Origin of the sequence: Advenella sp. FME57 (genome assembly GCF_014897675.1) — a bacterium.
GTDB lineage: Bacteria > Pseudomonadota > Gammaproteobacteria > Burkholderiales > Burkholderiaceae_B > Advenella.
Map to the genome: position 1 here is coordinate 1 of NZ_JABUXU010000005.1, position 57,185 is coordinate 57,185.

55 protein-coding genes (1 of these 55 running past the window's edge) are annotated in these 57,185 nt (G+C 55.5%); 27 read left to right on the forward strand and 28 right to left on the reverse strand.

What is annotated here, in order from left to right:
• On the reverse strand, positions 1-118 hold a 118-nt coding region (locus INT32_RS22125; RefSeq protein ID WP_226816727.1), incomplete at its 3' end, for a putative transporter small subunit.
• A 14-nt stretch (positions 119-132) separates the two neighbouring features.
• Positions 133-1,830 (reverse strand): sodium:solute symporter family protein, encoded by a 1,698-nt coding sequence (locus INT32_RS07230; protein WP_226816692.1) that lies wholly within the window; start codon positions 1,828-1,830, stop codon positions 133-135.
• 741 nt (positions 1,831-2,571) lie between these two features.
• Between INT32_RS07230 and INT32_RS07235 the strand changes: the two genes are divergently transcribed.
• Positions 2,572-2,787 carry a hypothetical protein gene (locus tag INT32_RS07235; RefSeq protein ID WP_193088064.1) on the forward strand — a complete coding sequence of 72 codons (216 nt, stop codon included), beginning with the start codon at positions 2,572-2,574 and terminating at the stop codon, positions 2,785-2,787.
• Between the two features lie 52 nt (positions 2,788-2,839).
• On the opposite strand, the gene INT32_RS07240 is transcribed toward INT32_RS07235, so the two are convergent.
• Positions 2,840-3,457: a TetR/AcrR family transcriptional regulator gene (locus tag INT32_RS07240; RefSeq protein WP_193088065.1), complete on the reverse strand. Its 618-nt coding sequence runs from the start codon at positions 3,455-3,457 to the stop codon at positions 2,840-2,842.
• A 321-nt stretch (positions 3,458-3,778) separates the two neighbouring features.
• Between INT32_RS07240 and INT32_RS07245 the strand changes: the two genes are divergently transcribed.
• Entirely contained in the window at positions 3,779-5,026 is a 1,248-nt protein-coding gene (locus INT32_RS07245; protein WP_193088066.1) for an MFS transporter, read from the forward strand.
• 19 nt (positions 5,027-5,045) lie between these two features.
• Here the strand turns inward: INT32_RS07245 and INT32_RS07250 are convergent, their stop codons facing one another.
• The 7 genes from INT32_RS07250 to INT32_RS07280 all read right to left on the reverse strand — a co-directional run bounded on the left by INT32_RS07250 (position 5,046) and on the right by INT32_RS07280 (position 11,451).
• Positions 5,046-5,621 carry a hypothetical protein gene (locus INT32_RS07250; RefSeq protein ID WP_193088067.1) on the reverse strand — a complete coding sequence of 192 codons (576 nt, stop codon included), beginning with the start codon at positions 5,619-5,621 and terminating at the stop codon, positions 5,046-5,048.
• 19 nt (positions 5,622-5,640) lie between these two features.
• Complete coding sequence (locus tag INT32_RS07255) at positions 5,641-6,414, reverse strand: thioredoxin family protein (protein ID WP_193088068.1); 774 nt, start codon at positions 6,412-6,414, stop codon at positions 5,641-5,643.
• Between the two features lie 41 nt (positions 6,415-6,455).
• Complete coding sequence (locus INT32_RS07260; RefSeq protein ID WP_193088069.1) at positions 6,456-7,121, reverse strand: hypothetical protein; 666 nt, start codon at positions 7,119-7,121, stop codon at positions 6,456-6,458.
• 46 nt (positions 7,122-7,167) lie between these two features.
• A complete protein-coding gene (locus INT32_RS07265; RefSeq protein ID WP_193088070.1) occupies positions 7,168-8,388 on the reverse strand; it encodes a helix-turn-helix domain-containing protein in 1,221 nt (406 codons plus the stop codon).
• A 121-nt stretch (positions 8,389-8,509) separates the two neighbouring features.
• Positions 8,510-9,787 (reverse strand): TRAP transporter large permease, encoded by a 1,278-nt coding sequence (locus INT32_RS07270; protein ID WP_193088071.1) that lies wholly within the window; start codon positions 9,785-9,787, stop codon positions 8,510-8,512.
• Positions 9,784-10,332, reverse strand: coding sequence for a TRAP transporter small permease (locus INT32_RS07275; RefSeq protein WP_193088072.1), 549 nt, complete (start codon positions 10,330-10,332; stop codon positions 9,784-9,786). Before INT32_RS07275 ends, INT32_RS07270 begins: the two co-directional genes overlap by 4 nt.
• A gap of 114 nt (positions 10,333-10,446) precedes the next feature.
• Positions 10,447-11,451: a TRAP transporter substrate-binding protein gene (locus INT32_RS07280; protein ID WP_193088073.1), complete on the reverse strand. Its 1,005-nt coding sequence runs from the start codon at positions 11,449-11,451 to the stop codon at positions 10,447-10,449.
• A gap of 209 nt (positions 11,452-11,660) precedes the next feature.
• Here INT32_RS07280 and INT32_RS07285 point away from each other — a divergent pair, with 209 nt between their 5' ends.
• From INT32_RS07285 to INT32_RS07345, 13 genes are all read left to right on the forward strand, one after another.
• Positions 11,661-14,453: a xanthine dehydrogenase family protein molybdopterin-binding subunit gene (locus INT32_RS07285; RefSeq protein WP_193088074.1), complete on the forward strand. Its 2,793-nt coding sequence runs from the start codon at positions 11,661-11,663 to the stop codon at positions 14,451-14,453.
• On the forward strand, positions 14,450-15,004 hold the full coding sequence (locus INT32_RS07290; protein WP_193088075.1) for a (2Fe-2S)-binding protein: 555 nt from the start codon (positions 14,450-14,452) through the stop codon (positions 15,002-15,004). Before INT32_RS07285 ends, INT32_RS07290 begins: the two co-directional genes overlap by 4 nt.
• The gene (locus INT32_RS07295) at positions 14,997-16,247 is read left to right on the forward strand and encodes a cytochrome c (RefSeq protein WP_193088076.1); all 1,251 of its coding nucleotides are present in this window, start codon (positions 14,997-14,999) and stop codon (positions 16,245-16,247) included. Before INT32_RS07290 ends, INT32_RS07295 begins: the two co-directional genes overlap by 8 nt.
• Before the next feature lie 216 nt (positions 16,248-16,463).
• Positions 16,464-17,111: a dihydrofolate reductase family protein gene (locus INT32_RS07300; protein ID WP_370540199.1), complete on the forward strand. Its 648-nt coding sequence runs from the start codon at positions 16,464-16,466 to the stop codon at positions 17,109-17,111.
• Positions 17,112-17,562: 451 nt separating this feature from the next.
• Positions 17,563-18,699, forward strand: coding sequence for a penicillin-binding protein activator (locus INT32_RS07305; protein WP_193088078.1), 1,137 nt, complete (start codon positions 17,563-17,565; stop codon positions 18,697-18,699).
• A 32-nt stretch (positions 18,700-18,731) separates the two neighbouring features.
• On the forward strand, positions 18,732-19,604 hold the full coding sequence (locus INT32_RS07310) for a branched-chain amino acid ABC transporter permease (RefSeq protein WP_193088079.1): 873 nt from the start codon (positions 18,732-18,734) through the stop codon (positions 19,602-19,604).
• A complete protein-coding gene (locus tag INT32_RS07315) occupies positions 19,601-20,596 on the forward strand; it encodes a branched-chain amino acid ABC transporter permease (protein WP_193088080.1) in 996 nt (331 codons plus the stop codon). Before INT32_RS07310 ends, INT32_RS07315 begins: the two co-directional genes overlap by 4 nt.
• Entirely contained in the window at positions 20,593-21,402 is an 810-nt protein-coding gene (locus tag INT32_RS07320) for an ABC transporter ATP-binding protein (RefSeq protein ID WP_193088081.1), read from the forward strand. The genes INT32_RS07315 and INT32_RS07320 overlap by 4 nt, the downstream gene beginning before the upstream one ends.
• Before the next feature lie 59 nt (positions 21,403-21,461).
• Positions 21,462-22,166, forward strand: a complete 705-nt coding sequence (locus INT32_RS07325) for an ABC transporter ATP-binding protein (RefSeq protein WP_193088272.1) — start codon at positions 21,462-21,464, stop codon at positions 22,164-22,166.
• A gap of 109 nt (positions 22,167-22,275) precedes the next feature.
• On the forward strand, positions 22,276-23,505 hold the full coding sequence (locus tag INT32_RS07330) for an FAD-dependent monooxygenase (protein ID WP_193088082.1): 1,230 nt from the start codon (positions 22,276-22,278) through the stop codon (positions 23,503-23,505).
• Positions 23,506-23,626: 121 nt separating this feature from the next.
• Positions 23,627-24,457: an alpha/beta fold hydrolase gene (locus INT32_RS07335; protein WP_193088083.1), complete on the forward strand. Its 831-nt coding sequence runs from the start codon at positions 23,627-23,629 to the stop codon at positions 24,455-24,457.
• A 37-nt stretch (positions 24,458-24,494) separates the two neighbouring features.
• Entirely contained in the window at positions 24,495-25,553 is a 1,059-nt protein-coding gene (locus INT32_RS07340; protein ID WP_193088084.1) for a 2,5-dihydroxypyridine 5,6-dioxygenase, read from the forward strand.
• Entirely contained in the window at positions 25,553-26,188 is a 636-nt protein-coding gene (locus INT32_RS07345; protein WP_193088085.1) for an N-carbamoylsarcosine amidohydrolase, read from the forward strand. The genes INT32_RS07340 and INT32_RS07345 overlap by 1 nt, the downstream gene beginning before the upstream one ends.
• 59 nt (positions 26,189-26,247) lie before the next feature.
• Here the strand turns inward: INT32_RS07345 and INT32_RS07350 are convergent, their stop codons facing one another.
• On the reverse strand, positions 26,248-26,940 hold the full coding sequence (locus INT32_RS07350) for a TetR/AcrR family transcriptional regulator (protein ID WP_193088086.1): 693 nt from the start codon (positions 26,938-26,940) through the stop codon (positions 26,248-26,250).
• A 364-nt stretch (positions 26,941-27,304) separates the two neighbouring features.
• Between INT32_RS07350 and INT32_RS07355 the strand changes: the two genes are divergently transcribed.
• Positions 27,305-28,129, forward strand: coding sequence for an SDR family oxidoreductase (locus INT32_RS07355; RefSeq protein WP_193088087.1), 825 nt, complete (start codon positions 27,305-27,307; stop codon positions 28,127-28,129).
• Positions 28,130-28,322: 193 nt separating this feature from the next.
• Here the strand turns inward: INT32_RS07355 and INT32_RS07360 are convergent, their stop codons facing one another.
• Positions 28,323-29,729, reverse strand: a complete 1,407-nt coding sequence (locus INT32_RS07360) for a heavy metal sensor histidine kinase (protein ID WP_193088088.1) — start codon at positions 29,727-29,729, stop codon at positions 28,323-28,325.
• Positions 29,729-30,400, reverse strand: a complete 672-nt coding sequence (locus tag INT32_RS07365) for a heavy metal response regulator transcription factor (RefSeq protein ID WP_193088089.1) — start codon at positions 30,398-30,400, stop codon at positions 29,729-29,731. Before INT32_RS07365 ends, INT32_RS07360 begins: the two co-directional genes overlap by 1 nt.
• Positions 30,401-30,593: 193 nt before the next feature.
• On the opposite strand from INT32_RS07365, the gene INT32_RS07370 reads away from it, so the two are divergent.
• Both INT32_RS07370 and INT32_RS07375 read left to right on the forward strand, forming a co-directional pair.
• A complete protein-coding gene (locus tag INT32_RS07370; RefSeq protein WP_193088090.1) occupies positions 30,594-31,055 on the forward strand; it encodes a DUF305 domain-containing protein in 462 nt (153 codons plus the stop codon).
• Positions 31,056-31,111: 56 nt separating this feature from the next.
• Entirely contained in the window at positions 31,112-32,503 is a 1,392-nt protein-coding gene (locus tag INT32_RS07375; RefSeq protein ID WP_193088091.1) for a beta-propeller fold lactonase family protein, read from the forward strand.
• Between the two features lie 23 nt (positions 32,504-32,526).
• Here the strand turns inward: INT32_RS07375 and INT32_RS07380 are convergent, their stop codons facing one another.
• The 6 genes from INT32_RS07380 to INT32_RS07405 are packed head-to-tail and all read right to left on the reverse strand — an operon-like array spanning position 32,527 to position 38,797.
• Complete coding sequence (locus INT32_RS07380) at positions 32,527-33,720, reverse strand: mandelate racemase/muconate lactonizing enzyme family protein (protein ID WP_193088092.1); 1,194 nt, start codon at positions 33,718-33,720, stop codon at positions 32,527-32,529.
• A gap of 39 nt (positions 33,721-33,759) precedes the next feature.
• Entirely contained in the window at positions 33,760-35,385 is a 1,626-nt protein-coding gene (locus tag INT32_RS07385; RefSeq protein ID WP_193088093.1) for a GMC family oxidoreductase, read from the reverse strand.
• A gap of 5 nt (positions 35,386-35,390) precedes the next feature.
• Positions 35,391-36,389 carry an ABC transporter substrate-binding protein gene (locus INT32_RS07390; protein WP_193088094.1) on the reverse strand — a complete coding sequence of 333 codons (999 nt, stop codon included), beginning with the start codon at positions 36,387-36,389 and terminating at the stop codon, positions 35,391-35,393.
• Between the two features lie 37 nt (positions 36,390-36,426).
• A complete protein-coding gene (locus tag INT32_RS07395; protein WP_193088095.1) occupies positions 36,427-37,245 on the reverse strand; it encodes an ABC transporter ATP-binding protein in 819 nt (272 codons plus the stop codon).
• A gap of 2 nt (positions 37,246-37,247) precedes the next feature.
• Entirely contained in the window at positions 37,248-38,033 is a 786-nt protein-coding gene (locus INT32_RS07400) for an ABC transporter permease (RefSeq protein WP_193088096.1), read from the reverse strand.
• A gap of 41 nt (positions 38,034-38,074) precedes the next feature.
• Positions 38,075-38,797 carry a GntR family transcriptional regulator gene (locus tag INT32_RS07405; protein WP_193088097.1) on the reverse strand — a complete coding sequence of 241 codons (723 nt, stop codon included), beginning with the start codon at positions 38,795-38,797 and terminating at the stop codon, positions 38,075-38,077.
• A 385-nt stretch (positions 38,798-39,182) separates the two neighbouring features.
• Between INT32_RS07405 and INT32_RS07410 the strand changes: the two genes are divergently transcribed.
• Together INT32_RS07410 and dmeF are read left to right on the forward strand one after the other, a co-directional pair.
• Positions 39,183-39,458: a metal/formaldehyde-sensitive transcriptional repressor gene (locus INT32_RS07410; protein ID WP_193088098.1), complete on the forward strand. Its 276-nt coding sequence runs from the start codon at positions 39,183-39,185 to the stop codon at positions 39,456-39,458.
• Between the two features lie 12 nt (positions 39,459-39,470).
• The gene (dmeF, locus tag INT32_RS07415) at positions 39,471-40,463 is read left to right on the forward strand and encodes a CDF family Co(II)/Ni(II) efflux transporter DmeF (RefSeq protein WP_193088273.1); all 993 of its coding nucleotides are present in this window, start codon (positions 39,471-39,473) and stop codon (positions 40,461-40,463) included.
• Positions 40,464-40,643: 180 nt separating this feature from the next.
• Here the strand turns inward: dmeF and INT32_RS07420 are convergent, their stop codons facing one another.
• The 3 genes from INT32_RS07420 to INT32_RS07430 form a co-directional block, all read right to left on the reverse strand.
• A complete protein-coding gene (locus INT32_RS07420; protein WP_193088099.1) occupies positions 40,644-41,453 on the reverse strand; it encodes a substrate-binding domain-containing protein in 810 nt (269 codons plus the stop codon).
• Between the two features lie 302 nt (positions 41,454-41,755).
• The gene (locus INT32_RS07425) at positions 41,756-43,453 is read right to left on the reverse strand and encodes an L-lactate permease (RefSeq protein ID WP_193088100.1); all 1,698 of its coding nucleotides are present in this window, start codon (positions 43,451-43,453) and stop codon (positions 41,756-41,758) included.
• A gap of 423 nt (positions 43,454-43,876) precedes the next feature.
• Entirely contained in the window at positions 43,877-44,800 is a 924-nt protein-coding gene (locus tag INT32_RS07430) for a LysR family transcriptional regulator (protein ID WP_226816695.1), read from the reverse strand.
• A gap of 138 nt (positions 44,801-44,938) precedes the next feature.
• Between INT32_RS07430 and INT32_RS07435 the strand changes: the two genes are divergently transcribed.
• The gene (locus INT32_RS07435) at positions 44,939-45,577 is read left to right on the forward strand and encodes an NAD(P)-dependent oxidoreductase (RefSeq protein WP_193088101.1); all 639 of its coding nucleotides are present in this window, start codon (positions 44,939-44,941) and stop codon (positions 45,575-45,577) included.
• Positions 45,578-45,790: 213 nt separating this feature from the next.
• On the opposite strand, the gene INT32_RS07440 is transcribed toward INT32_RS07435, so the two are convergent.
• From INT32_RS07440 to INT32_RS07455, 4 genes are all read right to left on the reverse strand, one after another.
• On the reverse strand, positions 45,791-45,931 hold the full coding sequence (locus INT32_RS07440; protein ID WP_193088102.1) for a hypothetical protein: 141 nt from the start codon (positions 45,929-45,931) through the stop codon (positions 45,791-45,793).
• A 192-nt stretch (positions 45,932-46,123) separates the two neighbouring features.
• The gene (locus INT32_RS07445; RefSeq protein ID WP_193088103.1) at positions 46,124-46,447 is read right to left on the reverse strand and encodes an EthD family reductase; all 324 of its coding nucleotides are present in this window, start codon (positions 46,445-46,447) and stop codon (positions 46,124-46,126) included.
• Positions 46,448-46,585: 138 nt separating this feature from the next.
• Entirely contained in the window at positions 46,586-46,825 is a 240-nt protein-coding gene (locus tag INT32_RS07450) for a hypothetical protein (RefSeq protein ID WP_193088104.1), read from the reverse strand.
• 230 nt (positions 46,826-47,055) lie between these two features.
• Positions 47,056-48,279, reverse strand: coding sequence for an MFS transporter (locus INT32_RS07455; protein WP_193088105.1), 1,224 nt, complete (start codon positions 48,277-48,279; stop codon positions 47,056-47,058).
• Positions 48,280-48,334: 55 nt separating this feature from the next.
• On the opposite strand from INT32_RS07455, the gene INT32_RS07460 reads away from it, so the two are divergent.
• Entirely contained in the window at positions 48,335-49,159 is an 825-nt protein-coding gene (locus tag INT32_RS07460) for a helix-turn-helix domain-containing protein (RefSeq protein WP_226816698.1), read from the forward strand.
• A 157-nt stretch (positions 49,160-49,316) separates the two neighbouring features.
• On the opposite strand, the gene INT32_RS07465 is transcribed toward INT32_RS07460, so the two are convergent.
• Positions 49,317-49,961 carry a TetR/AcrR family transcriptional regulator gene (locus INT32_RS07465; protein ID WP_193088106.1) on the reverse strand — a complete coding sequence of 215 codons (645 nt, stop codon included), beginning with the start codon at positions 49,959-49,961 and terminating at the stop codon, positions 49,317-49,319.
• A 237-nt stretch (positions 49,962-50,198) separates the two neighbouring features.
• Here INT32_RS07465 and INT32_RS07470 point away from each other — a divergent pair, with 237 nt between their 5' ends.
• The 5 genes from INT32_RS07470 (at position 50,199) to INT32_RS07490 (ending at position 55,787) form a co-directional block, all read left to right on the forward strand.
• Positions 50,199-51,575 (forward strand): VOC family protein, encoded by a 1,377-nt coding sequence (locus INT32_RS07470; RefSeq protein ID WP_193088107.1) that lies wholly within the window; start codon positions 50,199-50,201, stop codon positions 51,573-51,575.
• Between the two features lie 512 nt (positions 51,576-52,087).
• Positions 52,088-53,017 (forward strand): siderophore ABC transporter substrate-binding protein, encoded by a 930-nt coding sequence (locus tag INT32_RS07475; protein ID WP_193088108.1) that lies wholly within the window; start codon positions 52,088-52,090, stop codon positions 53,015-53,017.
• A gap of 64 nt (positions 53,018-53,081) precedes the next feature.
• The gene (locus INT32_RS07480) at positions 53,082-54,083 is read left to right on the forward strand and encodes an ABC transporter permease (RefSeq protein ID WP_370540194.1); all 1,002 of its coding nucleotides are present in this window, start codon (positions 53,082-53,084) and stop codon (positions 54,081-54,083) included.
• On the forward strand, positions 54,076-55,032 hold the full coding sequence (locus tag INT32_RS07485; protein WP_193088110.1) for an iron chelate uptake ABC transporter family permease subunit: 957 nt from the start codon (positions 54,076-54,078) through the stop codon (positions 55,030-55,032). Before INT32_RS07480 ends, INT32_RS07485 begins: the two co-directional genes overlap by 8 nt.
• The gene (locus INT32_RS07490) at positions 55,029-55,787 is read left to right on the forward strand and encodes an ABC transporter ATP-binding protein (RefSeq protein ID WP_193088111.1); all 759 of its coding nucleotides are present in this window, start codon (positions 55,029-55,031) and stop codon (positions 55,785-55,787) included. Before INT32_RS07485 ends, INT32_RS07490 begins: the two co-directional genes overlap by 4 nt.
• A 133-nt stretch (positions 55,788-55,920) precedes the next feature.
• On the opposite strand, the gene INT32_RS07495 is transcribed toward INT32_RS07490, so the two are convergent.
• Positions 55,921-57,185: the 3' portion of a mechanosensitive ion channel domain-containing protein gene (locus INT32_RS07495; RefSeq protein ID WP_370540195.1), read on the reverse strand. The gene runs 1,207 nt beyond the window's last position; only the last 1,265 of its 2,472 coding nucleotides appear in the window; its start codon lies beyond the right edge, outside the window; its stop codon occupies positions 55,921-55,923.

A 57,185-nucleotide genomic window follows, 5' to 3' on the forward strand; every position in this document is an offset into this window, starting at 1 on the left:
GGTCGCTTTTGTTGGCATGACGCAGATCGCGTACCAGCGCAACAACCAGCACCAATAGAATGACAGCCGAAATAACCGGCCAGATAAAAATATATGTGGTAAGTAGTAATTCATTCATAATTGATCTCTCCTTCAGGCGCGTGCAGGCGCTACATCGCCGTCTGCGTCTGTTGATGTTTCTTTGTCAGTGTCAGCATTTCTTTGGAATGACGTAACGCGTTCGGCAAGCAAGGCAAAATCGAAGCGTTCACTGTTGTTCCAGCTCATGGCGATGCATACCAATGCACTAATGCCATAGGAGGTGAGCGAGCTAAGCAATACCGGATAGTCGCGCAGGAAGCCCACTGCATTGGGAACGGCGATGATCACAGTTGCTATGGCAACAAAGATGGCAATCTTGCGGTTAAAAAAAGCGAACGCCATCAGACCCAGGACAACACCGGCACCCATAGAGGCGCACAACTCAAAGAACACGGCGATCACGCCCTCCAGCGGAAGTAGCTCAAAGCGTGCCACAGCAAACAGGGCGACGGCGCATATTACGGATGTCGTGAAGGCTTTGTTCGTTATCCTGTCCCAGTAAAAACTTACAATGACCGGGAACACGATCGCTCCCCACAGTGCGCCGACAAATACCAGCATAACCAGAATATCAAGACGCAGACTGGCAAACACCACGCCGATCATGGTAGCAACGATCATGGTCGCCCGACCCCACCACAACATCCGCTTCGGATCAGGCTTGCCGCGCGCCATGTTTTTGCCGTAAATATCGGTCATCATAATGGACGACAAGGCAGATAGATCGGAGTCTGCGGTCGAGGACAGGGAGCCCACCACCAGAAGGAAAAACAGCGCAATGCCAAATGGGGGCAGGTAAGTGGAGGCCATTTGTGGAATGATATTGTTCATATCGCCATCTGCAGGCGTCAGGCCTACGAACAGGGCAAGCATACCCAGCATGCCCAGCCCGATGACCACTGCACCGTAACCAATCGTGGCGGTCAGGAAGGTCGATTTGATCAGGTCTTCACGAACGGCAAACAGGCGCTGCGCGATCGTCTGGTTGCCAATGGCATAGGCAAGCACAGCCACGAAATAAGGCGCCCCCTGTTCCAGAATCGCTTTGGTCGAAAAGAAATCGGACTGTTCCGAGGACAGGTTGCTCCAATTGGCCGCGAGCATGTCGGTGCCGCCGGCGTTAAAGAATATCAACGGAATGATGACGATGGCCGCCAGAATCATTGCCACCAGTTGGGCAAAATCGGTCATGACCGAGGCGCGGAATCCGGACCATAGCGTATAGGACAACACACCCAGCCCGGCAATCAGCACGCCCTGGATGAAGGAGAGCGGACTGAGCACGGAAACCAGTGCGCCTGCAGCGGTAAAGTTCACCATCAGGCTGATACAGCTGCCTAGCAGGTTGGAAATGGCCATGATCAACTGGCTGGATGTTCCATGACGAGCGTGCATGACTTCTGCCAGGGTGTGCGCTTTAGGGGCCAGTGCACGAAAGCGGCGCCCGTAGGGATAGATGAACAGAATCATCAGCGCTCCCCAAAACCCATAGTGGATTGGTCCGGATAGACCATATTTGTAGCCTGAGGTTGCGCTGGCGTAAAAGGAGGCAGCCCAGATCCATGTGGCAATCATACTGGCAGCGGCAAGGCCGAAGCCTACAGCATTGTTCGACACCATGTAGCTGTCGACGTTTTCTTTTTTCTTGCCAATCATGAGCGACATCAGAAAGGTCAGGCCATAAAATCCGACCAGCAAAAGCAAGGCGGTGGTGCCAGACAGTTGGTAAAAGGCGGTTTGTTCTTGCATATACGTTCTATCGTCCTGGTTAAGGCTGCGCAATGACATGGACGCAGCTGTCCCCTGGTCCGAAGTTCGCGCATCCGGACGCAAGGGTTAAAAGAAACACACATAAGGTGCCTCTGTTGAATCGAGCGCATGTGACCACAATTGCAATCGCTGACGGATTGGACAGACATCGAAATGCCAATGACAATGCATTCGCTGCGGACTGTAATAGCCGATAGCGTTGCCTGTCAGGTCGACCTTGCTATTGTCGTGGTCAGCCCTGGCCGTTGGACAGGGCATGCGCTGGCGGTCAAATGGACCAGCCGGGTTGTTCCGCAGTCAAAGACTGGGTTGTTGTTCGGCAAATGCCGGGCTGCGAGGCAGCCTGATGACGGGGGCGTTTCCCCTGGAATAAACCTTATGGGTCGTTTCTGCAGCAACGAGCCGTATGGGGCGTTGGCATGGTTCTAATACCTGCTGTTGCGTATATGCAGACAATTACAGTCAAAATTCATTATGTCAACTGTAATACACCGGGTAGTGTATAGGAATTGCGACCACAAGTCCAGCCCGGGGATATGAATCATATGGATGACTGTGCTGCGAGCTGCCTGCAAACGGCAGTCAATCCCCGGTTTTTCAGGCAGTCAGTTTTTAGCGCGGATAATAATTATTAAATAAGAGTCATTCTCAATTTTGTGTGGTAGTGGTGCTCTGCCATCATCTTGCGGGTATCACCCTCTTTTTTCCGGCTTGTGGCTTTTGCAGGACTACCTGGGGCCTGCCCAGGGCGGGTTGCGGGCTGGTTCTCTGGCCAGTTTGTGGCCTCGGGGCCGCGCGTTGGTGATTGGCGGTTCGGCCTGTGCGCTGGTGGTGGGATTGTTTTCCGGCGTTTCCAACACTGGCTTGCGCCAATCATTATGGCAAGCGGACATCAAAACCGGAGCCGGACGCGCTGAACCGGATGAAGCGTCATAGCGTTGCGACCATAAGTGGCGGCCCGGCAGGGCATGACTGGATTGATTGTGTGCTACGTCGCTTGCGATTTTTCCGAATCGGGCAGGCCGGTGCTGGCAATCACGGCCGCTTTGAGCGACTCAATCCATGCCTGATCGTTCACCGATTGTGCAAGAAAGCCCGTTCCGACCATGGCCGCAAATAGCACCAGAATATCCTGTTCGGACATGGCCGCTTTCCCATCCGGAGGCGTCGATTGCAGGGCTGCTGCACGGAAGTGCCGATACAACGCTTCTGTGTGCGAGCCGTACAGGCCGACCGTCTCGGCGCCCGTCGTCTCGTGGCTGACATGCGGTGCAAAGGCAAGAATGGGGCAGGTTTGGCCCGCCTGTTTTTTTCTGAAATACTGCTGGATCAGCACCTGCAGGCCACCGTGTTCTGCTTCCCGGTTGGTATCGCAGGTTTGTTTCCATCTTTCGGAGGACTGTGCAAACACGGTGGATAACACCTCGTTGACCAGCGCCTCTTTTGATGCAAAGTGCCGGTAGAAGCCGCCTGCGGTCAGGCCGACCGCAGTCATGACATCTGCAATGGATACATTGTCCACGCCGCGCTCACGAAATAGCCCGCTGGCTGCCTTGAGAATTTCGGCGCGATTTTGTTCGGCTTGTTGCCTGGAAGACCGGCCCATAACAGTTCCTCTTAAATACAAACGAAATGATGCGGCATGATTGCGCCACCACACCTCTTATGCCACCAGCATGCGAAGGAGTCGCCTCACTCGCCAGGCTGGCTCTGGCATGGTAGTGATCAATACGCTCGACTTGGCAACATTGTAATAGATTACATGAAGCCGCTATTTATAAAACTGCAAACGGGTGTACTGTGCTGCAAAACATACACAAATTACATCAAATGGGGCGAGGTCTGCTGATATGATGATATTCATTGAACCCACCAATAGATTGTGTATATAATCTATTTCACTGAAAACTCTGGCAACAGGCACATTATGTCTTCGGCTCCCGCGCAAACCCGACCGCTTTCTGCATGGCAAATTCTAATCTGCGGGGGCATGATCGTCACCTTCTCCATGGGCGTGCGGCACGGCTTCGGTCTCTGGATGCAGCCTGTCATCCAGGCTAATGACTGGGGGCGCGAGACCTTTTCATTTGCCATCGCCATTCAGAACCTGGTTTGGGGAATCACGGGTGTGTTTGCCGGCATGCTGGCGGATCGCTTCGGGGCATTTAAAGTCATTATTGCAGGTGCCATTCTGTATGCGCTGGGTCTGCTGGGGATGGCCTACACCACTTCACCGCTTACGTTTACGCTGACCACTGGTGTTCTGCTTGGAATGGCGCAAGCCGGCACGACCTATGCGGTTATCTTCGGGGTCATCGGGCGTAATATTCCCGTCAGTCGCCGCTCGTGGGCCATGGGCGTGGCAGCGGCAGCAGGCTCTTTCGGTCAGTTCCTGATGCTGCCGACAGAGAACATACTCATCAATTCCTTCGGCTGGCAACAAGCGCTGGTCGTTCTAAGCTGTGCGGTGCTGATGATCGTGCCGCTGGCTTTCGGGCTGCGTGAAAAAAATATGGATGTCACCGCCGCGGGACAGTCGCCGGCATCCCCCATGGCTAGCCAACAGGGCATTATCCAGGCCATCCGTGAAGCATTTGCCTATCCAAGTTTCCGTCTGCTGGTGCTGGGTTATTTCGTTTGTGGTTTTCAGGTGGTCTTCATTGGCGTTCACATGCCTAGCTACCTGAAAGATGAAGGGCTGAGCGCCGAAGTGGCCAGCTATGCACTGGCGCTGATCGGCCTGTTCAATGTGTTCGGCACGTATCTGGTGGGCTCTCTTGGTCAGGTGTGGCCCAAGCGTTATTTGCTGGCCTTTATCTACTCGGCGCGCGGGGTGGCCATCATCCTGTTTCTGGTTGCGCCCATTTCAGCGACCAGTGTTTATATTTTCTCTGCCGTCATGGGGTTCCTGTGGCTGTCTACGGTGCCCGCCACTAATGCGATCATTGCCCAGATCTTTGGCGTTCGACACTTTTCCATGCTGGGCGGCTTTGTCTTTTTCAGTCACCAGATAGGCTCGTTCCTTGGCGTGTGGCTGGGCGGCAAGCTGTATGACATCTATGGCAGTTATGACGTGGTCTGGTATCTTGCCATCGCCCTGAGCGTGTTTGCAACGCTGATGAACCTGCCAATCAACGAAAACGCAATCGATCGCAAGCGCACGGCGATGGCATAATAGCCTGATGGCTACGCAGCTATGGCGTCAGCCGGAAGTACCGATATTTGCGCCATAGGGTCGCGCCTGCTTGCAACCCTTTGCGGCCATGGATAGCCATGACACCTGTGGTAATCAGCATTGCCGTCATATGTATGCCTGTAACGGCGAATGCGAGCAGGATAGAGCCGCTGGCAGTGATTTGGCCAGCGGGCGATCCTGTGATGCAAAGCGGAATAAAGGCCGGCACCAGCATCAACCCCGTACCATGTACGGTTGACACAATAAGTGACCAGAGCGCCAGCCCTGCGTGGCTTGACGGTGTCGCCAGCATTGGCAGCGCTTTTCTGCCAATGCAATGTATGCCGCCGGCTACAAGCAACAGGCCGACCACAATCGCCAGTACGACGCGGTGCATGAGCAGCCCGTACACAACCGTGGTCGCCACCAATCCTAGCGAGACCATATGACCGATTGCAATCGGGATCAAGGCACGTATTGCCTGCTTCTTGTCATGGCAGGCCAGCGCTGCGGCAAAGAGCCAGCCGGAGGCCGGATTTACACCATGCAGCGCGCCCGCCCCGGCGACTGCCAGCCATGGCCAAAGGTCTTGCATATCCGCCTCCTGCTTTGACTCATGTCGCTCTGTGACAGCATGACGCCGTGCCCGTTTCGGATACGTCGTAGCGGTCGTGGTGGCGAACCCATTCCATTTTGTTGGGCACATCGCGCTCGTTTCTGCCGATGGGAGTCAGATCCATCAGGCTGTAGGCGCCCATCATCACTTCCACGCCCCGGCTGTATGTGGAATAGGTATGAAAAATATTATTGTTGTCATCTTTATAAAATACGCTGATACCGGGGGCCTCTGCTTGCGGGAAATACTGGTCGCAGTAGTTGTAGTGAACTTTCCCAGTAGTGTGTTGTTCGGGCAGGAAACTGACGCCGTAATCGTAGTTGAAATCAGTATCGTTGGACGAGACCCAGTTAAACTGCCATCCCATCCGCTGGCGGAAGCGTTCAATTGTCGCCAGCGACGCGCGTGAGACGGCCACGAATGCGGTATCGCGTTGCGCCAGATGCACTGTCATGCCGTCGGTGTGATCGGCCATGTAGGAACAGCTTTTACAACCCTGCTCCCAGTCTGGCCCGAACATGAAATGCTGCACGATCAATTGACGGTGGTTGCCAAACAGGGCAGACAATGTTCTTGGCCCATCGGGCGTATCGAAAAGGTAATTCTTATCGACCTGTTCCCATGGCAAGGCGCGGCGATCGCTTGCGATACGGTCACGCAGGTGAGTCAGCTCCCGCTCACGCGCCAGCAATTGCTTGCGGGCGGCGACCCATTCATCATGAGTGACCACCGCATGGCGATCGGCTGTAGTTTCTGAATATGACATATTCATTATGTGCTCCCTGACTCGTCGAGTCATTCTGGATAATGCAATTATTTTGGGCGTCGTACGGCGCGCACTTTTCCGCTGGCGCCGCCTCCGCAGTAGAAAAGATCGGCGCCGTCAGACTCAAGCCCGCTGACGCCGGTACCTGCCGGCATGACCAGTTGCTCCAGCACTGCGCCACTGTCGGGATCAATTCGGCGTATGTCGCTTTCATCTGCCTCCCATGTGCCGTGCCAGAGCTCGCTGTCGACCCAGGTCACGCCGGTGACGAAACGATCGGACACGATGGTGCGGATGACGGCGCCGGTTTCAGGGTTGATCTGAACGATAGTGCGATTGCGATACTGACCTACCCACAGACTGCCCTCGGCCCATGCCAGGCCGGAATCATTGCCGTGACCAGGCGCCGGGATTGTCGCCAGTACGTTGCCGTCGGTCGGATCAATTTTGTTGATATGCTCGCCGGTTATCTGATACAGATAGGTGCCGTCAAATGCCGTGCCTGCATCGCAGGTGCACGCCAGTTTGCGTGTGATCTGGTGCTGCGCCGGATCGAACTCAAGCAGGCTGGATCCGGTGGCGGCCCAGACGTGGTGTCCGTCAAAGGTCACGCCGTGAATGGTATCGGCATCTGCAAAGGGCCCATATTCCTGCACGATTTGCGCGAGGCTGGAGGTTGCCGCGGCTATGTCTGTGTTTGCTGATTGCTTCATGTCTGTCTCCCGTTTCCGTACCGCAAAGTGGTACGTTAAGGACATTCTATTTCAACGCGAGAACAGAGGGGAGTAACAATATTGTCGTGAAACCGGCCAGAGACGAGGATACCCAGCGTCGTACACGGGATTTTCCCACTGCATGGACCTGGCCGCTGGTTTGAAGGTCGGCCAGTGCCCGCTGTACTGTGCGCTGGCTGGCGCCTAATGCCAGCGCAAGAGCAGAGGTGGACCAGGGCGCACCATCGGCCAGCAGCGCCAACAATGCCGCTGCATCACTGTCAATGGGTGGAGCCAGCACGACTGTGCTTCGGTTGTCCAACGGCACCAGCGCATATCCGTTGGGGGTTGCTTCGATCTGCGCTATCGGGCTGACCAGCTTGCGCAGTCGCCCCATTTCTACCCGCAATCGTGCACGATGTGATTCATCGGGATGGCGTAGTCGAAAGACCGCTGCGATCAACGATTGTCGCGAAACATCACCAGGCCAGGCGCTGGCAAGCGCACGAATCAGTTCAAACAGAATGGGCCGCCGTGCCAGTGGTAGCCATGTACCATCAACGCTGATGCCACGGCGGCAACCATCGACCACCAGTGTCGTCGATGAGAACAGGGTGGCAACCTCTGCAAGCGTTAACGGCTTGTCATCATGGGCTGTGAGCAGGCGCGCGGCCGGACGCAGAAGGATTTTTTGCATTGCTGTTACTTCGGCCTGAAGCGCAGGAATACTCGCCTGGTCGGCCGCTGCCTGCGCCCGGCGCAACGCGGTATGCGCGCGTTCCATATGCAATGAACGCAGTGCAAGCTCGGCCTGAACCAGTTCGGCCACAGCTGCTAAAGAGGCGGGTACGCCGTTCGTATCAAGATCGCAGACGGTTGCCGATGCGTCCTGAAGGCGGCCGAGCAACAGAAAGCGGCGCGCCATGATAAGCCTGGCCTGCAGGGCGTTGGCATGGTCATTGCGCGCCTGCAGGGTGGTCAGCGCAGCGGTAAGCGCTTGCAGCGGGTTATCGAGCTGGCGCATGGCCAAGGCCACTTCCGCGCAGGCAACGATGCAGCGTGCTCGTTGCACCGGTTCATGGGCACCGAACTTACGGGCCGCCTGTTCGAGCAGCTCGCGGGCTCGCGCATAGTCGCCCAGGCGTGCCATGGCAACGCCACGCAAGGCGAGTGCGGGCGGATCATCGCGCAGTGCAACCAGCTTCAGGGCATTGAGCACATCGCCAGCAGCCAACATACGTGCGCAAGCAGCAGTCAGAGAATCCATGCCGATAGCATACACTTTCCAATTGACATAGTGATAACGGTAGCGAAAAAAAGACAGGCGGTGCGCCTGTCTTTTTAACGGAAACGGCAGATCAGTATTTCGTTACTTCATCAATATTTCGCTATCCCAATAGCTGCGGCAGCCACAAGGAAATGGCAGGAACATAGGTAACGATAGCCAGAAACCCCAGTAACAGGATCAGCCAAGGCGAGGCGGCCCGCATGACCTGACCAATAGACATCTTGGTGATCCCTGCGGTAACGAAAAGATTCAACCCGATCGGAGGGGTGACCATCCCAATTTCCAGGTTGACGACCATGATGATGCCCAGGTGAACCGGATCAATACCAAGCTGCGTGGCAATCGGAAACAGGATTGGAGCGAGAATCAGAATAATGCCAGTAGGTTCCATGAACATGCCGGCAACCAGTAGCAGAATATTGACGACAATCAGAAATTGCCATGCTTGCATGTCCCACGCAATGATCTGTTCCGCGATGATCTGCGGGATACGTTCTGTGGTCAGCACATGGGCAAACAACAATGCATTCACAATAATGAACATCAGCATGATCGTGACTTTGGCTGCATCAATAAGGACTTTGGGAACCTGACGCAATCCGATGTCGCGATAAACAAAGACGGCCACCAGGAACGCATAAACTGCAGAAACGGCGGCGGCCTCGGTTGGCGTAAATACACCGCCGTAGATACCGCCCAGAATAATGAACACCAACGCCAGCCCCCAGAACGAATCACGGCCTGCTGCGAGCACTTCACTGACGCTTGCCCGGGGCTGACGGGGATAGTTCTTGATTCTGGCCACAATGTAGATTGCTGTCATGAGCAATATGCCCAATGCAATGCCCGGTATCACGCCTGCCATAAAAAGCGCGCCGACCGACGTTTCGGTTGCGGCCCCGTAAACCACCAGCACAATAGAGGGCGGAATCAGAATGCCCAGTGTGCCGGCATTGCACACCACGCCTGCGGCGAAGGGTTTTGGATAACCAGAGCGAACCATGCCGGCAATCACAATAGAGCCCACCGCAACCACGGTGGCTGGGGAAGAGCCGGAGACCGCCGCAAAAAGGCAGCAGGCCATGACAGATGCGATAGCCAGGCCGCCATGGAAATGCCCGACCGTAGCGACCGCAAAGCGGATCATGCGCTTGGCTACGCCGCCGGTTGTCATGAATGCGCCTGCCAGTACGAAGAACGGGATAGCCATGAGCGTAAAGTGTTCGGACGTCTCGTACATTTTAAGCGACAGCGAGGCCAGGGAATCTGTGCCGAAGAACAGGATGGTCAGCAGTGAGGACAGACCCAATGCAACCGCAACCGGCGTGCCCATGAACATGAACACGAACAGCATGATGAATAGAGCGACGGTAGTCATTTGACCTCCTGGTCGATCATAGAGGTGTCATCACTTGCGTGCTTGAGCGCTTCCTCGGCTTCATCGCCAAGTAGCTGGGCGCGGCGACCCCGCAGCATCTCGAGCAGAATTTCAGCAAAACGTATGAATAAAAGTGCGAAACCTACCGGCAACACCAGTCGCGGGATCCACTGAGGAACGGGCATATCCTGGGCAAGAATGCCGATGGTGTACATTTTGTCCACGTAAATCCAGGCGCCGTAGAACACGATCACGGTATAGATCAGGCACAGTACGCAGGCCGCAATGCCGGTGACGCGTGCGGCCTTTTTAGGCAGGGCCTTGACCAGCGCATCGACCCCAATGTGCGCCTTGATCCGCACGCCATAGGACAGGCCCAGAAAGATCAGTCCACCGAAGATGAACATAGCCAGTTCAAGCGCCCAGGTAAAACTGTAGTTGAATACGTAGCGCGCTATGACCTGAGCGAAGGTAATCAGCGTCATGGCGGCCAGCAGAAAGGCGATCAGTCCTTCCTCAAGCCGATGAAACCAGTTAGCGTTCATTTGTGATACTCCTTTTTGAACCCGTAAAAGCCTGTCGGTCATACAATTATCCATGCAACCACTGCCAGCCCGAATGTCGGGCGGGCAAGCGGTCAGCGTAAAAGAAAATACAATTTACTGATTGGCTTCCTGGGCCGCCTTGATCAGATCGGCACCAATATCGGCTTCAAATTTCTTCCATACCGGTTCCATGGCTGTGCGCCAGACGGCTACGTCTTCCTTGGACAGTTGTACCACCTGGGCTTTTTTGGCATCAATGATGCGCTGCTTGTCCTGTTCGTTCAGCTCGGCAGCCTTGCCATTGGCAAATGTGGTCGCCTCAGCCATGGCTTTTTCCAGACCGGCACGAATATCTTCGGGCAGGCCATCCCACCATTTTGCGTTGGTGACGACCATGTAGTCGATCACGCCGTGGTTAGTCTCGGCAATAGTTTTCTGCACTTCATGAAACTTTTGCGAGTAGATGTTGGACCAGGTGTTTTCCTGACCATCAACCACGCCGGTTTGCAACGCCTGGTATACCTCGCTGAAAGCCAGTTTCTGAGGATTGGCGCCCAGTGCCCGGAACTGCGCCTCAAGCACGTCGGATGCCTGGATGCGGAACTTCAACCCTTTGACGTCGTCGGGACGCTGCAGTTGCGCCTTGTTGGTGGACAGCTCTTTCATGCCGTTATGCCAGTACGCAAGCCCTTGTAGCCCACGATCCTTCATGGAGTCCAGCAACTCTTTGCCTTTGTCGCTCTGCTGGAAGCGATCTACGGCAGCCATGTCGTCGAACAGGAACGGCAAGTCAAACAGCTGGACCTTTTTGGTGTAACGGTCAAATTTTGACAGTGACGGGGCGATCAGCTGGACATCGCCCAGCAGCAGGGCTTCCAGTTCTTTGCCATCGCCAAACAATTGTGAATTGGGAAATACCTGGACCTGGACTTTGCCTGGTAGCAGTTTTTCGGCCACTTCTTTGAACTTCTGGGCACCCTGTCCCTTGGGCGTGTTGGCGGCCACGACGTGGCTAAATTTGATGACAATGGGTTTGTCGGCGGCCAGCGCGCTGGCTGAAAAAGCCAGTGCAACGCTCATGCCGAGCGCATTGATAATACGCATAGGAGCGAATTTCATAGGTGTTGTCTCCGTAATATTGTGATAACGTAGCTCCCAGAACAGTTCAACTGAGAACAGGATCAATATACTACATTCAGTCGATCGGATAGAATCGATAAAAACAATTACGGGTTTGTCATCATGTGCAGTGTAATGGCAAAACTAGCGGGCGCTGCAATATTTCAACTGGTTCAAAAGCACGCTTCAATCATTGGAAAGGCAAATCTATGAGTCAGCTTAATCGGTCAAGACGATTTTTTCTGAAGAAAACTGTGGTTGCAGGTATTACCGTGTATCTGGCGCCGCTCAACAGCAACGCATACAATGCACTGTTCGAAGAGAAAATCCTGGACGCCCCGATCTGGGATTCCAATACAAAAAGAATCCGTCACCGCATTGACGCCCAGTCCAAGGCGCTGGGTAAAAAGGTCTTTGCCTACGACATTCGCGCCGCGGATATGCCACACTGGCCGCAAAAACAGGCGCATGCCTTCATTCTTCGCACCACCTTGGCCGACCGTATTTTTGAAGGTATTGACCTGTCCCGTCTCGGGGACGAGTTCAAGCCTGATCGCCTTGTGACGGCCGAGGACCTGGCCCGCGACGGCCTTGCGTTCCCTGAGTTTTACGGAGACGACATGCTGCTGCCGGTCGGCAAGACGCCAGCCTATCTGGGACAGGCTGTGGCGGTGCTGATCTATCACGATTTTGCCCGATTCCGCTTTGCCAAAAATGCCGTTCAATTTCATGCGGATGCCATTCGCTATGGCCGGCAAACCGGCCCGCTGGAGCGCGACCCCTGGGGCACGTTCCGGTTTGTCCGTGTCGGCGGCGCTTCGCCCTATGATGAAGATACTTTTTCCAGCTTGAAGGACATGCCCATTTTTCCGGCCGGCCTGCGCAAGCGGCTGCCAGTCTGGCCGCAAGGACGTGAAGGTGGCAAGCTGGACGAAGAGGGGATGTACCACGCGCAGCAGATGGACAGTGAAATAAAGAATCCAACAGACGAAATCGAAGTGCTGTCGGCAGACTATTTCTCGCAATCGATCGATACTGCTGCCATGGAGGCCGATAACACCAATGGCTGGTTTGACCAGGCCAGCCAGACACTGCATATGGTTATTCCGACGCAGTCGCCCCCGGAGCTGGCCGAAGAAATCCCCAAAATGCTTGCCAAAATGAATACGCCGATCAGGCGGTTGGTCCTGCACCCCTGTTATACCGTGGGATACGGCTCAAAGGATCACAGCAGTTTTCCTTTTGTCGGCACCATGGTGGCCATATATGGTGATGGTCATCCGGTACGCCTGGCCAATGACCGGTATGAACAGTTTCAGACGTCGATCAAACGTCACGCATTCGATATTTCATATTCGATGACGGTAAACAAGGAAACCGGGAAAATTGATATTTTTCGCGGGTATATGACCGGCAACGGCGGAGGGCGGCGCAATTTCACGCCGTCTGTCGTGATGGTGGCGGCAACTGCAGCCCAATCCATTTACTATCTTCCCAAAAGCGACTTTGCCGCCGTGGGTGTGGCCACGCGCGCCGTTGACGCCGGTTCTGCCCGAGGCTACGGTACATTGCAGAGTATGGCTGCGACAGAAATGATGATGGATGAAATGGCGGCCAGACTCAATCTGGACCCCATCGATTTTCGCAAACGCAATGTGCTCAAGTCCGGCATGAAAAACACGCAGGGCGCGATTCCGGCGGGCGCCGTCCGTGCCGATGAAATTCTGGAGCTGGCGGCAAAGCACGACATCTGGACGGCTCGAAACAAACGCAAGACCGAATTTGAAACAAAACACCCTGGCAAACGCTATGGCGTTGGCTTTGCCTGTGTGCAGAAAGACTTCGGCACGGGCGCCGAGACCTCATTTGCGCGGGTGGAGTTCTCGGCCGACGGCCGGCTGGTGCTCCACCACAGCGGTGCGGAAATGGGTACCGGCATGACCACCTCGCAGGCAGTCGTCTGTGCCCAATGGATGGGTAAGCCGGCTGATGAATCACACTTTTCGGTCACGGACTGGGACATGCTGCCCATGGTCGCAACGGCAGATCCTTATATGATGCCGCAGGAGGACCAGGACAGACTATCTGCCGATCCCTTCTGGACGCCGTCATACTGTTCTCCGTCCAGTGCCAGCAATTCAGCGTTCTATTTCTCGCATACCACCAGGGAAGCATCGCGACTGCTTTTCGAGCAGAGCCTGTGGCCTGCCGCACTGGCGGTCTGGAAGTCCGGCATAGGAGGTGGCCAGGCTGCCCCGCTGGTTGTTCGCAGGGAAGATGCACGTTGGGTCCCCGGCGGACTCACTGCCGCGGGCATGCAAATCCTGCCCTTTGCCACATTGGCGAAAAAGGCGCATGAGATGGGCCTGGTCACCGGGGTGGTTGTGCACAGTTTCAACCGCTGGCAGTGGGCCCAAGCTGACTTTACGGTGAATGCCAGCCCGCTGCGTCTGCCTGTTGACGGACTGGCGCTGCGCACGGGCAGCGAGAGTGCTTACCAGGCGATTGCCCGCGACCGTGTCTACTATCCTCCGATGCAACGCAACAACGCAGCAGTGACCTACTACAGTGCCGTTGGTACATTGGTAGAGCTGTCAGTTGATACGGGGACGGGCAAGGTCGAGATTCTGAATCATCACTCTTTCATGGAGTGCGGCAATCTGATCGTGCCAGAGTTGGTGTCTGGCCAATTGCAGGGCGGCATCGCCATGGGTATCGGGCACGCGCTGCACGAATATCTGCCTTTGTATGAAGACGGACCTGGCGACGGCACCTGGAATTTCAATCGCTATCAAGTGCCACGAGCAAGCGATGTTGCCGTATGGCAGCAGACGGGCGATATTCTTCCCCCCTTGTCCGAGACCGATCCGCCCAAGGGCATGGCCGAAGTCGTGATGATCCCGGTGGTTGCTGCTGTAATCAATGCGATTGCACATGCCAGCGGACATTATTTTCGCCATCTGCCGGTCCGCGCTGAAAACATCAAAGGGGTCTTTCAATGAAAATCACCACCAGACCGATTACGTTGACCATCAACGGAAAGAAACAGGGTCCGCTCGATATTGCCGAAGGCATGATGATGATCGACTTCCTGCATGAATACGTGAACCTGACTGGCTCACGTCTTGGGTGTGGTCAGGGTGTTTGTCATGCCTGCGTCGTTATTGAAGACCAGCCCGACGGCAGTAGCCAGGAGACGCGAACCTGTATCACCGGAGCCCATTATTTCGATGGCAAGGCGATCCGTACCGTGGAAGGGCATGCTGCGCTCAATGACCAGGGCGAAGAAGTCCCGTCGCCCGTGCAACAGGCCTTTATGGATCACTACAGCTTCCAGTGTGGCTACTGCACGCCAGGGTTTGTGAACGCCGCGACGGTGTTCATTGAAGGGCTCAAGCGCAACCCCATTGCCAGGGATGAGCTGGAAAACGCGATCCTCAAGGCAATGAATAATCACATATGTCGTTGCACGGGCTATGTCCGCTACTATGAAGCGGTGCGTGACCTGGTCCTTAAGACGCCAGGCCTGATCAGGGAGACAAATAATGGCTAAAAGACGCTATCTTCCGGCCCTGTTTCTGATTGCAGTTGTGTTGCTGATAATTGTTGCGATCTTGTGGTGGCGTGAAAATCGCAGTAATGATAACCCCGTTCAGAAGGTTTCGGCCACGGATGAACAGATCGAGCGCGGACGCTATGCTGCCAGGGCGGCAGACTGCGCCGCCTGTCATACCGTTGAAGGCGGTGGCCTGTTTGCCGGCGGCTTTCCCATGGAAACACCCTTTGGGACCGTGCATGGGAGCAACATCACGCCCTCGGCCGACTATGGTATTGGTCGCTGGACCCGGGAAGACTTTTACCGCGCAGTCAGGGAAGGTATAACGCCTGGCGGGCGGCATCTGTATCCGGCGATGCCGTACAACTCTTATTACATGATGAGTGATCAGGACCTGGATGATATCTATGCCTATCTGATGACCAGACCGGCCATCGAGGTGCCAACGCCCCAGAATGACCTGCCGTTTCCGTTTAATCAACGCTTTCTGATGATCGGCTGGAACCTGCTGTTTCAGAACAAGGATCCGCTGCCGGCTGTCTCTTCAGGGGACTCCGAATTATGGGTGCGGGGGCGCTATCTGACAGATGTGATGGGGCACTGCGCCGAATGTCATACGCCACGCGGCATGTTCGGCCAGATGGATCTGGCCCAATCACTCAAAGGGGGCACCCTGGGGCGCTTCAAGGCAGCGGACATCACGCCGACCGCATTGGCAGAGCGAGGCTGGACTCCCGATGACCTGGGGCAATTTCTGGCTACCGGCACCGCCCCGCAAGGCTCTGCCTTCAGCGAGATGCATATGGTGGTGGCCCTTAGCACGCAGTATCTGACAAAAGACGATATGAAGGCCATGACTACGTATCTGATGGGTGATAAACCACCGCCACCCAAAGTGGCGCAATTGACACCAGGCGGCGATCAGGGGAGAGTGCAGTACCTGAATCTTTGTGCTGGCTGTCACGGTATCTCCGGCGAAGGCAAACCGAATGTCGCGCCGGCGATGGCAGGCAATGCAACGATCCGTCAGGCCGATGGCACCAACCTGATCGCGTCGATTCTTGATGGTCTGCCCGAGCAGGCGTTCCCCGGCGACGGCAACATGCAAAGCATGCCTGGGTTTGCCCGCAAGCTGAACGATCAGCAGATGGCCGAGCTGGTCAATTACACCCGTACTACCTGGGGAGGTTTGCCAGGGGATATCACGGCTGCGCAGATTGGCGCTTTGCGCGAGCATTGATGGTATTGATAGTACCATCGGCAATAGCAGCATCAGGCTGAGCGTCGGCCCGTGCTGCGAGACAGGACGGCGAATGCCCGGCGACGCAATCAGCCCAGCGGCTGTCGGTCGGCTGGCGCCAGATATATACTTTACTATCGTAGCCGGGCATTTGCATTTCAACTGAAATTACTGCGTTGGTCGATATCAGCAAAGGAGAACGTTGATGAGAAAGTCATTGTTGGCGCATTTGTGAGTGTGGACGGGGTCATGCAGGCACCGGGCGGTCCGCAGGAAGACCCGGTGGGCGGATTCCGGTATGGCGGCTGGCTGATTCCCTATTTTGATGAATCACTGGGTGTCAAGGTCGGAGAAATCTTCGCCCGTCCATTTGATTTGCTGCTTGGGCGAAAAACCTATGATATTTTTGCTGCCCATTGGCCGTATGTTGGCCCGGAAGAGCCGTTAGGCGCATTGTTCGACCAGATAGAAAAATACGTTGCTACACGTAATGAAAATTTCAGGCCGGACTGGCAGAACAGCCAGGTGCTGGGCTCTGATGCGGTGGCGGCTGTGCGCAAACTGAAAGAACAGGACGGGCCGGATCTGCTTACTCAGGGGTCTACAGATTTTCTGCAAACCCTGCACGCACATGATCTGGTCGATGAAATGTATATCATGATATTTCCGCTGGTTCTAGGCAAAGGCAAAAGGCTGTTTGCAGAAGGGGCGCAGCCGGCGGCATTTGACTTGTTAAGCACGCAGGCGTCCGATAGCGGTGTCATTGTCAACCACTATGCGCGCGCCGGCAATATCGAAACGGGCTCGTTCGCTGCCGAGAACCCTTCGCCAGCCGAATTGGAACGACGCAAACATCTCAGTTGATCATTAACAAGGTTATCCGGGCGCGAACTGGTCGCCGCCACGGCGTGGCGAACAGACAGATTTTAGTGCATATACGGTCAAAGCAGCCAAGGCTGCGCAGATTGAATGGTTATGCAATGAGCCTTCATCCTAGACCGTAATGCTTCTGAACTGCGCCGGAGCGACCGACCACCGGACAAGGCCATTGCCCCATACGGGCCGATGGGAAAAACAAAAAGCCCGGATCAGGGCTACGCAGCCGTGCCCTGATATCGCACATAGGAATGCTGGAAGCGGCAGTACGCCAGCTGGCTAAACATTTATTAACGTTTTCCCTTATTGCATCTGTGATAGCGCTCGTTGTACCTTAATAATTAATTGAGTGTTTAATTATTTATTCATCCGATCCCTTCGAATCGAATCCGGGAATGCGTTTGTGCGCAATCGCCAGCCATTATTGTTGGAGTGCTTTATGAAATATCTCACATTATGTATCAGTGGATTAATGCTTGTCAGCGGTGCGGCGGTTGCTGCGGAACCTGCCGAGCCTATCAAGATCGGCGTGATCCAGCCGTTGACCGGCTCGGTTGCCTATAACGGGCAGGCCTATGTGAAAGGCGCCAAGCTTGCCGTTGCGCAACGCAACGCGCAAGGCGGCATCAAGGAGCGCCAGGTTCAATTGCAAATAGAGGACGGCCAGTGCCAGCCGGCAAACTCGGTCAATGCAGCGGAAAAGCTAATTCAGCGCAATAAAGTGCCTGTGCTTGCCGGGGCGTTCTGTAGCTCGGCCACCGCCGCGGTCATGTCGGTTGCCGAAAAATACAAAATACCGCTGTTATCGGGCGTCTCTTCCAAGGCAGACCTGACTGATAAAGGCATGAAATATTTTTTCCGCTCAGCAGAAACCGACAGATTGATGGCCAGGACGTTTAGCAAGATACTGGCTGACGATCTACAACTCAAAACAGTGGCATATATCGGCGTCAATGATGACTGGGGGCGCGGCGGTGTGGAAGATTTCGAAAAGGATCTGAACGCGTTGGGCGTCAAATCTGTCATGAAGGAATACTTCGATCATGGAACGACCGATTTTTATACGCTGTTGACCAAACTGCGAGCACTTAAACCTGACGGTGTATTCGTGGCGGCCGAAACGCAGGATGGCTCCATCCTGGTCAAACAGCTCAAAGAATTCGGTATTGAAACCAAAGTGTTTGGCGTCGGCTCATGGGCGACCGCCGATTTTATCGGTTTGACCGGCGAAGCATCGGAAGGCATTTATGCTGCGGTACCTTATGTTTCCAATATGAAGGGCGAGCGCAATGCCGGGTTTGTCGAAAGCTACCAGAAAGAGTACAAGCAGCTCCCGGGTAAGTACGATGCGTCAGGCTACAACGCCATGAACATACTGATGCAGGCGATCGAGCGCGCGGGTTCCGATGAGCCAGAAAAAATACGTGATGCACTATACAAGACGGACTATGCAGCGCCTAACGGACGATTCCAGTTCACCGAAAAAGGCGAGGGCTACGGCTTTGATACCGTACTGGTGCAAATCCAGGGAGGCAAGACACATGTGGTCACTCAGGCTCGTACCGAGAAGCCGTAATTATTTCGGGATAACAAAATAAGGAAACCGGTATGGAGTTGTTACCGCAGTTTATCGCCAACGGGCTGGTGATCGGGTCATTTTATGCATTGTCTGCACTGGGTCTGACACTCATTCTGGGTTTGATGCGTGTCGTCAATTTTGCGCATGGTGAATTGTACATGGTCGGCGGCGTTATGGGGTGGTGGGCTACGACACGCCTGGGGCTTGATTTCTTTTCAGGCCTGCTGCTTGTCGCAGTTGTACTGGGCACGTTCGGTTGGTTGATTGACCGATTCCTGATTGAGCGAATACGCGACCAGGGTGAAGAGCCCGGGATTCTGTTGACTATCGGGCTTTCGATTTTCCTGGCCAATACCGCCTTGCTTCTGGTTGGCACCGCGCCCCTGAAAATAGAATCACCCATGGCTGGAGGCCCGCTCTTTCTTGGCCCGATCGTGCTGACCAAGGCACGCCTGTTTGCTGTTGCGGTCAGTATCGTTTTGATGATTGTCACGTATCTGGTTATCCAGAAAACCCGGCTGGGCCGTGCGATGCGGGCGACGTTTCAGGACCCGATGGCTGCAAAACTGGTAGGGATCCGTACCGCCAGTATCTATGCCGGTACGTTTGCTATGGGAACGGTGATTGCCGCCATGGCGGGAATGCTGCTTGGCTCCATTTATTCCACCCAGGTGTCCATCGGCGGATTGGTAAGCATGAAAGCCTTTGTGGTCGTCATTCTTGGGGGCATGGGCAGCTTTGCCGGCGCGATCGTGGGCGGCTTGCTGCTGGGCCTTGCCGAAGCATTGTGGGGCGGCTACGTTGCCACAGGGTGGGTGGATATTATCGGTTTCATACTGGTGATTCTGACCCTGCTGTTTCGCCCTTATGGACTGTTTGTTAAACGCGCGGAGAGAGCATGAAGATTCAACGCAATTGCCTGACGGCATTCATGCTGCTGGCAGCGGTACTGCCATTTGTCATAAACGATCAATACATTCTGCATGTGGCCATCATTGTGATGTTCTATGCGGTATTGGCAACAAGTCTGAACCTTGTGGTGGGCTATGTTGGTGAGTTTTCCCTGGGACATACGGCATTTCTGGGGACCGGAGCGTATGCGGCAGCACTGCTTTCGACCCAGGCAGGCTGGCCAATGTGGGCTACGATCCCTGCTGCCGGGTTGTGCGCCGCTGTCATGGGAACAATTATCGGCGCCATCACATTGCGATTGCACGGGCCGTTTTTCGTCATCATTACCCTATCATTTTCGGAAGTATTGCGGCTGATTGCCAACAACTGGGTCGCAGTCACAAAGGGGCCGATGGGCATTGCCGGGGTGCCACAGCCAGCGTTTCTGGCACAGATAGACAATCTGGCCGGCAAACACTTTTATTACGGTATTGCGTGGCTGCTGCTGGCGATTGCCTTATATCTGGCATACCGTTTTGTGAACTCCAATGCCGGGCGCGCTGCGGTGGCTGTCCGGGAAAACAGGTATGTTGCGCAGTCCATCGGCATTCGTCCGCTGAACTATTCCATGATGGCGCTGGTGCTGGGCGCTTTCCTCAGTGGTACTGCAGGGGGGTTCTATGCGCATTACATTTCATTTGTAGGGCCGGAGATGTTCCGGTTTGCGTTCATGGTCACCATGATCACGATGGTGCTCATCGGTGGCAAGGGTACGCTGATCGGCCCATTGGTGGGCGCGCTGCTGGTCACGTTTCTTGAAGAGTATCTTAGAGAAGCACAGGAATTGCGATTGTCATTGTTCGGCCTGATCGTTATTGCGATTGTGCTATTCATGCCCAATGGAATCATGGGATTTGTTACGCGGCATCGTGAAAAACGGGCGCAGTGCCAGGCAACACCGGTGGGCATGCCTGTAAGTGGTACGAAAAGGAGATCGGCATGATGCAAACGCACGCGCAAAACGGGCAGCCCAGCGGCGTACTGCAGGTCAATGGGTTGTGCAAGTCATTCGGCGGTATACATGCAGTCAAGGACATCAGTTTCAATGTGAATCGCGGAGAAATTGTCGGCTTGATCGGACCCAATGGCGCCGGCAAAACGACATGTTTCAATCTGATCACTGGCTTTTATGCTCCAACCTCCGGGACGGTTCACTTTGATGAACAGGAGGTAACCGGTGAAAAGCCATATAGCATGGCGCGCCGAGGCATTGTACGCAGCTTTCAGAAAACCAATATCCTGAAAACACTTTCAGTATTTGAGAACGTGCTGACTGGCCACTACATGGAGGCACGCCAGCCGGTGTGGAAAACGTTTTTTCCTACAGCAAAGGTACGTCAGACGGAAGCAGCAATCCGCGACAGTGCAGCGCGCATCGTCAATACGATTGGGTTGTCGCGGCACATGAACGTACCTGCAGCCCAGCTGTCCTGCGGCGAATTGCGTTTACTGGAGGTGGCGCTGGCATTAGCAGCGAAGCCCAGAATTCTGATGCTGGATGAGCCAGCTGCCGGCCTCAATAGCCACGAGGCCCGGGAGTTCGGCAATGTGCTAAGAAAATTGATTGGCGATCTGGTCGAATCTATTCTGATCGTCGAACACAACATGGGGCTGGTCATGAGCGTATCCGATCGTGTGGTTGTCATGCATTTCGGTCAGAAGCTGGCCGAGGGAACACCGGAGCAGGTGCAGAAAAACGCGAAAGTGGTGGAAGCCTATCTGGGCGCAAGCGCAAAGGAACGATCATGAATGCAGTCACGCTGCCACAGACGTCTGATCTGGATAATAAGTGTGCACCGGCAAACCCGATGCTTGAGATCCGGAACCTGCACGTCAGCTACGGAAAGACCCAGGCATTGCATGGGGTCGATCTGATGGTTCAACAGGGAGAGGTTATTGCCCTGATCGGTGCCAACGGCGCCGGGAAAAGCACAACGTTGCGGGCGATTTCCGGGCTGCTCAAGCCCACGCAAGGGCAGATTATTTACCAGGGAAATAATATAGCCGGTGTTTCTGCCGACCGCATCGTCGCCCGAGGCATCGCCCAGTCGCCTGAGGAACGCCATATTTGGCCGACCATGACGGTATACGAAAACCTGACTTTGGGTGCATATCTGTGTAAAAAAGAGGCAGAAGTGGAGCGGCGCGTTGCGTTGGTGTATGACCGATTTTCCCGCCTCAAGGAAAGACATCGCCAACTGGCAGGCACGCTTAGCGGGGGCGAACAGCAGATGCTGGCAATCGGCCGCGCCTTGATGTCGGAGCCCTCACTGTTGCTATTGGATGAACCCAGTCTTGGGTTGAGTCCGCGCATGGCTGAGGAGGTCTTTGAGTTTGTCAAAGAAATCAACACGCATGGAGTGACCGTTGTCCTGGTTGAGCAGAATGTGTATAACGCGCTGTCGGTCTCTACACGTGCTTATGTATACGAAACCGGAAAAGTGGTTGCCGAAAGGGAAGCGGCGGGCCTGTTGGACGATCCTGAGCTGCTGAGCGCATATTTGGGAGCCTGACCAATCAGGCATGTGGCGGGCAGTGCCGCATCTTTTAAATTAATTAATTAGTTATTTAATAAATAATGTGTAGTCAATTACACATGTTGTTGAAACTGGAGTGGAATGTATGTCGAAAACTTTGAAAGTAGGAATCATCGGGGGCGGTATTGGTGGCGCAGCACTGGCCCGCGCCTTGCAGCAGCACGGTATAGAGGCATGCGTTTTTGAGCGCGCGCCTGCCTTTGGCGAAATTGGCGCCGGCGTGCAGATGACGCCGAACGCGGTCAAAGTACTCAGAGCGCTGGGATTGCAGACGGACCTTGACCAGATCGGGTTTTTGCCCAAGGCCATGGTGGGGCGCAACTGGGATGATGCACGTGAGCTGTTTCGCACCCCTTTACAGCAGATGTGTCGGGACAATTTCGGAGCCGATTTTCATCATGTACATCGTGCGGACTTGCATGCCATTTTGTGCCAGGACATTGCCTCGGATCACGTGACATTCAACACGACCTGCATCGGTATCACGCAGAATGCCGACTCTGCCACGGCACACTTTGATGATGGTTCGACTTTTGAGGCCGATATTATCGTGGGGGCCGACGGCATTCATTCGGCCGTGCGCGATTCGCTCTGGGGCAAGGATCAGGCCAGCTTTACCGGCCATATGTGCTGGCGTGCACTGGTGCCGGTAGAGCAACACCCATTGCCTTTTGTGAGCCCGGATGCGTCATTCTGGTTTGGTCCCAAGGCTCATATCGTTACTTACTACGTCAAGGGAGGAGCCGCTGTCAATATTGTCGCGGTCAACGAAAGTGCAGATTGGGTTGCAGAGTCGTGGACCGAGCCGAGTACGCGCGAAGAGTTACTGGCTGCCTATGACGGTTGGCATCAGAACATCATCGACCTGCTGGAGCGCACCGATCCTGATCAAACCTTCAAATGGGGACTCTTTGACCGGGATCCCATGAAGCAATGGGCCAAAGGCCGGGTGACGCTGCTTGGGGACGCGGCGCATCCAATGCTGCCCTTTTTGTCACAGGGTGCAGCCATGGCGCTGGAAGATGCTTTCGTGCTGGCCGAGATGATTGCTCACTTTCCGGCAGATCATGAAGCAGCCCTCAGGTGCTATGAAGCCGAACGGCTTGCACGTACAGCACGGGTTCAGCTTGAAGCACGCGAGCGCGGCCGTACGTACCATCTGTCCTCGCCTGAAGAGCAACGGGCACGTGACGAGGCGCTCAAAAAGCAACAGGCTGAAAATCCCAACGCTGTCGGCATCAAGGCCGAATGGGTTTATGAATACGACGCGACCCGTTGCAAAGAGCGTATCGGCACGATGGAAACGGTTGCATGAGAATGCGTCGGCACACATTCAAATGCGTTGTTAATTGTGTGAAAAATGTGAGGGTGCAGCAACGACGCGATCGATGCTGAGCAGGCTTTTACTTTGCCATGAACACCAGGAAACAAATTCGATGACAAATACTTATCTTTATGGCGCCCACGTTTGGGCCAATGACATACGTCAGCACTATCTGCGTTTTGGCGGACAGACTGATGGCCGGGCTGAGCGTGATCCGGTAATCGTGATTCCAGGTATTACCAGCCCGGTTGAAACATGGCGTTTTGTCGCAGAGCGGCTGGGACGGTATTTCGACACTTACGTGCTGGATGCTAGAGGCCGGGGGTTGAGTCAGGCCAATGACGAGCTGGATTACAGCCTTGATGCAATGGCAGCCGATGTCATTGCCTTCGTGCAGGGGCTGAACCTGCCGACGTACTCGATCGTCGGGCACTCCATGGGCGGGCGTATTGGCATACGCGTGGCGGGACAGCGGCCCGCAGGACTGACGCGTTTGGTCGCGGTGGACCCACCGGTTTCCGGCCCGGGCCGGCGCCCATATCCGGCAAACCTTGCCTGGTATGTGGATTCGATCAGGCAGGCACAGCGGGGAATAAGCGTTGAGCAGATGCGCCAATACTGTCCGACCTGGACCGAAGAGCAACTGCGGCTGCGCGCTCAATGGCTGCATACCTGCAATGAGCGTGCCATCACGACAAGCTTTCATGCATTTCAGACGGATGACATTCATGTCGATGCGGCTCGGATCAATATCCCGGTTCTACTGATGACAGCGGAGCGGGGTGATGTCATTCGTGATAACGAGGTTGAACAGTTGCGGCAGCTATTGCCGTCCATGCAGTGCTTGCGGGTTAAAGACGCCGGCCATATGATTCCCTGGGATAACGAAGCAGGTTTTTATCGGGCTTTTGGGGGGTTTTTGGGCCATCCTCTGGACCATTGATGAACGTGATTTTACAAGGCAGAAACAGGGAGATACTATGGCTGTGCGCGATACAGATCTGATCCAGGCGTGGATCAATGTACTGAAATTATCAAATCTGAAAAAGGGGGATGCGGTTACTGTGCTGACCAGTGATCATACCCATCCGCAAACACTGCGCTGCGCCTTGACCGCTGCGACCATGTTGGGCGCGATTGTCAGCCGCCTGGATCTGCCACCCGTAAACGCAGAAAAATCGTTAAGTCGAGACCCGCTGGCCTATCTTGGCACGACGCCGCTTACCGGCAATAAACCGGCGATTGCCGCATTAAAGGCAAGTGACCTGGTCCTGGACCTGATGACGCTGCTGTTTTCACCGGAACAGCATGACATTTTGCAAGGAGGCGGTAAAATCCTGCTGGCCGTGGAGCCGCCGGAGGTTCTCTTGCGGATGGAGCCGACCCAGGAAGACTATGTGCGGACCCAGGCCGCCGCCGCATTACTGAAAGAGGCTGGGCAAATGCGCGTGACATCTGCAGCAGGAACCGATTTGCGCTGTCCGCTGGGCCAGTACCCCTGCGTATCTGAATATGGCTTTGTCGATGCGCCGGGTCGTTGGGATCATTGGCCTAGCGGCTTTACCTTTACCTGGCCCAATGAGGGAGAAACCCAGGGCACCATCGTGCTATCAAAAGGCGATATTCTGCTGCCAATGAAATCCTATGTGGGCGAGACAATCACCCTGACCGTAAAAAACGGGTTTGTGACCGGCATAACTGGTGGGGTTGAGGCGCAAATGCTATCGGAATACATAGAATCGTTTGCCGATCCTGAAGCCTACGCCATTTCCCATATTGGATGGGGTTTGCAGAAACGTGCCTACTGGTCCACATTGGGCTTATACGACAGAGAGGCGACCATAGGCATGGATGCCCGTGCAGTAAGCGGCAATTTTCTGTTTTCTCTGGGCCCGAACAACGAGGCGGGCGGCAGCCGAACGACAGCGTGCCATATTGATGTGCCGATGAGGCGATGCAATGTTTATCTGGACGATCTGCAGGTGGTTGCCGATGGCAGGGTGGTTGAGTCCACGCTGACGCAGCGGGAGAGCGCGTAATGAGCGAGGAAAATCAGGTGTTCAAGCGCCAGGGTTTTGGTACAGATGTGGATCTGGCGCCGCCCTTTGGCCTGCTTATCGTCGACTTTGTCAATGGATTTGCCGACCCTGGGGTTTTTGGCGGTGGCAATATCGCAAATGCAATTGCTTCAACACAGCCGCTGTTGCAACACGCAAGACGCAGCGGCTGGCCTGTCGCCCATAGCCGGATCGTGTTTGCGGATGATGGCGCGGATCACAATGTTTTCAGTCGTAAAGTGCCAGGGATGCTAACGCTTCGGGAAAACAGTCATGCCAGTGCGATTGTGCCCGAGCTGCAGCCGCAAGCAGGTGAGTTGGTCGTACGCAAGACGGTCCCGTCCGCGTTTTTCGGGACGATGCTGGCAGCCTGGCTTGCGCAGCGCGGCGTGAGCACGCTGCTGGTGGCTGGCTGCGTGACCAGCGGTTGCGTACGTGCCAGCGTTGTGGATGCCATGTCGATGGGTTTCACACCGCTAGTGGTGGCCGATTGTGTGGGCGATCGCGCCATTGGGCCACATGACGCCAGTTTGTTTGATATGCAGCAGAAATATGCCATGGTGATGGACCGGCTGGCTGCGCTTGCACTTTGCAGCCAGGCCGTGCTGGGCAGTTGACGCGCGGCTTAGCTGGTTGGTGGCCACCCAAGGCCACCGCAAGAGCCAGCGCTGATGCTTTATTGTGCCTCCAATCCGCCAACCATGAACCGGGTTACCTGGTCGATCAACTCGTCCGTATCATTGACATCGTAAAGTCCTTTGGGCGTCATTTCCTGCATCCTGTGCGTGTCGGAAAACGCATATAAATAGGTGCCGATCATGAAGGTTACTCGCCAGCAGGCATCCAGTTCACTCAGTTTGGGCAATGCTTTTCTCAGTACTGCAACATAGCGCTGGGTTGAACCACCATAGGCCTCGGACCGAAGCGAGTAGGAAATTTCTGACGGCTCGGTATGAAGCCTGGCCTGCAACCGGAGAAATGCGCGCCCCTGGAAGGTACTTCGCAACGACAGCACCGGCTCCAGAAACGTTCTTACAATATCCTTAACTTGAGGAGTCTTCTGCCTTTCCAGCGCTTCAAGGCGTTCCAGGCGTTCCCGCGAGACCAGTTCGCTCCTGCGCAAAAACACGGCCTGGAAAAGTCCGAATTTGGAACCGAAATAATAGCTGATCAATGCCTGAGTCACATTTGCCTGGTCGGCAATCTCTCGCAATGCCGTCCCCGCATAACCCTTGTCTGAAAAGATGACTTCGGCTGCATCCAGGATTTCGTCCCGCACAACACTCGCCCCTTCGGGACGACCGGGGCCATTGATTTTTCGGGGCCGTCGTACTGAGGTTTTTTTTGCAAGCTGCTCTGTTTTTTTCATAATTGATCGATTAATTAAATATTGGTTCGTACCTGTTCGTTCCGGATCGGCTCGCCAACGAGCTCATGCACCATAAAATATCATAAATTGATCGGCTGTGAATACAATTCAGATCAAAGCGCACCAGTGGTGTGCGCGCACGGTTGCGTTGTCACGACAGCCGGTTGGCGCTTACGTTTGTCGAAAGCCCAGGTTACCGATGGTTGCTTGACGCCAGATCTTCTCATCTTTACGGCCTGTCTGGCCACGCAAGTATTGATCGCCTATTTCGTTTATGATTTCCCATGCTCTGCACATCTGTCGCTTTTGCCCTGTGCAGATTGAATAACGTAAATGATATCAATAGCATGAAAAGGAAGCAGGTATGAATCTGGAAATAGCGGGCAAGTGGGCCCTGGTTTGTGGCGCCAGCAAAGGGCTGGGTTTTGGATGCGCCAAGGCGCTGGTGGATAACGGCGTCAATGTGGTCATTAATGCAAGGCGCGCCGAGGTGCTGCAAGCCGCAGCAAGTGAATTGGCTGCTCTGGCCGATACCGCGGCTAAACGCGATGGGTTTGCTGCGGCAAAAGTTATTTCCATTGCCTGCGATATCACAACTGTCGAAGGACGCGAGGCGGTATTCGGTGCCGCAGGCGGTCCTGGCAAGGATTTCGATATTGTGGTTACCAATGCAGGTGGACCTCCGCCGGGCGACTTTCGTGAATGGGAGCGTGACGCATGGATAAAGGCGATTGACGCCAATATGCTGACACCAATCGAACTGATCAGGGCCACCGTCGATGGTATGGCATCACGCGGCTTCGGGCGTATCGTCAATATCACTTCAAGCGCCGTGAAAGCACCCATTGATATTCTGGGGCTGTCCAACGGTGCACGCTCGGGCCTCACAGGATTTGTTGCCGGTGTAGCGCGCTCGAGCATCGCGGAAAAGGGCGTGACCATTAACAATATTCTGCCCGGGAAATTTGCGACAGATCGCCTGAAAGGCAACATCAAAGTGACGGCTGCCAAATCAGGCAAGGACATGGACACGATCAGACAGGCCCAGCAGGCCGTCGTACCAGCCAAGCGTTTTGGCCACCCTGACGAATTCGGCGCCCTGTGCGCCTTTTTGTGCAGCCAGCAAGCCGGTTATATCACGGGCCAGAACATGCTGATTGACGGTGGTATGTACAGCGGCACGTTCTAACGGGATGCCTCCTGCGGGGGGGCACAGGTTCGGCGGCAAGTCACTTCATGCAATTGTCTGGTGTCGTTGTGTCGGCTTTATGCTATCGACGGCCGCACGGCGCTGGCGTTACTGCGACACAATATCTGCTCGCCGTATCCTGACGAGGTCCTGCAGTCGGGTATGCACCGCCGGTGCAGTTCTCGCAATCGAATCACGTTTGTGACAATGCAGGAAACTGCAGTGCGAAGCGTATCTGTCCATCTGGCATGGCGAGCACCGTTGCGGTGCCACCATGCAGGGCCATGATGGCTTTGACCAGCGCAAGACCCAGGCCGTTCGATTCGGTATATTCATTGCGCGATTGATCACCACGATAAAAGCGGTCGAACATGCGCTCGGCCTGGATCTGGGATACCGGTTCGCCCGTATTCTCGATCGTCACCGTGCAGCCTGACTGGTCAGCATGCGCAGATAGCTGTATGGGCGTGCCGGGCCTGCCATAGCGTATGGCGTTGATCACAAGATTGTTGACGGCGCGACGCCACATGACGGTGTTGGCCAGCACGGCGCCATCGGCACTGACGTGCAGCTGCATGCCCCGCTCCTGAGCGGGCCCTTCAAAGTACTCGGCTATCTTGTGCAGTTCCCTGGCCAGGGCCAGTGGCGCGCGTTCGATGGCTATCGTGGCGTGATCAGCGCGAGACAGGAATAGAATGTTCTCGATGATATGCGCAATACGATCGAGTTCCTCCAGATTGGACTCCAGCAACTGTTCATATTCTTCTTTTGTCCGAGCTCTTCCCAACGCGACCTGCGTCTGCCCCATCAGGATGTTTACCGGTGTCCGCAACTCGTGCGCCAGGTCGGCTGAGAACTGAGACAGATGTTCAAAGCCACCCTGGAGTCTATCGAGCATCGCATTAAAAGCAATCGCAAGCTGATGCAGTTCGCTGGGCACGCCCGTATCGGGAAAGCGTAATGTCAATTGTGATGGTGTGATCTGTGCTGCAAGCTGGCTCATCCTGGTCAAAGACAGCAAACCCCGCCTGAGTAGAAGATAGCCCAGCAGTGTGGTAAGCAGCACGGCCAGTACAATGGCGCCGATCACGCGCAGCAGATAATCATGCAGCAGGCCTGCTTCCTGAGTCATGACATAGGCTGCCGTGATTCGCACCGTACCGCCCTGATCGCCAATGTCGGCCAGCGCCGATACCCAGCGCACCCTGATGCCGTCGGCGCGTTCTCCGGCATGCAGCGCGTTGATGGTCAGCCGCTGGCCGACAGGCACCGGCGTCATGGCTGGGGGCGTCATGCGATCAGGGTTGACGACAATAAACGGGGTGCCGTTTTCGCGCTGGAAGATCCGTACGTCCTTTTCGTTGCCCAGCATGCTTTCAAAAATTGCCGGGCGCTCCTCCATTTGGCGCACATTGTACAAGTCATGCAATAGGGTGCGGAAGCGTTCAACGCGGCCGATCAGTGTGTAGTCGGCGCGTACTTCCAGTGCCTGTCTTGCAGAGGAATAGAGATAGAATCCGAGTGCAGAGACAATCAGGCATGAAATCACCGCAAACGACAGCGTAGCCCAGATGGCCAGCGAACGGGGCTTGCCGGGCATCAGGGTTCTTCCGAAAACATATAGCCGACGCTGCGCACGGTATGGATCAGCTTGCGATCGAATGGGGCGTCAATCTTTGCGCGCAGCCGCTTGATGGCGACATCGACCACATTGGTATCGCTATCGAAATTCATATCCCAAACCTGCGAGGCAATATCACTGCGTGACAACGCCTCGCCTTGTCGTCGGATCAGCAAATGCAAAAGCATGAATTCCTTATTGGTCAGAACGATATTGATGCCCTGGCGGGTCACCTTGTGCCGCAAGGGATCCAGTTGCAGATCCGCCAATTGAAATACTTCAGAATCACGCACGACGCCACGCCGCAACAGCGTACGAACGCGCAGGACCAGTTCGGTAAATGAAAACGGTTTGACCAGATAATCGTCGGCGCCAAGTTGCAGGCCGTGAATCCGGTCATGTACCTGGTCGCGGGCGGTCAGGAATATAACGGGCACATCGCGCTCGCGCCGCAGCTCGCGCATGACTTGCCAGCCGTCTTTGCCGGGCAGCATCACATCCAGAATGACCAGATCATAGTTCTGTGTCTGGGCCAGATGCAAGCCGTCCAGGCCATTGCGGGCGAGATCGACGGCATAGCCCGATTCAAGCAGGCCTTTTCTGAGGTAATCACCGGTTTTTGAGTCGTCTTCAATAACGAGAATAGTCACGGTCGGTTCCACGGGATTGGGCAGAAAATCGTACCACGTTATCTTAAGCGGTTCATGACAAAAATGTCATCAAAAAGCCATGTTGCTGACAGGAGCCGATCGTTACGATGCATCTGAAGGCTTTGGCTATCACAACGATGATATTGCAAGGCCGACGCCTGCTTTGAAACCCCTAATGATTAAGGACTGTGATATGTCGCCTATTCAGTTTAATGCGTTGCCTGCCAGAGCACGCACTGTCGCTGCCGCCCTAAGTCTGTGCCTGGGCTTGTCGGGCGCCTTTGCCCATGCGCACGCCGGGCATGCCCACCATGGATCTGCCTCGTCCGAAACCAGTTCAACAAAGACCAATGCCAAACCACCTGCTTTTGTCGCGAGCACCGCCAAATCCTTTGACGCTTTAATGAACGATGCCATGGCGGTGATGGATTATGGAATGCTGCAGGCCCCCATGAACGGCAATGCCGAGCACGACTTTGTCACGATGATGATACCCCATCATCAGGGTGCAGTGGATATGGCCAAAGCCGTGTTGTTGTATTCCAAGGATACCGGCCTTCGGAATCTGGCGCTGGGCATTATTGCCGAACAGCAAAACGAGATCAATGTGATGCAGACTTTTCTGCAGAAACATGCCGCTAACACTTCTGAATGATGCGAGCAGCGCATTCCGTTATCACATTTTCAACGAACTTTATAAGCGAATTCAGTATGAAAAACTACTCTGCACTTGCTGCGCTGACGGCCACCGTTTTTTATGGCAGTACCGTTGCCGCATTGCCTTCATCGCATGATCGCGTATACACCGCGGATCAGAACAGCAATACCGTATCGGTGATCGATCCGGCCACCAATACCCTGCTTGGCCAGATCAAGCTGGGCAATCCGCGCCCAGACCTGCTTTCCCCCTTGTACAAGGGGCAGATCAACGTGCATGGCATGGGCTTCTCGCCGGATCACAAGACACTGGTTGTGGTATCTAATGGTTCCAATTCCGTTACCTTTATCGATACGGCGACCAACGCCGTGAAGGGCACAACCTATGTGGGCCGCTCGCCGCACGAAGGTTTTTTCACTGCTGATGGCAGCGAAGTGTGGGTGGTGGTGCGTGGCGAAGACTACGTCTCGGTGATCGATCCTAAAACCTATAAGGAAAAACGGCGTATCCAGACCGACCCGGGACCGGGCATGGTTATGTTTGCCCCCGATGGCAAACTTGCCTTTGTGGTGTCCAGCTTCACGGCAAAAGTGTCCGTGGTTGATGTGAAGACCCACAAAATTGTCAAGAAAATCGACGTGGTCAGCCCGTTTTCGCCTTTCGTGCAGTTCACGCCCGATTTCCGGGAGATCTGGATGACGCACAAGGATGTAGGCAAGGTCACGCGTATTGATACCAAAACGCTGGAGGTGACCGGTGTGACGGATATCGGTTTCATCACCAATCATCTGGCTTTTGCCGAAGTGAACGGGAAGACCCTTGCCTATGTCACCGTGGGTGGTGAAAATGCGGTGAAGGTGTATACGACAGATAAAGAAGCAAAACTGGTGTCGACCATTCCTACCGGGGCACTGCCGCATGGCATATGGCGCTCGGACGATGGCAGTCGCCTTTATGTCGGTCTGGAAAATGGCGATGCCGTGGACGTGATTGATCCAGTGGTCGGTAAAGTGGTGGCGCGTATCCCGGTTGGCCAGGCGCCACAGGCGTTGGCATATGTTTCAAATGTCATCGCGCAAGGTGAAGGCAAAGACAATCTGGTGCCACGGGTAAACAGTGATCCGGCCAATCTGTCCCTGAAGCCGGTCAAAGAGGACGCACGTGGTTTTGTCGTGTTGCGCAACCTTGGGCTGGTTGATGCGCTGGAAGTTAATCTGTTTCGTTTGAAGCCCAAGACCGTGTATAGCGTCTATCTGAATGGCAAAGAGATGCCGGCAGCCAGTTTTCAGACCGATCAGAAAGGCAATGCCAATGGCACGATGATCGCACCGTTGAGAACGCCGGCCAAAGCCGGTTCAACTGACGCTTCTGCGACCAACAGCATTATCGTCATGCAGGGAGATGCGCCGGTAGATGCCAAGGCAGCAGCGCTGATCAATCTTTGATGGACATTCTGCCAGCTGTCGGCTTAATATTTCAACTGGAATTGTCGTAGCTGGTCCATGTCGGGTGTGATACCAATTCCGGGTTCATCGGAAAGCGATATCCGGCCTTCATTCGGCTTGAGATAAGGCCCGGCGATCAGGTCCCGCAGCGGATTCGGATTGGAATCCACTTCGACATAGCCCGGTCCGCCGACACCGGCTTTCAGATGCATGGAGGCCACCAGGCCGATGCCGCCGCCCAGCCAGTGTGGGCAGAACAGACGCTGGTGGGCGACGGCATAATGGCCAACCGGTACGCAGCCACTGAAGCCGCCCCATTTGCCCAGATCGGGCTGGATCACGCCGAAAGCGCCGGAATCAACGATGTCGCGGAAATTGGCCTCTCCCCGGATATTCTCGCCGCCGGCAAGGGCAATGTCGCTGGCTGCAGCCAGTTGCTGCCAGGCGCCCAGCGATGAATCGGCCGTCATCGGCTCTTCCAGCCAGTCGGGCGCAAAGGGTGCAAGAAGCCTGGCCATGTGCTGCGCCTCGTCCGCAGACCAGGCCTGGTTCGCATCTACCATCAAAGGCGTGTCCGGTCCCAGCAGCTCGCGCAGGCTGCGCAGGTTGCCGATATCGCGATCGCGACCGAATCCCACTTTTAGTTTGAAGGCGCGATAGCCTTCCTGCTGCTTGGCCTGGGCCAGTTTTTCAGGATCGCTGGGGCTGATGCCGGAAGCGTAAACGGCAATCTCTGATGTGCCGCCCAATAGCTGCCACAACGGTTTGCCCACCTGCCTTGCCGCCAGGTCCCACAGGGCGATGTCGGCGCCGGCGATGGCCTGCGCCAGCGTGCCTGGCTCGCCGCTCTGTATGCCCAGCACATGCAGGCGCTGGTGCAAGGTCTGAAATGCCTGCCTGGGGTTGTCCCAGGTGCGCTCAAGCAATATCGGTGCAATACATGACTGCAGAATACGGGCGCGATGTTCGGCGCCGACACTGGGAAAATTGCACCATATTTCGCCCCAGCCAACCAGGCCATCGTGGCTTTGCATTCGCACCAGCACTGCCGGCCGATCGTACATAATGCCAAAAGAGGTCTGCACCGGCTCACTGACGGGGGCGCGAAAAACCAGCGCATCCACGTGTGCCAGCTTGATCGGCTGCAATTGCAGAGCGGCATCCTTGCGGTTGCCCAGCGTGCTGTAACCAGTGCTTTGGCTATCGGTGTCCTGCATGATTATCCTTGTATTGCAATTGAGATTTTTGCCGGCGCGCTAGCGTTTTGCGTTCAGGATCAGATCCGCGCCTTTTTCGCCGATCATGATCGAGGCGGCGTTGGTATTGGCCGAGACTATGTCGGGCATGACAGACGCATCGATTACCCGCAGACGTTGTACACCCTGGACCCTGAGCATGGGGTCGACCACTGCAAGTGTGTCCGAGCCCATGCGGCAGGAGCCAACGGCATGAAAAACCGTGCCACCGCATTCACGTGCGAATGCAATCATGCCTTCACGCGATTGGCGATCGCTACCGGGTAGCACTTCGGTGTCGATCAGATCGCGGAAAGCCGGCTGGTTATAGATGTCTCGCAACATTTCCAGCCCGGCGGCCAGCGTCTGGCGATCGATCTCTTCGCTCAGATAACGGGTTTCAATACCGGGCGGGGCCAATGGATCGGCGCTGCGGATCTGCAGCCTGCCTCGTGATACCGGTCGGCACTGCGAGGCCGAGGCGGTAAAGCCGGGGTAGGCGTGCAACGGGGTGCCGGGTTTGTCTACCGATAAGGGCATCACGTTAAATTGCATATCTGAGCGATCGTCGGTCGCGTATTGTGTTTTTGCGAATCCGCCGACCTGTCCCGCGCCCACGGTAAGCGGGCCCGCGTGCCTGAACGCCCATTGCAGGCCCATGGCAGCCAGTTTCAGCGGATTGCGCACGTCATTATTGAGCGACATTTTCTTTTTCAGACGAACAATCGTGCGCGCCTGGTAGTGGTCTTTCAGATTTTCTCCCACTTCAGGCGCATCGAAGACTACCGGGATGCCATGCTTTTCCAGCAGCGCTTTCGGACCTACGCCCGACAACTGCAATATTTGCGGAGACTGCACGGCGCCGGCCGACAGAATCACTTCGGCATCCGCCTGTGCCTGATAGACGGCGCCATGTTGCAGCCACTGCACCCCAGTGGCTGTAGTACCGTTGAACAGAACACGGGTCAGGTGCGCGTCGGTCAGCACAGTGAGGTTGGCACGGGCCTGAACCGGACGCAGAAACGCGGTGGCCGCGCTGGAGCGCCAGCCGTTTTTCATGCTCAGCTGATAGGCGCCTACGCCGAATTCGGTGGCGCCATTGAAATCTGGGTTTAAGGGCAGCCCGAACTGCTGCCCGGCGTCCAGCCACGCCTGACAGTAAGGATGGTCGTTCTTCAGATCGGATACGCCCAGTTCGCCATCGCCACCGTGATATTGGCTTTCGCCATGTTCGTAGCCTTCGGAGCGTTTGAAGAAAGGCAATACCGACTGATAATCCCAGCCGGTGGCGCCCTTGGCGGCCCAGTCGTCGTAGTCCTGATGCTGGCCTCGAATATACAGCAGGCCATTGATGGAACTGGACCCGCCCAGCACCCGGCCGCGCGGCCAGATAATACTTCTGCCTGCCGTGCCTTCACACGGCTCAGTGTCGAAAAGGCGGGAAAAACGGGTATCGTAAATGGTTTTGAAATAGCCGACCGGCAGGTGAAGCCAGAAGTTTTTATTTGGTTTACCCGCTTCGAGCAACAGCACACGAACGGCAGGGTTGGCTGACAGGCGATTGGCCAGGACGCAGCCGGCCGAACCTGCGCCTACGACAATATAATCGTAGGCGCCGGAATGTTGTATCGGCCGTTGTTCACTCATTTGACTCATGATTTGATAACGTTCAGATAAAGCTTGGGATCAAAGTATTGGGCAGCCGGTGTGGCGTTCGGAATGCTGGCAAAATCAATGAAGAAATCGCTGACGCGCTGCAGCCATTTGGTGACGGAACCGTCAGCATACAACTTGGCCCATTCCGCGGAAGTAAACATCTTCTGGGCCGCATACTGTTCCTTGATGTCTGCCAACGGCACCTGGGGATAATGTTTTGCCTGAATTGCCGCCAGCGCCTTGTCGGTATTGGCAATCAGATAGTCATTGGCCTCGGCCCAGCCGCGGATAATCTTTTCCAGTACGTCCTTGTTCTTGTCATAATAATCGTTGCGCGCCGCCCAACCGCCCATGATGGCCGCTTCAGGGTAAAACTTGGAGGCATCTACCAGCATTTTTGCGCCAGGCACTTTGTTGCGAATGGGAATGTTGAACGGAACCCATAAGGCAATGGCTGGCACCGCTTTGGAAATAAAGGCAGTCACCGCATCCTGCATGCGCTGGTTGATGATTTTCACATCCTTCTTTGGATCCAGTCCGTTTTTGCGCAGGGCATTGTCCAGGAACACATGCGCGGTCGTGCCTGTGGTGGTGGATATCTGCTTGCCTTTGAGATCAGCGATCGAGTTTACCCCCATATCCGGATGCACCCACAACTGCGCCGTGGCAAACTCCACGTCGTTCATCAGAAAAACTTTGCCTTGTCCGCGAGCAGGGAAATTGGACATGACGGCGCCGGTGCTCAGTACGTCGATACTGCCGCCGCTCATGGCCTGAAACAGCTCCAGGCCGGTCTGAAATTGAATGAACTCCATCTGCAGCCCGTTCTTCTTCCAGATACCCATGTCCTCGGCCAGCCAGATCTGGCCATCTACGGCCAGGGTATGCAGATAGCCGACCTTGACTTTAGTACTGCTTTGAGCGAAAACGGGTGACGCATGTAACCCAACGGCTGCCGTGCCGGCCGCCATCTTGATAAAAGTTCTACGTTTCATAGCAACTACCTCCTTTGGTATTGGACAGCCAGTGCGCCTAGGCGACGCGTTTTTCCTTTGCCAATGCTTCCTGTGCGGCGTATTCCTGCATCACGCTATTGTGGATACGGGCGCGCAGCGCAATAAATTCCGGTGTTTCCTGCAGCGATCGATGGCGAGGATAGGCAAAGGGGATGTCGATCACCTCCCGAATGCGCGAGGGGCGTGCAGAAATAATCAGCACCTTATTGGAAAGATACAGAGCTTCTTCCACCAAGTGTGTAATCAGCATGACCGTTTTGCCTTCTGCGTACAGCACATCCAGCAGCAGATCGTGCATTGCGCTGCGGGTCTGCGCATCCAGCGCTCCAAACGGTTCGTCCATCAGGACAAATTCGGGGCGCACCGCATAGGTACGTGCAAGCGCCAGGCGCTGCTTCATGCCGCCCGACAGTGTTTTCGGAAACGCCTTGCGAAAATCAGCCAGCCCCATCAGGCTCAGATAACGATCAACAATCTCGTTCTTGTCTGCGGCATTCAGGTGCTTGCTTACTTTCAGGTTTAAGCCAAATGCAATATTCTGCTCGACTGTCAGCCAGGGGAAAACGCCATACTCCTGAAACATGACGCCCCGATCCGGGCCTGGTTGTTCAATCGGCTTGCCATCGAGCATGACCGCGCCGCGGGTGGGTTTGACAAATCCTGCGGCCATATTCATAAGGGTGGTCTTGCCACAACCGGATGGCCCCACAAGTGAAATGAAATCGCCCTGGTTGACGCTAAAGGACATATCCCGGACAACTTGCAGTACACCGCCCGGTGTATCAAACTGCATGGAAACATTGTCGAAAACGATCCGTTCTTTGTTTGTCTGCATGTCTACTCCCCGGCCCTGTCCTGCCAACTGATCAATCGGTTCGATAATTTGCGAATGGCCACATCCATCAAAAGCGCAATGGCGCCAATGCAAATGATCCCCACATAAATGGCGCGCAGATCAAAGAATGCCGAGGCGTTTTGTATCATCGCACCCAGGCCTTCCTGGGCCGCCACCAGTTCAGCCGCGACCAGTGTTGCCCATGCCACGCCCAGCGCTACCCTGAGCGCAGTCAGCATGTGGGGCACGGTCATGGGCACCATGACTTTGAGGAATATTTCCATATCCGTGGCACCCAGCGTTTTGGCCACGCGGATATACACAGGGCTGATCTGATTCATGCCTTCATACATCACAATGACGGCCGCAAAAAAGGAGGCATAAAAAAGAATGGCAATTTTGGCCATTTCGCCAATGCCGAAGTACACAATCACAAGTGGAATAAGCGCGATGGGCGGCAGGGCGCGAAAGAAATTGACCAGTGGGTCGACAAAACGCCGTATGGGCTTGTACCAGCCGATCAGAAAGCCGATAGGCACCGCCAGCAACATACCCAGCAGCAGCCCGCCCACCACGCGCTGGATAGACATGGCCATATTCACCAGCAGCCCACCCTGGGTCAGATGCGTCCAGAACGTCTGCAGCACTTCCAGTGGCGACGGCAGCAATGCCGGGCTGATCCAGCCCGACGCGTGTACAAGCATCCAGACTGCGATCAGGCAGATAAACGGAAAAACGGACCAGGCCAGATTGCCCAACCGGTTGCTGCTTCTTGTGGCTTTTGCCATCCTTGTCTCCATATGTTTTTTGGGTGCAGCGTTCAGTGACCTCAATACTGGTTATGGGCGATATCGTTTTGCAGCAGATCGGTGTCAATCTGAATCAGCTGCGCGGGATACTGAATATGCGCGTAATACAGGATTGTGTCCGACGGATCCTTGAATACGCGGCAGACATCGGCAATCGGGTCCCCCACGCCAATGTTCAAATGCGACGCCGTCTCTTTATCGGATACGGTGATACGCATAATCTGCCGGGCCTGGTGAATGCTGATATCTGGCCGCTGAGCCAGCTGCGGTACAACCGGTGCAGTGCGAAAGCCTTCCGGATCACTATCGAAAATCGTCTTGTCCAGATAGATATCAATAAGGCAATAAGGTGTGTTTTCGCGGTAATGCACCCGACGCAATCGCTGATAGGCCGCACTGTTGCCATCAAAGCCGAAAGCCGGATCGGGCGCGCGCTCACCTGGCTCTATTGGCAGCATGCGGATTTTCAGCGTCGATACAGCCTGGACCAGTTCGCCAAAACTGTTGGCCAGCCTGAACCAGCGCTGTTCGGATAGGTCTTTGGCAACAAACGTGCCGACCCCACGGGTGCGCCGGATAATGCCATTGTCTTCCAGCAGATTGAGTGCAGCACGCAAGGTAATTCGCGATACCTCGAACTGCGCCACCAGATTGTCCAGGGTAGGAATCTGCTCCCCGAAACGCCATTGCTGGCTCTCGATCTTCTGGCGCATGAGCTTGGCCACTTGCAGATACAGTGGCATGCGGCTTTCGTAGCGAGGTTTTATTTCATTGTGCATATCATCATATTAATAAGCACAATTGAAATAAACAAGTAGGGGTTAGCCCGTAACTATGACTAAAGCGTGGCGTTTGCAGCTCTTGTGTTGCGGGCATTGCGACGGCATTGACCACGTCATTAATCACGCCAATATTCAAATATGACGGTCATCTCCTGATCGGGAACGCTCATATGCGTGGCTGCCCGGGCCAGCGAAAACGCGCAGAGTTGCGGCGCGCCGGGCAAAGGACCGGCCGCTTCTGGCCAGACCCGTGTGGCGCCAGAATATACACGGCACCCTGATGTCGATTGCGCAAATGGGCGGGTTGGCTTATGATAATGGTCAATATAGTATAGGGGGGTAGGGTATGTCTCATTTGCATGCCGATAACGACGAGTTGCTCAATCGGGTTCGCAGAATTGCCGGACAGGTCCAGGCCATCGAGCGCGCGCTGCAGGCAAAGGCCGATTGTGGCAAGACGCTGCATCTTGTGGCGGCAACGCGCGGGGCATTGAACGGATTGCTTGAGCAGATTATTGAAGCGCATGCGCAATTTCATGTTGCCGATCCGGCGCTCAGCGATGAGCAACGCCAGGCGGGGGTGAACGAATTGCTCAAAGCGATTCGCCAGTATTCGAAATAAAAGGAATAAATGATGTATTCGGAACACAGTCCCCACAGCCATGCGTTTCTGGCCGCGTCCCATGATGAAAATGCCAGGCGGACCCTGTGGGTGGTCACCCTGACTTTTGTCATGATGGTCGTGGAAATTGCCGCCGGCTATGTGACCGGTTCCATGGCCCTGCTGGCTGATGGCTTTCATATGGCCACGCATGCGGGCGCCCTGGGCATCGCGGCAGGCGCATATGCGTTTGCACGGCGCAATGTGAACAACCAGCGGTTCAGCTTTGGAACCGGCAAGGTGGGAGATCTGGCCGGGTTTGCATCGGCGCTCATTCTTGCCATGGTGGCCCTTGGCATTGCCGTGGAGTCGGTCGCCAGATTGTTGAGTCCGACCAGCGTTGCGTTCGGGGAGGCGGCCATTGTCGCGACGGTCGGCTTGCTTGTCAATATTGTGAGCGCGCTCATGTTGTCGGGCGGCCATCATCACGGACACGATCATCACAGTCACCAACATCATGGCCATGCTGCTGAACACGACCATGCGCACGGATATGCACCCGGCGGCGACAATAATATGCGGGCGGCGTACATTCATGTGCTGGCCGATGCCCTGACCTCGGTCCTGGCCATTGTGGCCCTGCTGGCAGGCCGTTATTTTGGCTGGATTTGGCTGGATCCGGTCATGGGCGTGGTCGGCGCAATAGTTATCGGCAGATGGGCCTATAGCTTGATGAAAGCCAGCGCAGCTGTGTTGCTGGACGTGACAGACGAGCACGTTGCACAGGAAATTCGCGAAATTCTGGCGCCGGTGCCCGATATGAAAATCACAGACCTGCACGTTTGGCAGGTCGGGCCACAGGCGCGTGCGGCCATTGTCAGCGTGGCAGGCAGCGGGCTGACGGCTCAACAGATACGCGAGCAGTTATGGCCAGTCCATGAAATATCACATTTGACAATTGAATGCCAGGCGGCGCCCGCGCCGGCCAATGAGCCCTCAACCTTGGCAGTGATGCCACGTACCTAGGGTGTACGATCCGGGTCGGCTGGCTGCCTGCAAGGGCGTGACGGATCCGCGCAGCAGGCCGGGCCGGGATAGGCATGTGCAGCGGATCTGTCGCATGACCCACTGCCGCTTACGCTTTTGTTACCCAACTACTCGTGGATCGCCTGGCCAGAAGCCGACGAACCCACGAGCGGTACCCGTTTATTGTGTCGGGAAGGCCGGTTCCAGCCCGTTTTGCCGTATCGTTTGGACAGCGGCGGGAGAAGTCAGAAATTTGATCAGATCGTTGGCGCCCTGCTGATTGCGCGCATGCGTGGTCACCCCGGCCGAAAAGATAGTCGCTTTTTGCAAGGCGGGTGGCAACACGCCCACGTAATCGGCCCCTTTGATCGGCAACAGTTCACTGACCTGTTGCAAGCCTAGAGCCGCATCACCGCGGGCCACCACTGCACCTACGCGCTCGGAAACAATACGCTTGCTCTTGGACTTGACCTGGGCTTCAATACCCAGCTTCTTGATCAGTTCTTTTTCATAATAGGTGCCGCTGGCGCTGGCCGAATAGGCGATGGAAGGCGCAGCCAGCAGGGCGCGTTTTACCGCCTCGGCGTTGCTGATATCTGGTTTGGGGGCGCCTTTCTGGACCGAGATGCCGATGAGTGAACGAACCAGGTCCACCTGGCTGCCCTTGACGGCCTGACCTTTATTGACGAGCTGATCCAGTGATTTGCGGGCCAGGATAACCATGTCGGCGGGTTCCTGTCGATCCAGTCGGGCTGGAATGGAATCTGGCGCGCCGCCCATGGATGATCCATGGACAATTTCAACGTGATAGCCGGACTGCTTTTCAAATTGCGGGGCAAGCGCTTCGACCGACGAAGCAAAGCCGCCCGAAGAGATAACCGTTATCGTATTTTTTGGGGACTGTTCCGGCATATGGCCGCAAGCGGCCAGTGCGGTGGATAGTGCAAGTGTGACCAGCATCGCGCGGCGACGGGGGGATTTGACGAACATGTAGTTTTCTCCTTGGGAATGGTCTCTGGTATTAAATGATTGTGTTCTGCCGGTACTTGGCAGAGCGCGCACTGAGTTCAATTGCAGTGGCAACCACGGGTGGATGAATCTGTTTTTTGTATTGGTGCCGTATACCGACCAGCCACCCGAATCTACCCGGGGATCATGGCGATGGCCTTGCCCGGCGACCCCCATCCCTTGCTTAGCCAGATCAAACGTTCGCGCGCAGGCAGAAGTATGAATGATTTGGCCACCCGGTCTGTTTAGATACGGGCGGCCAAATGGTTGACGGGCTGGTTATACTATTTCCCGAGCAGCGGATCGGTTACGCCAAAGACATAAAAAGCCAGCATGGCAATAACGCCGGTAAAGATCAGATAGTACAGCGTTGGCTGGATGGTTTTGCGAAGCGTGTCCCCTTCCCGACCCAACAGGCCCACTGTTGCTGATGCAGCAACGACATTGTGAATAGCAACCATGTTGCCCGCGGCAGCCCCCACAGCCTGTACTGCTATCATCATGGCAGTGGAGATGCCTAGTTGCTGAGCGACATTAAACTGAAAGTCGGCAAGCATCAAATTGGAGGCCGTATTAGAACCAGTGATGAATGCGCCTAGTCCGCCCATGGCCGGAGCGAAGAAGGGATAAACGCTGCCTACTCCGTTGGCGACAAACTGAGCCATGGCAACCGGCATGGATACCAGATCTGCAGCATTTACACCTGAATTGATCAAAATCCGCACCATTGGAATGGTGAAAACCAGGACGAAACCGGCACCCAGAATGGTGCGGCATGATTCGCCAACGGCTTGCTTGACCTCATTGCCACTCATGCGATGCAGGAAAATCGTAATGAGCACAACGAAAATCAGGATCCCGCCGGGTAGATACAAGGGCTCCAGCGTACCTGAAACCTTGTCTTCGCCCATGATATTGCTCCATCCGAAACTCACGGTATTGAGCGCCTGCTTGATGGGTTCAACCGTACGGGAGATGACCAGAAAGACGGCCAGCAGAACATAGGGCAGCCAGCCGTTGAAGGTGGAAATGGGCGTTTTTCCCGCGGTTTCTACCGGTTTCACATCGATGTCACCAATCCAGGTCTTTGGCCATCGGCTTGCCTCAGGGAAGTCCCATGTCTCGCGAGGAATCAGAAAGCCGCGCTTTGCCGCAGGAATGACGATCGCCAGTCCGACCAGGGCGCCGATCATCGACGGAAACTCAGGCCCGAGGAACACGCCGGCCAGCATATAGGGAATCACAAAGCAGACGCCCACGAACAGGGCGAATGGCGCGATAGCAAGCCCTTCCTTCCACGAGCGATTTGCACCAAAAGCCCTGACCATAATCATGACCATGATCAGTGGCATCAATACGCCCACAACGCCGTGCGTTAGCGCGACTTCGGAGGTGATCAGGCGGAAATACTCTTCCCATGAGGAGCCTTGCGCGATCAACTGTTCGGTAATGCCCGCCTTGTTGACGCCGCCGGAGACGCCCACCACAATGGGGGTGCCAACAGCGCCAAAGGAGACCGGGGTTGACTGTATCATCATGCCCACAACCACGGCAGCCAGGGCAGGAAAACCAAGAACCACCATCAGGGGCGCCGCCACTGCGGCCGGTGTACCAAAGCCCGACGCACCTTCAATAAAGCAGCCGAACAGCCAGGCCACAATAAGCGCTTGCACGCGCCGGTCGGGACTGATGTCCGAGAACCCTTTGCGAATCGCCGTTATACCGCCCGAGTGCTTCAGGGTGTTGAGCAGCAAAATTGCGCCGAAGATAATCCATAGAATGGAGGCGGTCAGAATCAGGCCCTGCAGGGCTGAAGCGACCACGCGGTTGACGCTCATCTGCCATGCAGTAAGGGCGATCACGGTCGTGACAATGAATACAATGGGCATGACCACTTTGGCGGTCATTCTAAATCCGATCAATAGCACTCCGGCCAGAATCAGCGGCAGAAATGCAAGTAGCGCAAGCGCGGTGTTGCTCATATTATTGCTCCTTTTGTTCTACAAATCATTTTTTCCGACGGATGCACCTTTGAGCGCGTTTTGGTCACGTCAGACACCAGCAACAGTGTGTGGTATCTGCGAGCATGGCTGTCTCGACCATGCTCCGACAAAAAGGTACATAGAGAAAATGAATTGCCATATTAACCTGAATATTTAATGAATAAGTGCTGCACATGGCACAACGCTGACATTGCGTTGCGAGCCTGTACCGGCCTGGCGACGGACAGTCTGAGCCTTTGTTGGTTGGCCATGCGCCATGCGCCATGTGGTATGCGTTATGCGGGCATAACCGAGATCAGCAGAGCAAACGAGATTTCCGACAGGAGTGCAGGGCGCATTGCGCAGGTGTTTGTGACCGACAACGGGAGCGGCCATGAAAAATTCAACACCTGTTCGCATTACTCACTTTATTGTCCCCAGCTCATTCAGATAGCCGCGATAGAAGTCAATGAACTGCTGTGCGCGATAAGAGACCCGACGGCCTGGTGGGTAGACCGCGTAGATGCCGACCTGCGGTAACGCCCATTGTTGCAGCACAGGTTCAAGCCTGCCTGCCGCGATGTCTTCGGTTACGCTATGCTCGTCCAGTATTGAAATACCGTAACCTTGGCGCAGCATGGCACGCAGTGCGCCGGGTGAATCGACGCGGATGCGGGATCTGAGGTGTATGGTTTCGCTCGCGTTATTGGTATGCTCGAACGTCCATGTGAGCGGAGCAGGCAGCAAGGACAGGCAAATCCAGGGATGGTCTGCGAGATCGGCGGGAGTCAGGATGGGTTTTGCAGCGCGCAAATAGGTGGGGGAACAAACGACGAACTGGCGCATGCCGCCCAGCTTGATTGCGCGCATGGACGAGTCACGCAACCAGCCGACCCGAATCGAGGCATCAATACCTTCGCTGACCAGGTCCTGGACACGGTCACTTGACCGCAGGTCGATGTGCAGATCAGGATGGCGCCCGGCGAAGATCGCCACGGCGCCGGCCAGCGACAGGATGGAGTGATCAACCGTTGAGCTCAGTCGCAAGGTGCCGGACAGGGTTGTGCTGTCTTCCCCCAATTGGTCCAGGGTTTCCTGTAACAGGCCCAGCATGGGTTCACATTGCTCGAACAGTCGTCTGCCGGCATCGGTCAGATTGACCTGGCGTGTGGTTCGTGTAAACAGTGGAACCCCCAGATGCTTTTCAAGGCGGCTTATCTGAATGCTGACTTTGGCTTTGGTCATGCCCAGTTGCATTGCTGCCGCCGTGAACCCGCGCAAGCGGGCCACCATGCAGAAAATAGCGAGCGCGTTCAAATCAATGCCGGCAGCAGTGCTCATAATCATTATTGTTACTAATATAGAAACAATGAATTATAGTTTTTCCTGTTTATTGAATCAATGGCTTCTGTGATGATGTGTATTCTGGCCGTTTGGATACGCAGGTTTCCAGACATAGGCCAAATTACATTTTAGGAATTCAATATGAAAATCGCACTTATCGGCGCGACCGGTTTTATCGGTAGCGCCTTGCTGACAGAGGCCTTGGCGCGCGGGCACAAGGTAACAGCCCTGGTGGCGCACCCCGAAAAACTGCAGCCGCAGGACAATCTGACGATTGAGCAGACCGATGTGCTGGATGGCGTAAAACTGGCGACGCAACTGACGGGTCATGATGCAGTGATTAGTGCATTCAGTGGGCATGCCCAGCAGGACGTTTATGGATACTACATGAAAGGTGTGGATTCCATTATCGCGGCGACAAAACAGGCGGTGATCAAGCGTCTGCTTATTGTGGGCGGCGCAGGTAGCCTGTACGCCCAGCCGGGCGTGCTGGTTATCGATACGCCCGATTTCCCTCAACAGTGGAAAGCCACCGCTCAGGGCGCCAGGGATATTCTGACGCAACTGCGTAAAGACAGTGATCTGGACTGGACTATGTTGAGCCCGTCGGCAATCATTGAACCTGGCGAGCGTACCGGCTCGTTCAGGCAGGCCGATGATGAACTGATTGTGGATGCCGGCGGCCAGAGTCGCATTTCTACTCAGGATTTTGCGCTGGCCATGATCGATGAACTGGAAACGCCCCGGCACGTACGGGCGCGATTCACGGTCGGTTACTGATACGGTTTTTGGTGTAACTGCAACAGCCCTGGCGAACGAACTGTTGAGGGTTGCTGCGGCGGGCATGCCTATTGTGCACTAGTGTGCCTATAGGCCAGAGAGATGGCGGCCCCAATGGAAGGTTACCCGTGCCCGGGAATATCATTGTGCCGCCTGTCAGGGTTTTATTTAACGTGCCACTCGCTGACTTACACACTGTCCTTCCCGGTTCCGTTAACTGATATCGCTGGGCGGTGCGATCGGGACCGGGGCAAACGTGATCTGCAACGCAGTTGGTGCCAGGTTCATGCTGCGCCGATATTTGACCGGCATACGCAGGAAGATCGCGCCTTGGGTACAGATCAGGTCAATCATAAGAGACACCACCGCTGTCGTGCATGAACAGAAGATTACCATCCGATCACTTTTCGTTGATGATCGTCCGGCGTGCCTTTATTGCTGGGAGATATCACAAGCGCGATTGAGATTATCGACGGTCCGATGCACCGGTGTCCGGACCAGCCGCTGATCGCGTTTGAAACTGCTAAGAACGCGGCGACAACGTCGCTAGGTGCGTGTATCGGTGACCACTTCGCTGAGCTGCAGTATCGGGCTCAGATCCGTGTAGTTTGGAATGTCGCCCAGAATTTCATCGGCGTGCGGCCCGAATCCTGCCTGGAAGTCTTCGGCGCTGTCGCAGAAAATATGACACATACCGATATAGGTAGGAGGGGCATCTGGCGTGCCACCGGCGATACCCCGGTCTATGGTGTAATATCGGCAACGCTCGCCCATGCGCTCCTTGAGCAGAGGCAAATGCTTGTCACGATAGTAATCGTGGTCAAAGCGCGCGCCTGGGGTATTGGGGTACATCACACTGACTTTAATCATTACAGCGTCTCCTTTGTCGATGAAATAATTATTTTTGTGTATCTTAGCGCATTACGCCAGGTTGGCTGGCAAGCAATTGTATATGCCCAGCCGGTTTTGTTATTTGAGGCCGATCAAGATAACAGCCCATGTCGTGGGTTAATGCAAGCCAACAAACTGTTGCGCAGCCTGTAGTGTGAGCTTGTGCAGCAGCCGTTCGGCCTGCTGTTCGGTTGCACCCTCATGCCGCAGGTTGCTGATGAACACAGACAGCGAGGCATCAACCAGCTTGAGCCGTTCATTGGGGTCGGGCGCAAACTCCAGTCCCGACAGATGCTGAACATTGCCGTTATCAAGCCGCCGCCATCCGTTGGCTGCAAATTTGGGCAGAGTACTCATGAGCGGCTTCCTTGTCGTGTGTTGCGGCGGCCTCGGCGAGGACGCATAACGTATATAGCCCATTGTACCCAGTTAATGTGTCGCGATCGATGGCAGCGCGCATGATAGCAGCGCAAATTATCCGATAACGAGTGCGCGGTTCAATGTCGTTAAGGGGCAGCGCTTGATCCATAATCAGCGGCCTGGGCCGGTCGTCATACCAACCAGACGAGTGCGGCGCATTCATGACATTAAGGCCGGCGCGCCAGAGCGCGCTTTTCCGTATCTGGCAACAGTGCGGCGACAATACCCAGTAGCGGCAGATAGGCGCAAACGCTGTACACATAGGAGATGCTTGTAGTGTCTGCCAGATGTCCCAGCGCTGCTGCACCGACGCCGCCCATGCCAAACGCGAAGCCGAAGAACAGACCGGCAATCATGCCGGTTTTACCGGGCACCAGTTCCTGGGCATAGACCACAATGGCGGAAAACGCCGACGCCAGGATCAGACCGATAATGACAATGAGGATGCCGGTCCAGAACAGATTGGCGTGCGGCAGCAACAGGGTAAAGGGGGCGACACCCAGAATTGACGCCCAGATGACCCGCTTGCGGCCGATGCGATCGCCGATCGGCCCGCCTACGATGGTGCCGACGGCGACGGCAGCAAGAAAAATGAACAAATAAAGCTGGGAGGTGCGTATCGACAGGGCAAATTTTTCCATCAAATAAAACGTCAGGTAGCTGCTCATGGAAGCCATGTAGAAATATTTCGAGAAAATCAGCACGCCGAGGACAGCCAATGCAGCGATGATTTTGTTGCGCGGCAGTTCAATCGCATTGGCCGAGCGTTTGGAGCGCAGGACGAGCAGGCCCCGGTTGCGCTCATACCAGCGTCCGATCTGCAGCAGCACCACCATGGCCAACAGGGCGGCCAGTGAAAACCAGGCAACGCTACCCTGACCATGAGGCAGAATAATCAGCGCAGCAAACAGGGGCCCCAGCGCAGAGCCGACATTGCCGCCAACCTGGAACAGTGATTGCGCCAGGCCGTGTTGCCCGCCCGAGGCCATACGGGCAATGCGGGATGATTCCGGATGAAATACCGACGAACCGGTACCCACCAGAATGGCGGCCAGCAGCAAAAATGGAAAGGAAGGCGCGACCGACAGCAGCAGCAGGCCCAACAGCGTTGAACCCATGCCGATGGTTAATGAATAAGGCTGCGGGTGCTTGTCGGTGTAATGGCCGATAAGGGGTTGCAGCAGCGAGGCGGTAATCTGATAGACCAGCGTGATCAGGCCGATTTGCGCAAAGCTCAGGCTGAAGTCATCCTTGAGCATCGGGTAAATGGCCAGCAGGATGGACTGGATCATGTCGTTCATCATATGGGCGACACTGATCGCACCAAGCACCTTGAAGGCGGTGCTGTTTTCGGGCTGGGAGGGGCGTATGGCGGCGGATTCTATCGACATTGCATTCACATATATATGACATTCGCAATCAGTAAGTGTAGCCGTGCTAGAATTAATGAAAGTGCCAATTTTCGTCGAGAAAGTGACAGTGATGCATCCGCTTCCCAGAAGCGTCAACGCAGAAGACTACCAGAACATTGCCCCCGCCGTGGCCGCCATGTCCAAGGAGTTTGCGGCCGGTACGGGATCGGCGACGCATTCGCATCGGCGCGCGCAACTGCTTTTTGCATCGCGCGGCGTGATCCGCGTAAGCACCGACAAGGGTTATTGGCTGCTGCCGCCGCTACGTGCCTTATGGGTGCCACCCAATGTTCCGCACTGCACGATGGCGGTTTCCCACGTGGACATGCGCACGCTGTATATTGATGCAGGCGCTGCCAGATCATTGTGGGCCGGTTGCCAGGTGATCGAAGTCAGCAACCTGCTGCGCGAGCTGATCCTGAGCCTGACCGCCGAACCCGTCATCTATTCGCAAAATGAACGGGGTGGCCGGATTGCAGCGCTGATTCTTTCGGAACTGCCGTCAGCCGAAACCGTGGCCACCCAGATCCCGTGGCCGCGGGATCGTCGGCTTATATCCATCTGCACCACCATCATGGATCAGCCCGGACTGAGCCGTCCGTTGGGGGCGTGGGCCGATGCAGTGGGCGCCAGTGAGCGCACGCTGATTCGGCTGTTTCAGTCAGAACTGGGAATGAATTATCGTCAATGGCTGCAGCAGGTCAGGCTGGCAGACGCGGTATGCAGACTATCGATGGGCCAGTCCATCGGGACCATTTCACGGGAACTGGGCTACCGCAGTCCCAGTGCGTTCAGCGCGATGTTCCGCCGTGCGCTGGGCATGCCGCCCAATCTGTATTTGCACCCGGCAAAGCTATGATGTGCCCTGTCCCAATTGCCCTGACGACCAGGGACGGGCTGTCTGCTTTATCTCATGGGGCAGGTAGACGCTTTGCCTGCCTGAAGCGCCATCCTCGGCATTGTGCTCAATGCCCACCAGGCCGGCACCATGTCAGGTGCCATATCACATTCGTCAATCAGGACGATGGCGGCTCGCGCCGCGCTTCCAGTTCATCCAGCGACTGCTCGCGCAGTGCCTGCGGGAAGCCGGCAGTCATGGTTTCCAGTGCGTTGAAAATACGCTCCCAGCCTTCGTCCGTGCGTATGGGAATGCCCAGGAACTGGCTTTCGGTCTTGGCGCGCAACATTAAATAAAGGACTCCGGCAAGCATGATGCTCACGGTCGCGGGCATATCAATTTCCGGAGTCAGGCCATCGACCCGATCAATGAATGCGCGGGCGGCCTTCTCGCGCCGCTGGGCCAACTTGGCGGTGACCTCATTGAGTTCCACCAGTTCCCAGCGGCGCACTTCACGCAGCGTGTCGTTGCTGGTCAGTGCGTCAACCTGGGCATGCAGCATGGACAGGACCAGTTGCTGGGGTGTCTGCTGGCTTGATTCGTCGTTGCCCAGCATCCCGCGGTGGCCGGTCCAGAAATCCTGCTCCTGCATCCAGGCCAGCAGCAGCCCGTCCAGCCCGTTGAAGTAACGATAAATCAGTTCCTTGCTCACGCCCGCGCGGCGGGCAACGGCGTTGATACCAATGCCTCCCATCCCGGCTTCGCGGATTTGGGCTTCCAGGGCCTGGAGGATCTGCTGTTCTGTTTGCTGACGACGGGACATAGGAATCCGCAAGTGTATGAAAACTGCATCAGTGATGCCGATAACTCATTCTACAAGAGAAAAACAATACCGGCGCGCGGTTTGATTCGGCTATACTAAAAAGTGACTTTATGGTCACATTTTGCTGTTTGCCCTCTGTGCAAATCCGGTAGCCGGAACGTGTCCATTTGCCAGCAGGCTATTGCTGATCTGCCCGCCTTTATTTTTGCCAACTGAACTACAAAGAGTATTCTCGTTATGGAAAACAATCATTTCGTCTCGACCGACGAAATCCGCACCCGGTTTTCAACTGCCATGTCCAATATGTATGGGCAGGAAGTGCCGCTTTATCGCGATCTGCTTGAGCTGGTTGCCGACGTTAACGCACAGACGCTGCAGGAAAATCCGCAATTGCAAGCGCAATTGAATGAGTCCGGCGAAATCCAGCGCCTGAACCTGGAGCGACACGGCGCCATCCGTCTGGGTACGGCTGCCGAGCTGTCCGGCATTCGGCGAGTTTTCGCGGTGATGGGGCTGCAGCCGGTGGGTTATTATGATTTGTCGGTGGCCGGGGTACCGGTGCACGCCACGGCGTTTCGGCCGGTGGACGATGCTTCGCTGGCAGCCAATCCGTTTCGGGTGTTCACCTCCTTGCTGCGCCCGGAATTGATTGACGATGAAGCGTTGCGCACCAAGGCCGCCGCGATTCTGGAAAAGCGCTCCATATTCAGCGCACGCGTTTTGGAACTGGCAGAAAAATTCGAAACCGAAGGCGGCCTGAAAAGCGAACAGGCTGATGAGTTCGTGATACAGGCCACTGATATTTTCCGCTGGCACAATGAAGCGACGGTGAGTGTTGAAACGTATAACCAGTTGCTTGACGCCCACCGGTTGATTGCAGATGTGGTTTGCTTCAAAGGTCCCCATATCAACCATCTGACGCCCCGCACGCTGGATATTGACGCGGCACAAAAGGAAATGCTCAATCGCAATATTCCTGCCAAGGAATCCATCGAGGGCCCGCCTACCCGGCGCCACCCGATTCTGTTGCGCCAGACCAGCTTCAAGGCGCTGGAAGAGAACGTAACGTTCGACTCCGGTACCGAAAAAGTGGTTGGCGCCCATACCGCGCGCTTTGGTGAAATTGAACAACGCGGTCTGGCCCTGACGCCCAAGGGACGCGCCCTGTATGATCAGTTGTTATTGCGCGCCCGCGAATCGGGCGAACAGGCTGACGGCACTTATGCAGAGCGCCTGGCGAGCGTGTTCACTGAGTTTCCAGACGATCTGGCGGCGATCCGCAAAAGTGGCCTGGGCTACTTCCGCTACAATCTGACGCAACAGGGACGCGTTGCCAATGGCAAGCAGATCGCCAATGCGGACGATATCGACGCCTTGATTGACGCCGGACTGGTTCACGCCGAGCCGATTATTTACGAAGACTTTCTGCCCGTCAGTGCCGCCGGTATTTTCCAGTCGAATCTGGGTGGCGATGACCAGAAAAGCTATCAGGCAAGTGCTGCCCGGGCCGCATTCGAAGAAGCGCTGGGTGCAAAAGTCAACGACGAGTTTGCATTGTACGAAGCCGCACAGCAACGCTCGCTTGATCAGCTTGCCGGGCAACTGAAAAAATAAGACTGGCAGGCCGGTCGCGCTGTCGTGGCCGGCTTTGATCCAGAGCGGGTAATTTGGCCCTTATCTTGCCTGTATCGTGCCCGTATCGTGCCCGTATCGTGCCCGTATCGGGGCTGTATCACACGTCCAGCTGGGAGTTACAGGTCATTCGAATGGCGCTGCACCCTGAGGCTAGATCGCGCCTATTGCCGTTGTCTTTCTGCGAGCGTTGCGTGCCGCTCGCGACCGATGACCGGCGGCACCCTGCATGAAAAAGTATAAATAAGAATACATCTTATTACCAGTTATGCTACAATTTTCTGTTGTCAAGTCAATCATTTTGTTACCCTCGCGACTCCCTGTCCGGGCCCTCTGATGTGCGTGTATCGCGTGTGAATTTATAGCTCACCGAATGCATCCAGGCACAGGCGGCACGATACCCAGGTGTGGCGTTTTGCCTGCGGCAGATCAACGCCGCGATGCGTTTGGGTGGGTAACCTTTGCAGTTTGAATCAGAAGTGGAGTCATTTTTCATGCAATTTTGCAAGTCTCAAGCTCGTCGCGGGTTGCTGACCGGCATATTGGTGGTAGCCGCCAGCGTCGCGCTGCCATTGCACGCCTTGACCGTTGATCATGCAAGCGGGAAAACCACCATCGAAGGCGAGCCAAAGAAAACAGTTGTCTTTGATCTGGCCTCGCTAGACACCATGCATGCGTTGGGCATAGAGGCTTTTGCTGTGCCCGAGGCCAAGTACATCAATCAACTGGCTGCCTACGCGGAAAAATCGGTTCCAAAGGTCGGTTCACTGTTTGAGCCCAGCTACGAAGCGGTTAATGCGCTGTCGCCAGACCTGATTATTGTGGGTGGCCGTTCGGCCCCCAAGTATGCGGAATTGAGCAAACTGGCGCCCACCATTGATTTGACCGTCAATGCCAAAGACCTGCTGGCCAGCGTCAAACGCAACACGCTTACGCTGGCAGACATTTTCAATAAGCAGGACAAAGCCAAGGAACAACTGGGCCGGCTGGACCAGTCCATAGCGGCGCTCAAGCAGAAGGCCGGCAATGCTGGCTCGGGGCTAATCATTCTTACCACCGGCGGCAAAGTCAGTGCGTATGGTCCGGGTTCCCGCTTCGGTATTCTTCATGACACCTTCGGCATTCCCGCTGCGGCGCCCGACCTGTCCACGTCAAATCACGGGCAGGCGGTGTCATTTGAGTTTATTTATAAAACCGACCCGCAGTGGCTGTTTGTGATTGACCGGGATGGCGCCATCGGCCGCGAGGGTGTGGCCGCCGGCAAGCTGCTCGATAACGAGCTGATCCATAAAACCACCGCCTGGAAAAAGAAGCAGATTGTCTATTTGAATGCAATGGATTGGTATTTGCTCGGTAGCGCCGGGCTGACCGCTATGCAGCAGAACGTGGACCAGCTGTCCAAAGCACTGGACGGCAAGCAGTAACCATGGCGCGCTCGCAAGTCCGGGCCCCGGCGTTCTTGACGATTGACGCCATAGTGGGCCTTTCATGAGCGGTTATCCCGAAGGGCACAGAAGCAATAAACTGATGCAGCCCCTACTGGTCTGCATGCTGCTATTGCTTCTGTGCTTTTTGTTTCTGGTCAGTCTGTTTCTGGGCGCGGGCGATATGTCGCTGGCCGCGTTATTGCGTCTGGATAGCGAAGCCTGGCAACTGCTGCTGATCAGTCGCCTGCCGCGTACCCTTGCATTGGTGCTGGCAGGCACCTCATTGGCCGTTGCGGGGCTGATCATGCAAATGCTGGTGCGCAACCGCTTTGTCGAACCCTCCACGGCCGGGACCGTTGAATCTGCCACCATGGGAATCCTGGCTGTCACATTATTGGCGCCGGGGATCTCTGTGCTTGGGAAAATGCTGGTTGCCGCCTTGTTCGCCCTGGCCGGCACGTCGGTGTTTTTGCTGATCCTGCGGCGCATTCCTTTGCGTTCCGCCTTTCTGGTCCCTGTGGTCGGTCTGGTTCTGGGCGGCGTCATACAGGCTGTTACCACCTTCTTTGCTTACCAGTACGATTTGCTTCAGGCCTTGCATACGTGGACCATGGGCGATTTTTCTGGTGTCCTGCGAGGGCGCTACGAACTGTTATGGGTGGCGTTTGCCCTTTCCTGCGCTGCCTATTTCGCTGCAGACCGCTTCACGGTGCTGGGCATGGGTGAGCAATTTACCACCAACCTGGGGCTTAATCACAAACGCCTTATGCTGATTGGCATGGTTCTGGTGTCGGCCATCAGTGCCGTGGTCGTGGTCACTGCGGGCAGTGTGCCGTTCCTGGGCCTGCTGGTGCCCAATGTGGTGAGCCTGATCTTTGGCGATAATATGCGGCGCTCGCTGCCGTGGGTGGCCTTTCTTGGAGCGCTGTTTGTACTGGCTTGCGATATTGTCGGTCGCCTGATCATTTATCCGCATGAAATTCCAATCGGTACGGTAGTGGGCGTGGTCGGTAGCGGGTTGTTCCTCTATCTACTTCTGAACAGGCGGTCTCGTTTTGGCTAAGCTGTCACCCGCCCTGCGGCTTTATCTGCTGGCTTTTTTTGCGCTGCTGTCGGTAGCCGCGTTCATGACATGGGGCGCCAACGGCCACTGGGACTTCGTGCTCTCGTTTCGCGCCAGCAAGCTGGCCGCGATGCTGCTGGTGGCCTATGCTGTTGCGGTGTCGTCTGTGCTGTTTCAAACCATCACGCATAACCGTATTCTGACGCCATCGATCATGGGATTTGATGCGCTCTATACCCTGATTCAGGCTGTGGTTATATTCTGGTTTGGCATGACTGCGGGAGGCCAGTGGGGCATGACAGGCAAGTTCGTGCTGGAAGTCGGTGTCATGACCGTTTTCGCCTGCCTGCTGTTCCAATGGATTTTCTCCGGTGCTTCGCATAGTCTGCATCTGCTGTTGCTGGTCGGGATCGTGTTCGGGCTGCTGTTTCGCAGCCTGTCCGGCCTGATGGTCAGAATGATTGATCCCAACGAGTTTCTGTTTCTGCAGGACAAAATGTTTGCCAGTTTCAATGCCATTCGCACCAATCTGTTGCTGGCCTCAATGGCGATGGTAGGGGCCGTGTCGCTGATCGGCTGGCGGCTGCGCCGCGCCTATGATGTGCTGTCGCTTGGTCGCGAGGTAGCAATCAACCTGGGAATCCATTACCGCAAGACACTGTGGCTCACCCTTGTGCTGATTGCCGTGATGGTGTCGGTGTCAACGGCGCTGGTGGGGCCGGTTACGTTTTTTGGATTGCTGGTGAGCAATCTCGCATACATGATCATGCAAACCGACAAACACAAATATACGGTGCCGGCTGCCGTGCTGCTTGGTATTGTTGCGTTGGTAGGCGGCCAGACCGTGCTGGAGCATGGCCTGGCGCTCAATACCACGGTCAGCGTGGTGATTGAGTTTGCCGGCGGGCTGATGTTTATCGCGCTGATTGTGCGCAAGGGACAACGATGATAAAGGTCAATGGTGTCAGCAAGGACTACGCGAATTTGCGCGTAGTGGATGATGTTTCAGTGCAAATTCCCCGGGGTGGCGTCACTTCCATAGTCGGCCCCAATGGCGCCGGCAAATCCACATTGCTGGGCATGATTAGCCGCTTGCTGCCCATGTCTGCCGGATCGGTTGAGGTTGGCGGGCTGGATATCGCTCGCACCGATACGGCCGAACTGGCCCGGCATTTGTCCATTTTACGCCAGGACAACCATCTTTCCCTGCGCCTGACGGTTCAGGATGTAGTGGCGTTTGGCAGATATCCGCATACGCATGGTCGCTTGACGGTGCAGGACCGCAGCCATGTCGAGCGCGCCATGGCTTATCTGAATCTCAATGGGCTGGAGCAGCGATTTCTGGATGAGCTCTCGGGCGGGCAGCGCCAGCGTGCCTTCATTGCAATGGTGCTATGCCAGGACACGGAATATGTCCTGCTGGATGAGCCGCTGAACAGCCTGGATATGAAAAATGCCGTTGACATCATGAAGGTGATGCGGCGTGCAGCCGACCAACTGCATAAGACGGTTGTGATGGTGTTGCACGATATCAACTTTGCATCCTGCTATTCGGATCTGATCATCGGAATGCGCAACGGCAAGGTTCTGCACCAGGGCCCGCCGCAGACTTTCATTCAGCCACCGGTGCTCAAGGAGCTATACGGACTGGATGTGGTCGTGCACGAATGGCAGAATAATCGGATTTGCGTTCATTACACCTGACATAGCAGCACACTGAGACAGGCGCTACACCTGCCAGAGCGCGGTGTGCAGGGCGGCTTGCGGCTCGCCGCCTGCACAGTTGGCATAGTCGGTATGGTCAAAGAAACCCGCGGCGGCCTCAGTCGCGGTCTCATCAGGATGTCGGGCCGGGACGCAGCGAGCCGTCTGCCTCGTCATTCCCATCTTCATCGGGCACCCGTTGTTCCAGCTCATTGCCCAGTACATCTTCCGAGCCACCGCGGCTCGGTGCCAGTTTGCGCGGCGTATGCCCGGCCGCAGGCGCCTTGCCTTTGGGCGCTTGCGCGTGCTCAGCCTTGCGTCCAAGATCTACCCGTGCCGAGGGTGCGTTGCCGTCCTTGTCCTGGCCAAAATAAACCACGGTATGCGGGTATGGCAGTTCGATATTGGCGGCGTTGAAATGTTTCTTGACCAGACGGTTATAACCGCGTTGCACCGCCCATTGCATGCCGGGCGTGGTTTTGACCAGCACCCGAATAGTGACGCCGCGTTCATTGATGGCTGTCACGCCGGGGATGGTAATTTCTTCCAGTATTTCGGGGGACAGCACTTCATCCTGCATCAATTCCGCAAACGCGGCGCGCAGGTGTTCGATGGCGTCGTCTACATTTTCACGATGTGCAATGGTGTACTCACCCATATGATAGGAAAAATCACGCATGTGGTTGGCTACGACATCAACCGACGAGAACGGAATCAGGTGATAGCCGCCGTCCATGGTGCGAATGCCTACCGAGCGGATGGTCATTTTTTCCACGGTGCCAAAAACCCCGCCCGCTTCCACGACATCATTCACATTCATGCCGTTTTCAAGCTGGATGAAAATGCCCGTGATAATGTCCTGCACCAGCTTTTGCGCGCCAAAACCAATGGCCAGACCCACCACACCGGCGCCGGCAATCAGCGGGCCGATATTGATGCCGATCTGGGACAGCAGGACCAGGGCCGTCATGGTGATGATCACAATCAGCGCAGCATTGCGAAACAGTGACAGCAGCGTTTTTTCGCGAGCGCTGGGCGCCCGGTTGCCCGTGCCGCTCAGGCGGCTCTCGATGATACTCGCAATAATGGTCCATGCCAGTGCGGCGAACAGCAGGATGATGGCCACATGCACCGCTGTGCTGATGGTTGCGCGGCCCGATTCGGACATGACCCACGCAGACAGGTCGAATGCATGCCATGCGTCCAGCACAAACAGTACTACGATGACAAGCGTAATCAAACGCAGGCCTTTGAGTATTGCCGGAACATATGAATTGACGCGTGCTTCCAGTAGTGGCAGCCGGGCACGAAGCTCATCGGACAGCCGGATCGGGTGGCTCAGAATGGCAGTCAGAATGGCGGAGAGCAGCAGTCCAAGGGCAATCGCCGCCAGGCTTT

What these genes read in the sequence shown, in the direction of transcription:
- INT32_RS07405 (WP_193088097.1), bottom strand. Translation starts at nt 38,797, where the DNA reads ATGCCACTGTATCTGCAAGTGGCCAAGCTCATGCGCCAGAAGATCGAG.
- INT32_RS07330 (WP_193088082.1), top strand. Translation starts at nt 22,276, where the DNA reads ATGTCGAAAACTTTGAAAGTAGGAATCATCGGGGGCGGTATTGGTGGC.
- INT32_RS07240 (WP_193088065.1), bottom strand. Translation starts at nt 3,457, where the DNA reads ATGGGCCGGTCTTCCAGGCAACAAGCCGAACAAAATCGCGCCGAAATT.
- INT32_RS07265 (WP_193088070.1), bottom strand. Translation starts at nt 8,388, where the DNA reads ATGGATTCTCTGACTGCTGCTTGCGCACGTATGTTGGCTGCTGGCGAT.
- INT32_RS07385 (WP_193088093.1), bottom strand. Translation starts at nt 35,385, where the DNA reads ATGAGTGAACAACGGCCGATACAACATTCCGGCGCCTACGATTATATT.
- INT32_RS07435 (WP_193088101.1), top strand. Translation starts at nt 44,939, where the DNA reads ATGAAAATCGCACTTATCGGCGCGACCGGTTTTATCGGTAGCGCCTTG.
- INT32_RS07425 (WP_193088100.1), bottom strand. Translation starts at nt 43,453, where the DNA reads ATGAGCAACACCGCGCTTGCGCTACTTGCATTTCTGCCGCTGATTCTG.
- INT32_RS07250 (WP_193088067.1), bottom strand. Translation starts at nt 5,621, where the DNA reads ATGCAAGACCTTTGGCCATGGCTGGCAGTCGCCGGGGCGGGCGCGCTG.
- INT32_RS07340 (WP_193088084.1), top strand. Translation starts at nt 24,495, where the DNA reads ATGGCTGTGCGCGATACAGATCTGATCCAGGCGTGGATCAATGTACTG.
- INT32_RS07360 (WP_193088088.1), bottom strand. Translation starts at nt 29,729, where the DNA reads ATGCCCGGCAAGCCCCGTTCGCTGGCCATCTGGGCTACGCTGTCGTTT.
- INT32_RS07320 (WP_193088081.1), top strand. Translation starts at nt 20,593, where the DNA reads ATGATGCAAACGCACGCGCAAAACGGGCAGCCCAGCGGCGTACTGCAG.
- INT32_RS07230 (WP_226816692.1), bottom strand. Translation starts at nt 1,830, where the DNA reads ATGCAAGAACAAACCGCCTTTTACCAACTGTCTGGCACCACCGCCTTG.
- INT32_RS07420 (WP_193088099.1), bottom strand. Translation starts at nt 41,453, where the DNA reads ATGTTCGTCAAATCCCCCCGTCGCCGCGCGATGCTGGTCACACTTGCA.
- INT32_RS07370 (WP_193088090.1), top strand. Translation starts at nt 30,594, where the DNA reads ATGTCGCCTATTCAGTTTAATGCGTTGCCTGCCAGAGCACGCACTGTC.
- INT32_RS07350 (WP_193088086.1), bottom strand. Translation starts at nt 26,940, where the DNA reads ATGAAAAAAACAGAGCAGCTTGCAAAAAAAACCTCAGTACGACGGCCC.
- INT32_RS07375 (WP_193088091.1), top strand. Translation starts at nt 31,112, where the DNA reads ATGAAAAACTACTCTGCACTTGCTGCGCTGACGGCCACCGTTTTTTAT.
- INT32_RS07290 (WP_193088075.1), top strand. Translation starts at nt 14,450, where the DNA reads ATGAAAATCACCACCAGACCGATTACGTTGACCATCAACGGAAAGAAA.
- INT32_RS07445 (WP_193088103.1), bottom strand. Translation starts at nt 46,447, where the DNA reads ATGATTAAAGTCAGTGTGATGTACCCCAATACCCCAGGCGCGCGCTTT.
- INT32_RS07305 (WP_193088078.1), top strand. Translation starts at nt 17,563, where the DNA reads ATGAAATATCTCACATTATGTATCAGTGGATTAATGCTTGTCAGCGGT.
- INT32_RS07315 (WP_193088080.1), top strand. Translation starts at nt 19,601, where the DNA reads ATGAAGATTCAACGCAATTGCCTGACGGCATTCATGCTGCTGGCAGCG.
- INT32_RS07465 (WP_193088106.1), bottom strand. Translation starts at nt 49,961, where the DNA reads ATGTCCCGTCGTCAGCAAACAGAACAGCAGATCCTCCAGGCCCTGGAA.
- INT32_RS07310 (WP_193088079.1), top strand. Translation starts at nt 18,732, where the DNA reads ATGGAGTTGTTACCGCAGTTTATCGCCAACGGGCTGGTGATCGGGTCA.
- INT32_RS07475 (WP_193088108.1), top strand. Translation starts at nt 52,088, where the DNA reads ATGCAATTTTGCAAGTCTCAAGCTCGTCGCGGGTTGCTGACCGGCATA.
- INT32_RS07280 (WP_193088073.1), bottom strand. Translation starts at nt 11,451, where the DNA reads ATGAAATTCGCTCCTATGCGTATTATCAATGCGCTCGGCATGAGCGTT.
- INT32_RS07285 (WP_193088074.1), top strand. Translation starts at nt 11,661, where the DNA reads ATGAGTCAGCTTAATCGGTCAAGACGATTTTTTCTGAAGAAAACTGTG.
- INT32_RS07395 (WP_193088095.1), bottom strand. Translation starts at nt 37,245, where the DNA reads ATGCAGACAAACAAAGAACGGATCGTTTTCGACAATGTTTCCATGCAG.
- INT32_RS07440 (WP_193088102.1), bottom strand. Translation starts at nt 45,931, where the DNA reads ATGATTGACCTGATCTGTACCCAAGGCGCGATCTTCCTGCGTATGCCG.
- INT32_RS07470 (WP_193088107.1), top strand. Translation starts at nt 50,199, where the DNA reads ATGGAAAACAATCATTTCGTCTCGACCGACGAAATCCGCACCCGGTTT.
- INT32_RS07380 (WP_193088092.1), bottom strand. Translation starts at nt 33,720, where the DNA reads ATGCAGGACACCGATAGCCAAAGCACTGGTTACAGCACGCTGGGCAAC.
- INT32_RS07460 (WP_226816698.1), top strand. Translation starts at nt 48,335, where the DNA reads ATGAAAGTGCCAATTTTCGTCGAGAAAGTGACAGTGATGCATCCGCTT.
- INT32_RS07245 (WP_193088066.1), top strand. Translation starts at nt 3,779, where the DNA reads ATGTCTTCGGCTCCCGCGCAAACCCGACCGCTTTCTGCATGGCAAATT.
- INT32_RS07255 (WP_193088068.1), bottom strand. Translation starts at nt 6,414, where the DNA reads ATGAATATGTCATATTCAGAAACTACAGCCGATCGCCATGCGGTGGTC.
- INT32_RS07270 (WP_193088071.1), bottom strand. Translation starts at nt 9,787, where the DNA reads ATGACTACCGTCGCTCTATTCATCATGCTGTTCGTGTTCATGTTCATG.
- INT32_RS07400 (WP_193088096.1), bottom strand. Translation starts at nt 38,033, where the DNA reads ATGGCAAAAGCCACAAGAAGCAGCAACCGGTTGGGCAATCTGGCCTGG.
- INT32_RS07390 (WP_193088094.1), bottom strand. Translation starts at nt 36,389, where the DNA reads ATGAAACGTAGAACTTTTATCAAGATGGCGGCCGGCACGGCAGCCGTT.
- INT32_RS07450 (WP_193088104.1), bottom strand. Translation starts at nt 46,825, where the DNA reads ATGAGTACTCTGCCCAAATTTGCAGCCAACGGATGGCGGCGGCTTGAT.
- INT32_RS07430 (WP_226816695.1), bottom strand. Translation starts at nt 44,800, where the DNA reads ATGATTATGAGCACTGCTGCCGGCATTGATTTGAACGCGCTCGCTATT.
- INT32_RS07355 (WP_193088087.1), top strand. Translation starts at nt 27,305, where the DNA reads ATGAATCTGGAAATAGCGGGCAAGTGGGCCCTGGTTTGTGGCGCCAGC.
- INT32_RS07455 (WP_193088105.1), bottom strand. Translation starts at nt 48,279, where the DNA reads ATGTCGATAGAATCCGCCGCCATACGCCCCTCCCAGCCCGAAAACAGC.
- INT32_RS07410 (WP_193088098.1), top strand. Translation starts at nt 39,183, where the DNA reads ATGTCTCATTTGCATGCCGATAACGACGAGTTGCTCAATCGGGTTCGC.
- INT32_RS07325 (WP_193088272.1), top strand. Translation starts at nt 21,462, where the DNA reads ATGCTTGAGATCCGGAACCTGCACGTCAGCTACGGAAAGACCCAGGCA.
- INT32_RS07295 (WP_193088076.1), top strand. Translation starts at nt 14,997, where the DNA reads ATGGCTAAAAGACGCTATCTTCCGGCCCTGTTTCTGATTGCAGTTGTG.
- INT32_RS07345 (WP_193088085.1), top strand. Translation starts at nt 25,553, where the DNA reads ATGAGCGAGGAAAATCAGGTGTTCAAGCGCCAGGGTTTTGGTACAGAT.
- INT32_RS07490 (WP_193088111.1), top strand. Translation starts at nt 55,029, where the DNA reads ATGATAAAGGTCAATGGTGTCAGCAAGGACTACGCGAATTTGCGCGTA.
- INT32_RS07275 (WP_193088072.1), bottom strand. Translation starts at nt 10,332, where the DNA reads ATGAACGCTAACTGGTTTCATCGGCTTGAGGAAGGACTGATCGCCTTT.
- INT32_RS07260 (WP_193088069.1), bottom strand. Translation starts at nt 7,121, where the DNA reads ATGAAGCAATCAGCAAACACAGACATAGCCGCGGCAACCTCCAGCCTC.
- INT32_RS07480 (WP_370540194.1), top strand. Translation starts at nt 53,082, where the DNA reads ATGAGCGGTTATCCCGAAGGGCACAGAAGCAATAAACTGATGCAGCCC.
- dmeF (WP_193088273.1), top strand. Translation starts at nt 39,471, where the DNA reads ATGTATTCGGAACACAGTCCCCACAGCCATGCGTTTCTGGCCGCGTCC.
- INT32_RS07335 (WP_193088083.1), top strand. Translation starts at nt 23,627, where the DNA reads ATGACAAATACTTATCTTTATGGCGCCCACGTTTGGGCCAATGACATA.